The sequence below is a fragment of the Arthrobacter sp. 05T444 genome, from assembly GCF_056395905.1.
In genome coordinates, this window is the sequence record NZ_JBFTKK010000016.1 from 1 (window position 1) to 56,835 (window position 56,835).

General features: G+C 65.9%; 53 protein-coding genes, 1 tRNA gene and 1 pseudogene (1 of these 55 only partly in view). 17 read left to right on the forward strand and 38 right to left on the reverse strand.

The features are described from left to right. Positions 1-140 (forward strand): annotated as a pseudogene (locus AC1DD3_RS15360) (IS30 family transposase); the annotation flags it as partial. Between the two features lie 193 nt (positions 141-333). Here the strand turns inward: AC1DD3_RS15360 and AC1DD3_RS15365 are convergent. The 7 genes from AC1DD3_RS15365 to AC1DD3_RS15395 form a co-directional block, all read right to left on the reverse strand. Then, complete coding sequence (locus AC1DD3_RS15365; protein WP_476882060.1) at positions 334-2,385, reverse strand: MDR family MFS transporter; 2,052 nt, start codon at positions 2,383-2,385, stop codon at positions 334-336. Between the two features lie 79 nt (positions 2,386-2,464). Continuing rightward, complete coding sequence (locus tag AC1DD3_RS15370) at positions 2,465-2,944, reverse strand: MarR family winged helix-turn-helix transcriptional regulator (RefSeq protein ID WP_230117988.1); 480 nt, start codon at positions 2,942-2,944, stop codon at positions 2,465-2,467. 188 nt (positions 2,945-3,132) lie between these two features. Continuing rightward, positions 3,133-4,836, reverse strand: coding sequence for a thiamine pyrophosphate-binding protein (locus AC1DD3_RS15375; protein WP_476876984.1), 1,704 nt, complete (start codon positions 4,834-4,836; stop codon positions 3,133-3,135). Beyond that, the gene (speB, locus tag AC1DD3_RS15380) at positions 4,833-5,948 is read right to left on the reverse strand and encodes an agmatinase (protein WP_476882033.1); all 1,116 of its coding nucleotides are present in this window, start codon (positions 5,946-5,948) and stop codon (positions 4,833-4,835) included. The genes AC1DD3_RS15375 and speB overlap by 4 nt, the downstream gene beginning before the upstream one ends. A gap of 116 nt (positions 5,949-6,064) precedes the next feature. Beyond that, entirely contained in the window at positions 6,065-6,406 is a 342-nt protein-coding gene (locus AC1DD3_RS15385) for a P-II family nitrogen regulator (RefSeq protein WP_230117985.1), read from the reverse strand. Continuing rightward, positions 6,403-7,746 carry an ammonium transporter gene (locus AC1DD3_RS15390; protein ID WP_476882061.1) on the reverse strand — a complete coding sequence of 448 codons (1,344 nt, stop codon included), beginning with the start codon at positions 7,744-7,746 and terminating at the stop codon, positions 6,403-6,405. Before AC1DD3_RS15390 ends, AC1DD3_RS15385 begins: the two co-directional genes overlap by 4 nt. Positions 7,747-8,127: 381 nt before the next feature. Then, positions 8,128-8,703, reverse strand: coding sequence for a helix-turn-helix domain-containing protein (locus AC1DD3_RS15395; protein ID WP_230117983.1), 576 nt, complete (start codon positions 8,701-8,703; stop codon positions 8,128-8,130). 273 nt (positions 8,704-8,976) lie between these two features. Here AC1DD3_RS15395 and AC1DD3_RS15400 point away from each other — a divergent pair, with 273 nt between their 5' ends. Beyond that, positions 8,977-10,518, forward strand: a complete 1,542-nt coding sequence (locus AC1DD3_RS15400) for a sodium:solute symporter family protein (protein ID WP_230117982.1) — start codon at positions 8,977-8,979, stop codon at positions 10,516-10,518. A 105-nt stretch (positions 10,519-10,623) separates the two neighbouring features. Here AC1DD3_RS15400 and AC1DD3_RS15405 read toward each other — a convergent pair whose 3' ends face one another. Next, positions 10,624-10,857, reverse strand: a complete 234-nt coding sequence (locus tag AC1DD3_RS15405) for a hypothetical protein (protein WP_230117981.1) — start codon at positions 10,855-10,857, stop codon at positions 10,624-10,626. Positions 10,858-11,105: 248 nt separating this feature from the next. Between AC1DD3_RS15405 and AC1DD3_RS15410 the strand changes: the two genes are divergently transcribed. Both AC1DD3_RS15410 and AC1DD3_RS15415 read left to right on the forward strand, forming a co-directional pair. Further along, complete coding sequence (locus AC1DD3_RS15410; protein ID WP_230117980.1) at positions 11,106-12,254, forward strand: VIT1/CCC1 transporter family protein; 1,149 nt, start codon at positions 11,106-11,108, stop codon at positions 12,252-12,254. Positions 12,255-12,294: 40 nt separating this feature from the next. Beyond that, positions 12,295-13,320, forward strand: coding sequence for a matrixin family metalloprotease (locus AC1DD3_RS15415; protein ID WP_476882034.1), 1,026 nt, complete (start codon positions 12,295-12,297; stop codon positions 13,318-13,320). A gap of 36 nt (positions 13,321-13,356) precedes the next feature. Here the strand turns inward: AC1DD3_RS15415 and AC1DD3_RS15420 are convergent, their stop codons facing one another. The 5 genes from AC1DD3_RS15420 to AC1DD3_RS15440 form a co-directional block, all read right to left on the reverse strand. Continuing rightward, positions 13,357-14,490, reverse strand: a complete 1,134-nt coding sequence (locus AC1DD3_RS15420) for an LOG family protein (RefSeq protein WP_230117979.1) — start codon at positions 14,488-14,490, stop codon at positions 13,357-13,359. Positions 14,491-14,688: 198 nt separating this feature from the next. Then, on the reverse strand, positions 14,689-15,465 hold the full coding sequence (locus tag AC1DD3_RS15425; RefSeq protein ID WP_230117978.1) for an SDR family NAD(P)-dependent oxidoreductase: 777 nt from the start codon (positions 15,463-15,465) through the stop codon (positions 14,689-14,691). 36 nt (positions 15,466-15,501) lie between these two features. Next, entirely contained in the window at positions 15,502-16,866 is a 1,365-nt protein-coding gene (locus AC1DD3_RS15430; RefSeq protein WP_476882035.1) for an MFS transporter, read from the reverse strand. Positions 16,867-17,060: 194 nt separating this feature from the next. Beyond that, positions 17,061-17,768 (reverse strand): FadR/GntR family transcriptional regulator, encoded by a 708-nt coding sequence (locus AC1DD3_RS15435; protein WP_230117976.1) that lies wholly within the window; start codon positions 17,766-17,768, stop codon positions 17,061-17,063. Positions 17,769-17,875: 107 nt separating this feature from the next. Then, positions 17,876-18,358 carry an SRPBCC family protein gene (locus AC1DD3_RS15440; protein ID WP_476882036.1) on the reverse strand — a complete coding sequence of 161 codons (483 nt, stop codon included), beginning with the start codon at positions 18,356-18,358 and terminating at the stop codon, positions 17,876-17,878. A 41-nt stretch (positions 18,359-18,399) separates the two neighbouring features. On the opposite strand from AC1DD3_RS15440, the gene AC1DD3_RS15445 reads away from it, so the two are divergent. Further along, entirely contained in the window at positions 18,400-19,200 is an 801-nt protein-coding gene (locus tag AC1DD3_RS15445; RefSeq protein ID WP_476882037.1) for a gamma-glutamyl-gamma-aminobutyrate hydrolase family protein, read from the forward strand. 53 nt (positions 19,201-19,253) lie between these two features. Here AC1DD3_RS15445 and AC1DD3_RS15450 read toward each other — a convergent pair whose 3' ends face one another. Genes AC1DD3_RS15450 through AC1DD3_RS15465 form a run of 4 tightly spaced genes read right to left on the reverse strand, consistent with a single transcriptional unit; the run spans position 19,254 to position 23,347 of the window. After that, positions 19,254-20,288: a Gfo/Idh/MocA family oxidoreductase gene (locus AC1DD3_RS15450; RefSeq protein WP_476882062.1), complete on the reverse strand. Its 1,035-nt coding sequence runs from the start codon at positions 20,286-20,288 to the stop codon at positions 19,254-19,256. A 38-nt stretch (positions 20,289-20,326) separates the two neighbouring features. Next, entirely contained in the window at positions 20,327-21,235 is a 909-nt protein-coding gene (locus AC1DD3_RS15455; RefSeq protein ID WP_476882038.1) for an ATP-binding cassette domain-containing protein, read from the reverse strand. A 5-nt stretch (positions 21,236-21,240) separates the two neighbouring features. After that, complete coding sequence (locus AC1DD3_RS15460; RefSeq protein WP_230117971.1) at positions 21,241-22,296, reverse strand: ABC transporter permease; 1,056 nt, start codon at positions 22,294-22,296, stop codon at positions 21,241-21,243. A 55-nt stretch (positions 22,297-22,351) separates the two neighbouring features. After that, a complete protein-coding gene (locus AC1DD3_RS15465) occupies positions 22,352-23,347 on the reverse strand; it encodes a substrate-binding domain-containing protein (protein ID WP_230117970.1) in 996 nt (331 codons plus the stop codon). Positions 23,348-23,672: 325 nt separating this feature from the next. Between AC1DD3_RS15465 and AC1DD3_RS15470 the strand changes: the two genes are divergently transcribed. Both AC1DD3_RS15470 and iolB read left to right on the forward strand, forming a co-directional pair. Then, the gene (locus AC1DD3_RS15470; protein WP_230117969.1) at positions 23,673-24,413 is read left to right on the forward strand and encodes a GntR family transcriptional regulator; all 741 of its coding nucleotides are present in this window, start codon (positions 23,673-23,675) and stop codon (positions 24,411-24,413) included. 52 nt (positions 24,414-24,465) lie between these two features. Then, positions 24,466-25,368, forward strand: coding sequence for a 5-deoxy-glucuronate isomerase (gene iolB, locus AC1DD3_RS15475; RefSeq protein ID WP_476882039.1), 903 nt, complete (start codon positions 24,466-24,468; stop codon positions 25,366-25,368). A gap of 75 nt (positions 25,369-25,443) precedes the next feature. Here the strand turns inward: iolB and AC1DD3_RS15480 are convergent, their stop codons facing one another. After that, positions 25,444-26,289 carry an aldo/keto reductase gene (locus AC1DD3_RS15480; RefSeq protein WP_476882040.1) on the reverse strand — a complete coding sequence of 282 codons (846 nt, stop codon included), beginning with the start codon at positions 26,287-26,289 and terminating at the stop codon, positions 25,444-25,446. A gap of 34 nt (positions 26,290-26,323) precedes the next feature. Then, positions 26,324-27,589, reverse strand: coding sequence for an MFS transporter (locus AC1DD3_RS15485; RefSeq protein ID WP_476882041.1), 1,266 nt, complete (start codon positions 27,587-27,589; stop codon positions 26,324-26,326). A 154-nt stretch (positions 27,590-27,743) separates the two neighbouring features. Between AC1DD3_RS15485 and AC1DD3_RS15490 the strand changes: the two genes are divergently transcribed. Beyond that, positions 27,744-28,193: a MarR family winged helix-turn-helix transcriptional regulator gene (locus AC1DD3_RS15490; RefSeq protein ID WP_476882042.1), complete on the forward strand. Its 450-nt coding sequence runs from the start codon at positions 27,744-27,746 to the stop codon at positions 28,191-28,193. 78 nt (positions 28,194-28,271) lie between these two features. On the opposite strand, the gene AC1DD3_RS15495 is transcribed toward AC1DD3_RS15490, so the two are convergent. The 16 genes from AC1DD3_RS15495 to AC1DD3_RS15570 all read right to left on the reverse strand — a co-directional run bounded on the left by AC1DD3_RS15495 (position 28,272) and on the right by AC1DD3_RS15570 (position 46,671). Then, positions 28,272-29,705 carry a sugar porter family MFS transporter gene (locus AC1DD3_RS15495; protein WP_476882043.1) on the reverse strand — a complete coding sequence of 478 codons (1,434 nt, stop codon included), beginning with the start codon at positions 29,703-29,705 and terminating at the stop codon, positions 28,272-28,274. After that, on the reverse strand, positions 29,702-30,577 hold the full coding sequence (locus tag AC1DD3_RS15500; protein ID WP_230117963.1) for a sugar phosphate isomerase/epimerase family protein: 876 nt from the start codon (positions 30,575-30,577) through the stop codon (positions 29,702-29,704). Before AC1DD3_RS15500 ends, AC1DD3_RS15495 begins: the two co-directional genes overlap by 4 nt. Positions 30,578-30,669: 92 nt before the next feature. Further along, positions 30,670-31,683: a Gfo/Idh/MocA family protein gene (locus AC1DD3_RS15505; RefSeq protein WP_230117962.1), complete on the reverse strand. Its 1,014-nt coding sequence runs from the start codon at positions 31,681-31,683 to the stop codon at positions 30,670-30,672. Between the two features lie 35 nt (positions 31,684-31,718). Continuing rightward, positions 31,719-32,630, reverse strand: a complete 912-nt coding sequence (locus AC1DD3_RS15510; RefSeq protein ID WP_230117961.1) for a sugar phosphate isomerase/epimerase family protein — start codon at positions 32,628-32,630, stop codon at positions 31,719-31,721. Between the two features lie 91 nt (positions 32,631-32,721). Continuing rightward, positions 32,722-34,239, reverse strand: coding sequence for a CoA-acylating methylmalonate-semialdehyde dehydrogenase (locus tag AC1DD3_RS15515; RefSeq protein WP_230117960.1), 1,518 nt, complete (start codon positions 34,237-34,239; stop codon positions 32,722-32,724). A gap of 46 nt (positions 34,240-34,285) precedes the next feature. Further along, on the reverse strand, positions 34,286-36,214 hold the full coding sequence (gene iolD, locus AC1DD3_RS15520; protein ID WP_476882044.1) for a 3D-(3,5/4)-trihydroxycyclohexane-1,2-dione acylhydrolase (decyclizing): 1,929 nt from the start codon (positions 36,212-36,214) through the stop codon (positions 34,286-34,288). A gap of 39 nt (positions 36,215-36,253) precedes the next feature. After that, the gene (locus AC1DD3_RS15525) at positions 36,254-37,156 is read right to left on the reverse strand and encodes a Cgl0159 family (beta/alpha)8-fold protein (RefSeq protein WP_230117995.1); all 903 of its coding nucleotides are present in this window, start codon (positions 37,154-37,156) and stop codon (positions 36,254-36,256) included. Positions 37,157-37,215: 59 nt separating this feature from the next. Then, positions 37,216-38,217, reverse strand: a complete 1,002-nt coding sequence (gene iolC / locus AC1DD3_RS15530) for a 5-dehydro-2-deoxygluconokinase (protein WP_230117958.1) — start codon at positions 38,215-38,217, stop codon at positions 37,216-37,218. Between the two features lie 232 nt (positions 38,218-38,449). Beyond that, positions 38,450-38,854 (reverse strand): tautomerase family protein, encoded by a 405-nt coding sequence (locus tag AC1DD3_RS15535; RefSeq protein WP_230117957.1) that lies wholly within the window; start codon positions 38,852-38,854, stop codon positions 38,450-38,452. A 195-nt stretch (positions 38,855-39,049) separates the two neighbouring features. Further along, positions 39,050-39,523: an SRPBCC family protein gene (locus AC1DD3_RS15540; RefSeq protein ID WP_230117956.1), complete on the reverse strand. Its 474-nt coding sequence runs from the start codon at positions 39,521-39,523 to the stop codon at positions 39,050-39,052. Next, a complete protein-coding gene (locus tag AC1DD3_RS15545) occupies positions 39,520-39,891 on the reverse strand; it encodes an ArsR/SmtB family transcription factor (RefSeq protein WP_230117994.1) in 372 nt (123 codons plus the stop codon). The genes AC1DD3_RS15540 and AC1DD3_RS15545 overlap by 4 nt, the downstream gene beginning before the upstream one ends. A gap of 198 nt (positions 39,892-40,089) precedes the next feature. Beyond that, a complete protein-coding gene (sucD, locus tag AC1DD3_RS15550) occupies positions 40,090-40,992 on the reverse strand; it encodes a succinate--CoA ligase subunit alpha (protein WP_230117955.1) in 903 nt (300 codons plus the stop codon). Positions 40,993-41,022: 30 nt separating this feature from the next. After that, on the reverse strand, positions 41,023-42,192 hold the full coding sequence (sucC, locus tag AC1DD3_RS15555; RefSeq protein ID WP_230117954.1) for an ADP-forming succinate--CoA ligase subunit beta: 1,170 nt from the start codon (positions 42,190-42,192) through the stop codon (positions 41,023-41,025). Between the two features lie 224 nt (positions 42,193-42,416). Beyond that, positions 42,417-43,103, reverse strand: a complete 687-nt coding sequence (locus AC1DD3_RS15560; RefSeq protein ID WP_476882063.1) for a hypothetical protein — start codon at positions 43,101-43,103, stop codon at positions 42,417-42,419. An 80-nt stretch (positions 43,104-43,183) separates the two neighbouring features. After that, a complete protein-coding gene (pcrA, locus tag AC1DD3_RS15565) occupies positions 43,184-45,697 on the reverse strand; it encodes a DNA helicase PcrA (RefSeq protein ID WP_230117953.1) in 2,514 nt (837 codons plus the stop codon). A 125-nt stretch (positions 45,698-45,822) separates the two neighbouring features. Continuing rightward, positions 45,823-46,671: an inositol monophosphatase family protein gene (locus AC1DD3_RS15570; RefSeq protein ID WP_230117952.1), complete on the reverse strand. Its 849-nt coding sequence runs from the start codon at positions 46,669-46,671 to the stop codon at positions 45,823-45,825. A 146-nt stretch (positions 46,672-46,817) separates the two neighbouring features. On the opposite strand from AC1DD3_RS15570, the gene AC1DD3_RS15575 reads away from it, so the two are divergent. After that, positions 46,818-47,456, forward strand: coding sequence for a hypothetical protein (locus AC1DD3_RS15575; protein ID WP_476882045.1), 639 nt, complete (start codon positions 46,818-46,820; stop codon positions 47,454-47,456). Here AC1DD3_RS15575 and AC1DD3_RS15580 read toward each other — a convergent pair. After that, a complete protein-coding gene (locus AC1DD3_RS15580; protein ID WP_230117950.1) occupies positions 47,453-48,241 on the reverse strand; it encodes a hypothetical protein in 789 nt (262 codons plus the stop codon). The two genes, AC1DD3_RS15575 and AC1DD3_RS15580, sit on opposite strands and share 4 nt — an antisense overlap. Before the next feature lie 86 nt (positions 48,242-48,327). Here AC1DD3_RS15580 and AC1DD3_RS15585 point away from each other — a divergent pair. The 3 genes from AC1DD3_RS15585 (at position 48,328) to AC1DD3_RS15595 (ending at position 49,360) form a co-directional block, all read left to right on the forward strand. Continuing rightward, positions 48,328-48,400, forward strand: a tRNA-Arg gene (locus AC1DD3_RS15585). 1 nt (position 48,401) lies between these two features. Beyond that, positions 48,402-48,926, forward strand: a complete 525-nt coding sequence (locus tag AC1DD3_RS15590; protein ID WP_476882046.1) for a DUF6314 family protein — start codon at positions 48,402-48,404, stop codon at positions 48,924-48,926. Continuing rightward, a complete protein-coding gene (locus AC1DD3_RS15595) occupies positions 48,923-49,360 on the forward strand; it encodes an NUDIX hydrolase (RefSeq protein WP_476882047.1) in 438 nt (145 codons plus the stop codon). The genes AC1DD3_RS15590 and AC1DD3_RS15595 overlap by 4 nt, the downstream gene beginning before the upstream one ends. Before the next feature lie 38 nt (positions 49,361-49,398). On the opposite strand, the gene AC1DD3_RS15600 is transcribed toward AC1DD3_RS15595, so the two are convergent. Together AC1DD3_RS15600 and AC1DD3_RS15605 are read right to left on the reverse strand one after the other, a co-directional pair. Beyond that, on the reverse strand, positions 49,399-51,312 hold the full coding sequence (locus AC1DD3_RS15600; protein WP_476877297.1) for an ABC transporter ATP-binding protein: 1,914 nt from the start codon (positions 51,310-51,312) through the stop codon (positions 49,399-49,401). Then, positions 51,309-52,973 (reverse strand): ABC-F family ATP-binding cassette domain-containing protein, encoded by a 1,665-nt coding sequence (locus AC1DD3_RS15605; protein WP_230117946.1) that lies wholly within the window; start codon positions 52,971-52,973, stop codon positions 51,309-51,311. Before AC1DD3_RS15605 ends, AC1DD3_RS15600 begins: the two co-directional genes overlap by 4 nt. 196 nt (positions 52,974-53,169) lie before the next feature. Between AC1DD3_RS15605 and AC1DD3_RS15610 the strand changes: the two genes are divergently transcribed. The 5 genes from AC1DD3_RS15610 to AC1DD3_RS15630 form a co-directional block, all read left to right on the forward strand. After that, a complete protein-coding gene (locus AC1DD3_RS15610; RefSeq protein WP_230117945.1) occupies positions 53,170-53,928 on the forward strand; it encodes a hypothetical protein in 759 nt (252 codons plus the stop codon). Continuing rightward, positions 53,925-54,659, forward strand: coding sequence for a hypothetical protein (locus AC1DD3_RS15615; protein WP_230117944.1), 735 nt, complete (start codon positions 53,925-53,927; stop codon positions 54,657-54,659). Before AC1DD3_RS15610 ends, AC1DD3_RS15615 begins: the two co-directional genes overlap by 4 nt. Before the next feature lie 93 nt (positions 54,660-54,752). Beyond that, positions 54,753-55,490: a hypothetical protein gene (locus tag AC1DD3_RS15620; protein WP_230117943.1), complete on the forward strand. Its 738-nt coding sequence runs from the start codon at positions 54,753-54,755 to the stop codon at positions 55,488-55,490. 301 nt (positions 55,491-55,791) lie between these two features. Continuing rightward, positions 55,792-56,610 carry an amino acid ABC transporter substrate-binding protein gene (locus tag AC1DD3_RS15625; RefSeq protein ID WP_476882048.1) on the forward strand — a complete coding sequence of 273 codons (819 nt, stop codon included), beginning with the start codon at positions 55,792-55,794 and terminating at the stop codon, positions 56,608-56,610. Continuing rightward, positions 56,611-56,835, forward strand: the 5' portion of a protein-coding gene (locus tag AC1DD3_RS15630) for an amino acid ABC transporter permease (protein WP_230117941.1). 441 nt of this gene lie beyond the right edge of the window; the window shows 225 of its 666 coding nt (coding positions 1-225); it begins with the start codon at positions 56,611-56,613; the stop codon falls past the right edge of the window.

Genomic DNA, 56,835 nt, shown 5'->3' on the forward strand with positions numbered 1-56,835 from the left:
TCCCCAAGAGCACGGATTTGTCCGTCTACGGTCCCGAAGACCTCGAACTCGTCGCTCAGAAACTCAACGGCCGGCCACGTAAAACGCTCGGCTGGGAAACCCCAGCCGAGCGTTTACGTGCTTTACTACTAACCACCTAACCAACAGGTCTTGCAACGACCCCTAGAAACCGCCATGGCATCAAGTGTTCGTTCGCGCTTTGTTTGCGGAGGTGGGACGAGCGGGCCGGTCAGCTACCCATCGAGGTGCCCGCCGCCGTCGGGCTTCCTGCTTTGATGCTCCGGCTCCTGCTTTTGCTCCTCAAAGCACGGCGGGCGTCCGCCGGTCCGCTTCCTATTCGCTGGCGTGTTTGCCGTGTGAAGCGATGTAATGCGCAGCGGCACGCTGGAGCTTGCGCTCCTTGGCCAGTTGTTTGCGAAGCGACGTCAGCTGCTCGCTCACTTTGGCCTGTTCCTCGGCGATGATCCGCTGCTGCTCGGCCTGCTGGACAACGGAGTTGAGGGCCGTGGCGAGCTGAAGCTGCTGCTCCGCAAGCAGCTTTTGGGTTTGCTGGATCAGTGGAACCATGTCCTCGGGCCTCGTCCGCATGTCGGCGAGCATGGTCCTGGCCCGTGCCGGCGGCTCGTCCAGGGCGCGCAGTCCTGGCACGGCTGCTTGCCGCACGGATTCACGGGGACCGGTAAGGCCTGGGTTGCCAAGACTGGCGCCCTCGTTGGCGAGCTGGCGGTTGAGTACCTCCACGAACTCACGGTCCAGATCATCGTCGGCCGGAACTGCACCATTCGAAGGGGCTCCACCGTCCGAAGGGCCTGAACCCTCCACGGTGACGGCTTCCCCGGCAGGGGCCGTCTGCTCAGCGCTGGCCTGATCGGTGGCAGCAGTCTCTGGCCGGATGTCAACGGTGCGTCGCAGCGGCTGCTCCTTGATGAACAGCACAGCAATGAGGGCCACAACCGCGATGCCGCCGGCGATCAGGAAGATTTCCGCCGTTGCATCGCCATATGCCGCCCTCATAATGTCGCGCACCGGGGCGGGCATGTCGGCGAGGTCAAGGCTCGCCCCGGACGAACCGCCGTTGACCCGAATTCCGGCTTCGGCGAAGCCCTGGGCGGCGAGTTCCTTGACACGGTTGCCGAGGATGGCGCCGAGGACAGAGACACCTATTGCGCCGCCGACCGAGCGGAAGAAGGCCACGGACGCACTCGCCGTGCCGATGTCACGGGCGCTGACAGTGTTTTGCACAGCCAGAACGAGGTTCTGCATCAGCATGCCGAGGCCCAGTCCGAGGATGGCCGTGAAGATTCCGGCCTGCCACAGTTCCGTGGTGTGGTCCATCGTCCCGCCCAGGCCCAGTCCGCCGATCAGCAGAATGGAGCCGGCGATCAGGTAGCGCTTCCACAGGCCGGTGCGGCTAATGAGCAGCCCCGAGACCACCGAACCGATCAGGTTGCCGGCGATCATGGGAAGGGTGAGCAGGCCGGCCTCGGTGGGCGTGGCGCCGCGTGCCACCTGGAAATATTGGCCGAGGAAGGTGGAGGAGCCGAACATGGCCACTCCCACGGCGACCGAGGCGAGGATGGCCAGGGCCGTAGTGCGGTCGGAGATGATCTTGAGCGGGATGATGGGCTGGGCAACCTTGGATTCCACGAACACCAGCAGAGCCAGGAGCAGCACGCCACCGCCCACCATGAGCGCAGACTGCCAGGACCACCAGTCGTAGTAGTCCGGGTTGCCCGCGAACGATACCCAGATCAGCAGCAGGCTGACGCCGGAGGTCAGGAGGATGGACCCGAGCCAGTCGATCTTCGCGGGACGCTTGATGTGCGGGATTTTCAGGGTGATCTGCAGCAGGATCAGGGCGACGACGGCGAGCGGCACGCAGACGAAAAACGTCCAGCGCCAGCCCAGCGGGCTGTCCACGATGAACCCGCCGAGCAGTGGGCCGCCGGCCGTGCCGACGGCCATGACGGCGCCCATGTAACCGGAGTACTTGCCGCGGTCGCGGGGCGGAATCATGGAGCCGATGATGGCCTGGGCCAGGGCTGTCAGGCCACCCATGGCGATGCCCTGGACGACGCGCGCGGTGAGCAGCAGCGGGATGGTTTCCGAGAGGCCCGCCATCACTGAGCCGGCCACGAAGATCACGATGCTGAGCTGGACCAGGAGCTTTTTATCGAACAGGTCGGCGAGCTTGCCCCAGATGGGCGTGGTGGCGGCGTTGGCCAGGAGCGCGGCCGTGATCACCCAGGCGAAGTCCGTCTGCGTGCCCTTGAGCTCGGACATGATGGTGGGCAGCGCGTTCGCAACGATGGTGCTGCTGAGGATCGCGGTGAAGAAGGCGGCAAGGAGCCCGGTCAGGGCCTCCATGATCTGCCGGTGGGTCATAGCGGCCTGCGGAGGGTGGGCCGAAGCGCGCGACGGGCCCGTTCCGGTAGCGGCAGCGTGGCTTGCCATGTATCTGCTCCTAAAGGGTGGAAGACGTAGTGATGGGTCCGGCCGCCATTGCCCGGGCGGATTCCCGAAGGGATTCCGCAAGATTCCGGAGAACTTTCGCCGTCTCCGCGGCGTCCTGCTGGCTCCACTCCCGCAGGTATCCCTGCAGGGTGGCAGTGCGGTGCTCCTCGATTTCGAGAAGCTTGACGCGTCCGGCGTTGGTCAGGGCCACGAGCTGGGCCCTGCCGTCTTCCGGGTCCGGCCTCCGGTGCACCAGGCCAAGATCCTCGAGTTCGGCGATGTGCCGGCTCAGGACGGGGGCGCTGACACCCAGCCGCGCGGCCAGATGCGTGGCGCGTGATTCCTTCTCCCCCACGAACCGGAGGACGCCCTGCAGCGCGACGCCGGTGTCGGTTCCGCGCGCATTTGCAACCGCAACGCACCGGACCGCCCGCTGGAGGTCGAAGATCTGCCGCACGAGTTCGGCCGCGGTGTTCGGCTCAACTGCCATGATTGGACAACTCCTACTTGTTTGCCTGAAGCAACTATAACTTAGAATAGTTGCTTTGGGAAACTAAGCAGGTTGGGGGCGAGGCGGCCGTGCCTTAAATGCAGCAGCGCGAACGGATAGTTGAGGCCCCAAATCCGTTAGGAAATGGGCCTCAACTATCCGTTCGCGCTGCGTGAGGGGGTACGGAGTTACAGGGCCAGGTGGGTCGGGCCGAACATCTTAAGCAGGGTTTCGACGACGACGACGTTCGGGCCGTCCGCGGCGAAGCCCGCCTTCAGCGCGTCCCCCACATTCTCCGGGGCCACCCGCGTGGCCGGCACGCCGAAGGACTCGGCGAGCTTCACGAAGTCGGGGCGTGCGAGTTCGGTGGCCGTGGCCTTGCCGAATGCGCCCACCATGTACTCGCGCAGGATCCCGTAGCCGCCGTCGTCCACGATCAGCCAGGTGACCGGGACGTTGTGCTGCTTGGCCGTGGCCAACTCCGAGATGGAGTACATGGCCGAACCGTCACCCGATACCGCCAGGACCCGCGCCGAACCGCCAGATGTGCCCACGGTTTCCAGGCCCACGGCCCCACCGATCGCAGCTGGGAACCCGTAGCCCAGCCCGCCGGCGCCCTGCGCTGAATGGAACTGCCCTTCCCGGGCGTCCCAGCAGCTCCAGCCCCAGTAGGCCGAGATGGTCATGTCCCAAAACGTCTGCATGGCCGCTGGGACGGCCTCGCGGATGTCAGCCATGAACTTCAGTTCCTTGCCGAGGTCCTGGGATTCCAGCCGCCCCTTGACCTTGGCCAGGGACTCCCGGACCAGGTCCTCGGGCGAGGTCCCGTGCCAGCTGGCGCGCTCGCCGTGCGGCTCCGTAAGGGCCTCGTCGAGGGCCGCGAGGGCCTGTCCGGCGTCGGCCCTGATACCGAGCCCGGGCCGGTTGGACTCCAGCACGCGGGGTTCGGCGTCGATCTGGATGATCCGGCCGCGCGGCTCAAAGGTGAAGTAGTTAGACGTGACCTCACCCAGCGAGGAGCCGACGACGATCAGGACGTCCGCGTCCTCGAGGAGGTCCGTCATGTGCCTGTCCTCGATCCAGGACTGCAGCGACAGCTCATGGCTCCAGGGGAAAGCCCCGTTGCCGCCGGGAGTACAGATCACGGGGGCGCGCAGCTTCTCCGCAAGGGAGAGCAGGGATTTCTCCGCCCGGCCCCGTCGCGTCCCGCCGCCGGCGATGATGGCCGGACGTTCCGCCGTGGACAGCCATTTAACCGCTTCGCGGACCAGTTCAACGCGCGGCGGGTTGTCCGCCGCTTCGGCGAGCGCGTCCTCGACGGGAGGCACCATGATGGGGTCGAGGAGCACGTTCTGCGGGACCTCAAGCCAGACGGGACCCTGTGGTGAGGAGATCGCCTCGGTCCACGCGTCCTGGATAGCGGAGGGAATACCGGAGGCGTGCTGGATCAGGCGCTGGCTCTTGGTGACGTTCGCGGCCGAGGCCTTCTGGTCATCGAGCTGGTGCAGCATCCCCTTGCGGCGCGCACCCAGTCCCTCCAGCGGGATTTGGCTGGCAATGACCACCATCGGCACGCCGGTGGCATAGGCCTCCTGCAGGCCGGCCAGGGACGTCAGCGCGCCGGGACCCGTGGACAGGAACAGTACGCCGACCTCGCCGGTTGCACGCGAATAACCGTCTGCGGCGAAGGCACTGTTATTTTCCACGCGAGAGGACACGAACTGCAGGTTCCCGCGGCCCATCGCGTCGAACAGGCCCAGCGCATGCTGGCCGGGAATGCCAAAGACCGTCTTCGCACCCAGCGCTTCGAGGGTCTCGACGACGAGATCCCCGCCGTTGCGGACGCCGGTCCCTTTTGTGGGGGCTGCCGTGCCGGGATCGAAGTCGATCACTTGACCGCCCCGGCAGCCTCAGAGATTTCGATGCGCCCGCTGGCCCGGTTGTCTGCCCCGGGGGCGGAGAACCCGGCCGGACGCCGCGCTTCCTGGCCCAGCGCCTGGGCGGCGTAGCCGTTATCGGTTCCGAAGCGGTTTCCCTCAACGGCATTGTCGGCCATCAGGGTCACCAGTTCGTAGGCGACATGGCTGGCCGCGACGCCGGTGATTTCCGCGTGGTCGTACGCGGGGGCGACCTCAACGACGTCGGCTCCCACGAGGTTCATGCCGCGGAAGCCGCGGATGATCTCCAACAGCTCCCGGCTGGTGATGCCGCCGGCCTCGGGGGTTCCGGTGCCGGGCGCGTGGGCTGGGTCAAGGACGTCGATGTCCACGGAGATGTACAGCGGGCGGTTACCGATGCGGTCCCGGACCTTGGCCACGGTCTCGAGCACGCCCTGATAGTAGACGTCTGCGGACGTGACGATTCCGAACCCGAAGCGGTGGTCGTCGTCGAGATCCTTCTTGCCGTACAGCGGGCCGCGGGTACCGATGTGGCTGATGGCCTCGGTGTCCAGGATGCCTTCCTCCACTGCCCGCCGGAACGGGGTGCCGTGTGTGTATTCAGCGCCGAAGTAGGTGTCCCAGGTGTCCAGGTGTGCGTCGAAGTGCAGCATGGCGACGGGGCCGCCGGCGCGTTCGGCGGCGGCGCGCAGCAACGGCAGGGCGATGGTGTGGTCACCGCCGAGAGTCAGCAGTTTGCTGCCGGACGAAGTCAGGTCCAGGGCGTTCTGCTGGATAGTCTCGATGGCCTCGTTGATGTTGAACGGATTGACGGCCATGTCGCCGGCGTCAGCCACCTGGCAGTTCTCAAACGGGCTGACATCCCAGGCCGGGTTGTACGGGCGCAGCAGACGGCTGGCCTCGCGGACGTGGTTGGCGCCGAAGCGGGCGCCTGGGCGGTAGGAAACTCCGGAGTCGAAGGGGACCCCGACCACCGTGATGTCCGCCTTGGGTACCTGGTCCAAACGGGGCAGCCGGGCATACGTGGCCGCTCCTGCGTAGCGGGGAATACGGGATGAATCGATGGGGCCAAGGTTGCCGTTGGCTTCGATGCGCAGCTCTTCCAAAGGAACGCCTCTCCTTCGAGGATGAAAGGTGGGTGTGACAGCCATCATACACTCGAAGTTGCCTAATGCGCATCATATGTTTACAAATTAGCCCTACCCCGCGCGCGCCCCGCGCCTCAGCGGATTGCCGCTTCCCCCCGCTCCCCCGTTCGCACCCTGACGGCGTCACGCACCGCAAGGGTCCAGATCTTGCCGTCGCCAAACCGCCCCGTCCGCGCCCCGGACATGATGGCGGCCACCACCCCGTCGGCGGCATCCTCGGTTACCAAGACCTCGACGCGGATTTTCTGCACAAGATCCGAGGTGTATTCAGCCCCGCGGAAGACCTCAACATGGCCGCGCTGCTGGCCGTAGCCATTCGCCTGGCTGACCGTCATGCCGTTTACCCCGAAGCGCTCAAGGGCATCGCGTACGGCGCCGATCCTGTCCGGACGGACAATGGCCGTCACGAGCTTCACTGCGGGACACCGCCGCGGGCAGCCTCGGCTTCCCGGACCGGATCAGCGGCCATGCTGCCTCCGGGCGAGGAAGCGGCGCCAGCGCCGCGATGTTCACCCGGGTGGAAGCTGCCGCCCACCATGGCCAGTTCGTAGGCTGTCTCCGCGTGCTCCGTGACGTCGATGCCGGAACGTTCGTCCGCATCGGTAACGCGCATCCCCATCGTCTTGTGGATGGCAAGCCCAATCAGCGTGGTCATGACCGCTGTCCAGGCGGTGACGATCAGCGCGGTCAGTATTTGTGGCCAGAACTGCGCGAGTCCGCCGCCATAGAACAGTCCACCCCCGGTCTTAGACGACGGAACGGCGAAGAACCCGAGCGACAGCGTCCCCCAGAGCCCGCCGATGAAGTGCACTGCCACGACGTCCAGGGAATCGTCCAGCCCAACCCTGAACTTGAGAGCCACAGCAAGGGCACACACTCCGCCGGCCACGGCACCGATGGCAATGGAGGCCATCGGGTCCACGAAACCGCAGGCCGGCGTGATCGCCACCAGCCCGGCAACGGCACCCGAGGCAGCCCCGAGAGAGGTGGCATGTCCGTCGCGGAGCCTTTCCACGAGCAGCCAGCCGAGGAGCGCGGCACTGGTTGCCAGCAGCGTGTTGGTCCAGGCAAGGCCTGCAGTGGCATCGGCCGTCAGCTCGGATCCTGCATTGAAGCCGAACCAGCCGAACCACAACAGACCCGCACCGAGCATGACAAACGGGAGGTTGTGGGGACGGATGTTCGGGTCCCTCATGAAGCCGAGTCGCTTGCCGAGGACCACTGCCAGCATGAGGCCGGCCATGCCCGCATTCATGTGGACAACGGTGCCGCCGGCAAAATCCAGGGCCGCGATCTTGCTGCCGATGATGCCCTCCGCACCGAAGATACCGCCGCCCCACACCCAGTGGGCAATCGGCGAATAAACAAGGGTCACCCAGAGCGCCGAGAACAGGAGCCAGGGCCCAAACCGGACCCGTTCGGCCACGGCGCCGCTGATCAGGGCGACGGTGATGATCGCAAAAGTGGCCTGGAAGCCGATAAACACCATGTCAGGAAGGCCGGCCGCCTTGGTTCCGATCGTAGTTGTCAGGCCGGCGAGGCCGAAGTTGGCGAACGGGTCGCCGACCCAGCCGCCCAACGTGTCCGGGCCGAACGCCAGCCCATAGCCCCAGAGCGCCCAGACGACGGCCACCACGCCCATGGCGCCAAAGCTCATCATCATGATGTTCAGGACTGACTTCATCCGCACCAGGCCGCCATAGAAGAAGGCCAGGCCGGGTGTCATCAGGAGCACCAGCGCCGAGGCCGCCAGCATCCAGGCGGTCGCGCCAGGATCCAGGGCAAGCGGGTCTGTTTCGAGCCTTACAGAGAGAAAAAGATGATCCATCGCGGGAGCCTTCCTCGGATTTGCCGCCCGGAGGCGTGCATGTGGCGAGACCTGCGAGACCGTGACCGGTCGATAGCCAGACTGTTTCGAATTCCCCGGGCCGAGACTACAAAACCCGTGTTTCCGCTGGCAGCATTCTGCTTTGCGGGCATGTAACAGGCGGGCTCCGGGTGTGAATTACGCGTGTACGGGAGATGTCCGGAATGTGACGTACATCTCACCACGCCGCCGGCAGGCACCGCTGGAGCAGGCGGCAGCAGTCCGCCTCAGCCAGCGGTCCGCATCAAGCGTCAGACCCGCGCCACGCTCCTAGCGGCTGGCGGCGGGAACCAGGACCCAGAGGACCTCGACGGCCTCGTTTGTGGGATTCACCCAAGTGTGGGGTTCGCGCCCCGGAAACGTGACGGTATCCCCGGTGTTGAGCTCATACTCCTCATTGGTGAGGATGAGCTTGATGGTGCCCTTAATGACATGGAGCACATCGACGTCGCAATCAACAGCGTAGAGCTCGGACTCGCCGCGGCCCAGCGGCTCGATGACGGCCTGGATGATTTGAACGCGCCGCTCCGACCGAGCGGTCAGCAGCCGCTCAACGATCCCTTCGCCGCCCAGCGAAATGCGGGGGCCGGCGTCGCGCTTTGTGAGGTGGGTTTCAGGCGCGGCAAACAGGTCGCCAATGGAAATGGAGAGGACCTGGCACAGGGTCACCAGCGAGGCGACAGAGGGCGAGGTGAGGTCCCGCTCGACCCGGCTCAGGAAGCCCTTGGTCAGCCCGGTGGCATCCGCCACCTGTTCAATTGTGAGCCGCTGCGACTGTCGGGCGGCACGGATTCTTGAACCGATGGCAACCGGAACATTGCTCGGCTCAACTGGAAGTGCCTTCATTTACGAACCTTTCACGGCCGGCCGCTCGGCCCCATCTTTGGAGCCATACTAGCGGCACCCCGCCGATCCGACGGCCCGGGAACCGCGTCACAGAAGATTGCGTCTTGACTGTTACTCCGATCACACCCTACGCTTGTTGGCAACAACTGTTGCATGCGAAGCAACAGAGCTCGATCCCTTCAGTTTTCCCCTTTAGAGCAGCCCAAACCGCGTACCCCAACTGCGCTCCGGATTACCGTAAAGCTGCCAGAGCTCCGAGGAGCCCCAAGAATCATGGACGCAAACTTCGTCAATATTGCCATCGTGGTGGTGTACCTCGCCGCGATGCTGGCCTTCGGCTGGTGGGGCAAGTCCCGCACCAAGAACAACAGTGACTACCTGGTGGCCGGCCGCAGGCTGGGCCCGCTCCTTTACACCGGAACCATGGCCGCCGTCGTGCTCGGCGGCGCCTCAACGGTGGGCGGCGTGGGCCTCGGCTACAAGTTCGGCATCTCCGGCATGTGGCTTGTCGTCGCAATCGGCGCGGGTGTGCTCCTGCTGAGCCTGCTCTTTGCCGGGACCCTCCAGCGGCTGAAGATCTACACGGTCTCCCAGATGCTGAGCCTGCGCTACGGCCAGCGCGCCACCCAGACCTCCGGCATCGTCATGCTGGCTTACACCCTGATGCTCTGCGCCACCTCCACGGGCGCCTACGCCACCATCTTCGTGGTCCTGTTCGGCTGGGAGCGCTGGCTCGCCATCGCCGTCGGCGGCGCCATTGTGCTGGTGTACTCCACCATCGGAGGCATGTGGTCCATCACCCTCGCCGACCAGGTGCAGTTCATCATCAAGACGGTGGGCATCTTCTTCCTCATGCTCCCGTTCGTCCTTAACGCCGCGGGCGGCCTCGACGGCATCCGTGCCCGCGTTGACGCGAGCTTCTTCCAGCTCGACGGCATCGGCGTGCAGACCATCATCACGTACTTCGTGGTGTACACCCTTGGCCTGCTGATCGGCCAGGACATCTGGCAGCGCGTCTTCACCGCCAAGACCCCCACCGTGGCCCGCTGGGGCGGCGCCACCGCAGGTGTCTATTGCATCCTGTACGGCGTCGCCGGCGCGTTGATCGGCCTGGCCGCCCGTGTGGCCCTGCCCGACATCGACGTCGCCAATCTCGGCAAGGACGTTGTCTACGCCGAGGTTGCCACCCACATCCTGCCGATCGGCATCGGCGGCCTGGTCATGGCCGCAGCCGTCGCCGCCATGATGTCCACCGCCTCCGGCGCCCTCATCGCTGCGGCAACGGTGGCCCGCGCTGACGTTGTGCCGTTCGTGGCCAGCTGGTTCGGCAAGACGATCAACACCGACGACACCGAAAACCCCGAGCACGACGTCAAGGCCAACCGTTACTGGGTCCTTGGCCTGGGCATCGTGGCGGTGCTGATCTCCATGGCAGCCCAGGACGTCGTGGTGGCCCTGACCATCGCCTATGACATCCTGGTGGGCGGCCTGCTGGTAGCCATCCTCGGCGGCCTGGTCTGGAAGCGCGGCACCGGCATCGCCGCCGCCTGGTCCATGGCCGTGGGCTCGGTCCTGACCCTTGGCCTGCTGATCATGTATGCCACGGGAATCATCCCGAGCGAGGACGGCGTCTACGCCAACGATCCCATCTACTGGGGCCTTGGGGCCTCGCTGGCAGTGTACTTGGTGATATCCGTACTCACGCCACCCACGGATCCCGAAGTCCGCGAAGCGTGGGACAAGCGCGTCGCCGGAGCCGTGTCCGAGGAACTGTCCCTGGAGGCTCACCCGGTAGCCAGCCACGCGGCGCATTAGGCAAACTGAATTAATCACGACGGCGGTGCCTTCCCTTCGCGGGGAAGTCACCGCCGTCGGGGTTTAAGCGTTCGGCTCTAAGCGCCGGGGTTTGAGCGCGTGTCCTTATTCTTCGTAGCCTTCGTCCCCGCGGAATTCGTCGGCATCCAACGACACCACCCGCTCGTCGTCGTCAACGGCTTCCGGCGCGACGGGAACAACTCTCTCCTCGGAGTCGATGAACTCGTCCTCGGTATCCCAGTCTTCGTCGACCGGCGCGTCCTCGGCGAAATCGTAGGCGGGGTCGGATTCCAGTGTGTGGCGGGCGTCGGGCTCGGGGCGTGATCCGGTGGTGTTCATGATGCAGACCTCCGTGTGATTGGACTTCCGTGCCCTCCGTCAACGAGGCACGTTTTCATCAGATCACCACCCTTGTGGACGGTCAAGGGCCCCGCGGCAGAGCGTCAGGAAACCGTTCTCGGAACCGCGCATTTACGGGGTCCCTAAATTTCCGCCTGAGGAATACCGGCCGAAAATCCGCGGAATTGCGGGGTAAGCTGGTCGTTGCAATGGGGCCGAACCATGCCTCATCTAGCCCAGGAGTTCCCGTGTCTCAGCACGCAAAATCTGACCGCCACAGCGAAACCAGCCCGGCCGCACACGCATCGCCCGCCGGTACCCCAAACGCAGCGGACGTGAAACGCTGGCGCCAGTATCTGGCCGACGAACGCGCCGAGGCTGCCGTCTACCGGGACCTCGCGCAAAGCCGCTCCGGCGAAGAACGGGCCATCCTCCTGGCCCTCGCCGAGGCCGAGGGACGCCACGAAGCCCACTGGCTCAAGCTCCTCGGCGAGCACGCGGGCAAGCCGCGCCGCGCCTCCGCCCGCAGCCGGCTGCTGGGCCTCCTTGCCCGGCACTTCGGTTCCGTTTTCGTGTTGGCCCTGGCCCAGCGTGCCGAGGGCCGCTCCCCCTACACCAAGGAGCCCTCCGCCACTCCGGCCATGGCGGCGGACGAACAGATTCATGAGGAAGTGGTGCGCGGCCTGGCCACGCGGGGCCGCAACCGGCTGGCCGGAACCTTCCGGGCGGCCGTTTTCGGCGCCAACGACGGCCTCGTCAGCAACCTGTCGCTCGTAATGGGCATGGCCGCCACCGGCGTGGCCAGCACCGTGGTTCTGCTGAGCGGCATCGCCGGCCTGCTGGCCGGCGCGTTCTCCATGGGCGCGGGCGAATTCGTCTCCGTCCGTTCGCAGCGTGAGCTTCTGGCCGCCACGCGACCCACACAGGTGACGCTCGCCGCGGCGCCGCAGCTGGATATTGAGCACAACGAGCTCCTGCTGGTCTATCTGGCCCGGGGCATGTCCCGCGAGGCCGCGGAACACCGGGTGGCCGAGCGGATGGGCCTCTTCAGCTGCGACTGCGACCCGAGCCTCTCGCTCCAGCCCGAGCTCCCGGAGACCGAGGATCAGCACGAGGCCGTGGGCACCGCCTGGGGCGCCGCGCTGTCCAGTTTCTGCTTCTTCGCCTCCGGCGCGATCGTCCCCGTCATTCCCTTCCTGTTCGGCATGACCGGCGTGGGCGCGCTCGTGGTGGCCGCCGTGCTGGTGGGCATGGCGCTGCTGGCGACGGGTGGCGTCGTCGGTCTCCTTTCCGGCACCTCTCCCCTGACCCGCGGTCTTCGCCAGTTGGCCATCGGGCTGGGAGCAGCCGGAGTCACCTACGTGTTGGGCATGGCGTTCGGCGCCGTGATCGCCTAGTGCGGCTGGCCGGAGCTCTCGGCGCCGGGGAGACGCAGTAGTGGAAGAAGAGCCGGCCGGAGAAGACACCGGCCTGCGCGCACCTGACGATGAACGCCGTGACACGGATAGCGGGCAGCGGCACCGGAAACACCCGCGCCATTCCGGGACCGCCAGCGCAGCCAGCAGGTTCATCCGCAACCTCGTCCTGATAACCGCCATCGGGTGTGCAGCATTCGTGGCGGCGGGCTTCGCCTACGGGGACCCCCGTTTTGCCAGCCTCCTAGAGTTCCGGCTCGGGGCCGGCAACGGACATCCTGCCCAGCCCAGGCCCGGGCAGACGGACCGGGCCGGTGGGGCCGGCCAGGGGCAGGAGGCCGGCCAGGCAGGGCAGCCCGGCACGGGCGGCCGGGCCGCAGGCGCACCGCCGCCCGGCGTCGAAGAGGCAGCAGCACCGCTGGGAACGCCGGCGCCCCCGCCGGAACCGAGTGATTCGTATAAGTTCCTGGCCACCAACGACGACGGCACTCCGGTTGGATATTCGCCCTGCCGGCCGCTGCACTACGTAGTGAACGCCGGCCTGGCGCCGGAGGGCGCGGCCGGGCTGGTCCCCGCGGCGATCGAGACGGTGTCCCGGGCCACGGGCATCCGTTTCATCAACGACGGGGCCACCGACGAACAGCCCTCGGAATCGCGCGCCCCCTACCAGCCCGAGACCTACGGCGAGAGGTGGGCTCCGCTGCTCATCAGCTGGACCACTCCGGGGGCGGCACCCAGGCTCAAGGGCAAGATCATCGGCACCGGGGGCAGCACGCACTACAGCTATGGGGACGGGCCCAAGAGCTTCGTCACCGGAAGCCTCGAGCTCGACGCCCCGCAGATTGCCGCGGAACTCAACCGTCCGGACGGTCCCGGATATGCCACCGCCGTCATCCTGCACGAGCTCGGCCACGTCATGGGGCTTGAACACGTGGATGACCCCGTTCAGCTGATGTACCCGGAGATCGGCGCGCCCGACGGTCTGGCGGCGGGGGACCTCAGCGGACTGCAGGCTCTTGGCAAGGCCCCGTGCCGGAAGGACCTCTAAGCGGGATCGGCTTTCAGGACCCAGCCTCTCCAGTCATCAGCTGCCCAAAACCGCGAGTGCCTCGTCCACGCTGTCCACCAAAAAGATCCGCTGCTCCATCGCCCTCCCGTGAGCCAGGCTCTGCAGCATGGGCCAGGCCGGATGATGCCGCTCCCAGTGTTCCCGTCCCACCAGCACCATGGGGGTCACGGTTTCCGATGCACCGTAGTAGTTCTCGCACGCATCCTGGAAGATCTCCTGGATGGTCCCGGCCGAGCCCGGCAGGAACACGATGCCGCCCTTGCACAGCTCCAGGAGGACGGCCTCGCGGACCGCGTTGGCGAAGTACTTGGCAATGTGTGTCGCGAAGAAGTTGGGCGGTTCGTGGCCATAAAACCAGGTGGGGATGCCCAGCGACGACGTTCCGTGAGGGAAACGCGTGACGACGGCCGCCGCGGCCCGTGCCCACGCTGACACCGAGGGCCGGAAGCCGGGGACGGAAGCCAGTTCGGTGAGAACACCCCGGAAATCCTGGTCTGGTGCCTCGCTGAGGTAGGCGCCCAGGTTTGCTGCCTCCATCGCCCCAGGGCCGCCGCCCGTGGCCACCATCCTGCCGCTGCGGGCCAGCAGCCTGCCCAGCGTTGCGGCCTCGGCAAATCCCGCGCTTCCCCGCTGCGACGCGTGGCCGCCCATGACCCCGACGATGGCGCGTCCCCCGCCCAGGACGGAGCGGGCCAGCTCCTCCAGGGCGTCGCCGATCGCGTGGTCATGCAGGGCAGCCGCCAGCGTGGCATCGAGGTGCCGGCGCTGGCCGGGGCGGATACTCCACTGGTACACGAGGGCATCCCGCGTTTCCTCGTACGGCACGTCCAGGATGCCGGCGTAGAGCTCCTGGGGCGTGTACAGCTCACCGCGGTAGGCATCGAACGGCACGCCGGCCAGCTTGGGAAATATCAGGGCACCGCGCCGGCGGAGCGAGTCTTCCACCCCGGGATCGAACGTGCAGCCCATGAAGATGGCGCCTTCCGCCTCCATGGCGGCGAGGACCGGAGCCCTGCCGCGCAGGTCGAGGGACTGTGCGTGCCAGCCATGCATGGTCTTCGCTCCGGCGCTGACGAGCTGGTCAAAGCGGGTGACGCTCTCCACCTCGAGGGTCCGCGGGCTGGGGTTCAGGCTGCCGGAGGGGTTCATGGTGCCAGCGTAGCGGGCTGTTCCAGCGTAGCGGGCTGTTCCAGCGTAGCGGGCTGTTCCAGCGAAGCGGGCCGTGCCAGCGAAGCGGGCCGTGCCAGCGAAGCGGGCCGTGCGAGCCGAGCCAGCCAAGCGGGCTGGAACGCGGAAGTGCCCCGCAGCGGGCTGCGGGGCACTTCCGGTGTTGCTGGTGGGATCAGGTCAGGAGACCTGGAGACCGCCGTTGATGTCATAGGTGGCGGCGGTGATGTAGCCGGAGTCCTGGCCCAGCAGGAAGGAGATGAGTGCAGCAACCTCTTCCCGGGTGCCGACGCGCCCCATCATGATGCCTTCGGACATCTGCGCCTTGCGCTCATCGGACAGCGTGCCGCCCATGATGTCGGTGTCGATAGGGCCGGGGGCGATGGCGTTGACGGTCACGCCAAACTCGCCCACCTCACGGGCCAGCGCCCGGGTGAATCCGATGATGCCGGCCTTGGAGGCGCTGTAGGCAACCTTGGAGTAGGTGCCGCCGCCGCGCTGCGCCGAGATCGAGGAAATGCTCACGATGCGTCCGAGTTTGCGCTCGATCATGCCCTTGAGGACACGCTGGGAGACGATGAACGTCCCACGCATGTTGATCGCGAAAACCTTGTCCCACTCCTCCACGGTGGTTTCCATGAACGTCGTCGGAGAGCTGATGCCCGCGAGGTTGGCCAGGGCCACGATCGGCGGCAGCGACTCTTCGATTTCGCTGATCGCACGGTCCACCGAGGCAGCGTCGGAGACGTCCGCGCCGACACCGATGGCCTTCACCGCACGGTTGGAGCCAATCTCTGCAGCTGCGGCCTTCGCGTCTTCGGCGTTGATGTCCAGGATCGCGATGGACCAGCCCTCGCTGGCCATGCGGTCGGCAGCTGCGCGGCCGATGCCGCGGGCGGAGGCCGCACCGGTCAGCACGACTGTGCGGTCGGCGGGGAAAGCAGTGGTTGAGCTCATTGCAGATATTCCTTCGTGTGGTTCGCTGGGTGGTTCTTAGCGGGAGATGGTGGCTTTGGCTGCAGCTGCGACGGCGGGGTCCAGAGCGGCATCGCCTTCGGGGCGCTTCCGCGCATAGAAGTACGTGGCGACCGCCGTGACGCAGAGGCAGAAGGACAGGAACAACAGACCGCTCTGGTTGTTGCCGGTGGCGTCCTTGAGGAGTCCGACCGCATAGGGGGCCACGAAGCCGCCGAGGTTTCCGAGGGAGTTGACCATGGCAAGGCCGGAGGCTGCTGCCGCACCGGTCAGCGCCGCGGACGGCATGGACAGGAAGGGGGCGATGGCGCCGTAAATGCCCATGGCCGAGACCGTCAGGCCGATGAGTGCCAGAACCGGGTTGATCGGGAGCAGGTAGCCTGCGGCCAGCAGGCCCACGCCGGCGAGCACCATGCTGACCGCGCTGTGCCAGGCCCGCTTGCCGGTCTTGTCTGCACGCTTGCTCCAGAAGTACACGAACACCGCTGCGATGGCGTACGGAATGAGGACGATAAACCCGACCTCCGCGGTGGAGAACTTGCCCAGCGCGGCAACGATGGTGGGCATCCAGAGGCCCAGACCGTAGATGCCGCAGACCAGGCCGAAGTACAGGGCAGAGTAGACCAGGGTGCGCTTGTCCTTGAGGCCGGCCAGGAAGTTATGGCTGCCGCCCTGGGACTTGGCCGCCAGTTCGGCGTCCATGGTGGTGGCGAGCCATTCGCGCTCGTCGTTGTTGAGCCACTTGGCGTCCCGCGGACGGTCCGTCATGAGGATCGGGGTGAGCAGGCCGAGGAGGATGGCCGGGATGCCTTCGAGGATGTAGAGCCACTGCCAGCCGTGCAGTCCGAGGACTCCGTCCATCTGGAGCAGCAGGCCGGAAACCGGGGCGCCGAGGGCGTTGGAGACCGGCTGGGCGAGGATGAAGATGCCCAGCACGGTGACGCGCTGCGCTGCGGGGAACCACAGGGTCAGGTAGAACAGGATGGCGGGGAAGAACCCTGCCTCAGCGGCGCCCAGCAGGAACCGGATGATGTAGTAGGTGGTCTCACCGTTCACGAGGCACATGGCCGCGGCGAATATGCCCCACGTGATGAGGATGCGGGCCAGCCACTTGCGGGCTCCGAACCGGTACATTCCGGCGTTGCTCGGGATTTCGAGCAGCGCGTAGCCGAGGAAGAAGATGCCTGCGCCCAGCCCGTAGGCTGCAGAGGTGAGGCCGATGTCCTCACTCATGGTGAGCTTGGCGAAGCCCACGTTGTTGCGGTCAAGGTACGCAACGAAGTACAGGAGAACGATCAGGGGCATGACGCGGCGGCGGACTTTGCGGAGTGTGCGGTCGCCAAGCTCGCCGAGTCCGGACTTTGTGGTTAATGAAGTCATCATCGACCTTCTATCTGACGGTTCCGGGCCGGCGGCTTCGCGCGGAGGAATCCGATGCTTTTATGGGGGGTTCTGTCCGCTCCAGATCAGAGCGTTTTTTGATTCTTATTTGAATCTGATGTCAGACATCTGACGGAAGAACATGAGCAAAAGCATAGAAGGGTGACGCGCATTACGTCAAGGCCGGTGGGTTCAGCTCAGGACTTCGTGCCGTGGACGTAGCGTTCGTAGTCCTCGAACGTCTGGTCCATATGCTCGTCCATCGCCCGGCGGGCAAGCTCGGAGTCGCCGGTGAGGATGCTGTCCAGCACGCGCTGGTGAAAGGCGATGGCGTGGCGCTGGATCTCCTCGACCGCGGAAGTCTCGCGGCGGGCGCGGTACAGGGACTGGCCGAGCTGGGCGAGCAAGGCACGCACGAACGGGTTGCCCGAAGCCTTCAGCACCACGTCATGGAACGCGATGTCCGCGGTCACGAAGCCGTCAAGGTCGCCGGATTCGTGAAACCGCTTCATGTCGGCGATCGACCGGCGCATGTCCTCGGCGTGCTCCGGCGTGTGGCGCCTGGCGGCGAGCGCGGCCGCGCCGGTCTCCACCATGCGCCGCACCTCAATGAGCCCCCTGGAGACCTGGTCCTCGGCGTTGCCGTATGACGCCGCCTTGATGATCGCGTCAAGGCCGGTCCAGTTGTCCGCGGGATTCACGAAGGTTCCGCGGCCCGCCTTGACGTAAAGGATGTTCTGCGCCCGCAGGGCCTTGAGCGCCTCGCGGACCGTCAGGCGGCTGACGTCGTAGGCCTTGGCGATGTCGGCCTCCGGGGGCAGCGCATCGTGCGGCTTCAGCCTGCCGTCAAGGATGTCGTCCAGCAGGCCGTCGACGAGGTCGTCAACCAGTGTCCTGCGACCCATTGGAACGACCCACTTTCGCCTTGCATGCTGCCCTCGATGGGCCTAACACTACAGAAACGGCGGCGGACCGCGGAAAATGCCCCGGCTGAACGTCAGTCGGCTACGCGTCAGCCGGCAGTGCGTCGGCCGGCAGCGTATGAGTCCGAAACGTAGGTATCCAACCTGGCGAGGGTGTTTTCGATATTGTCGGGGTGGCGCCGGAGGTACCCTGCCAGCCGGAGGAAGAACTTGCCGCGGACCTGGCGTGCGTCCCACTGCTCTGTGACAAGCGTGCCGGGGATTCCGGCCGCGTCCGTGGCCGGCTCCAGCAGGTAGCGCCAGACATGCCCGTAGAAGTGGCGCCAGCCGATCCTGCGCCCTTCTTCGAATTCCGTCACGGTGTTCAGAATCTTGTAGTCCACCTTGACGTTCATTTCCATACCAAACTCAACCCCCGGCCCAAGCCGTTCTGGGCCGCGGGGCTGGGTGCCCCTCACCGTGCCCGAACCGTCGATTTCGCTGTGCAGGGCCGGAGTGGCCAGGACCTCGAAGATCCGGGCCGGCGCGGCGGCGATGAAGCGGTCCCTGGACACGAGATATCGGTTGTTCATCCGGCCAGCCTAGCCGCTAAAAATTGGTGCAGAATTTGAGCATGCAGAGTTCATCGACTGCCGGCAGCCCGCGCATCGGCATCCCTGTCCGGCTCAGCAGTTCAGCCGATCCAGACGCCCGGGTGGCGGAGGCCAACGGCCTCTTCGATTACATCGTGGACCTCGTGCGCGACGGCGGCGGCGAACCGGTGCTGCTGACCCCCGATCTGGTGGAGGGCGGCGTGCTCGACGGCGGCAGGCGCGCCGGCGCGCCTGAGGCGCTCGACGGCGTCGTACTCCCCGGCGGCGGCGACCTCGACCCGCGGCTCTACGGCGAAGTTCCGGGCGGCACCTGCTACGACGTCAACCCGGAACAGGACAGGCTGGACATTGCGGTGGCGCGCCAGGCAATCGACGCAGGGCTCCCCCTGCTGGGCATCTGCCGCGGCCACCAGCTGCTCAACGTCCTTTACGGCGGAACGCTGATTCAGGACATGGCACCGGGCACCGTGCCGCACCGCGACAGCCCCGCTGAAGGCGGCGGACTGTGGGCTTGGCACGACGTGGCGATGACGCCGGGCTCCAAGGTGGCGCGTCTGTACGGCGCCGTCGCAGATCCCGTCCCCGGCATCTCAGGTGCAGGCAGCGTGAAGATCGCGTCGGGCCACCACCAGGCCGTGGCGCAGGTGGCACCAGGCCTGGTGGTGACCGCGGTGGCGGAGGACGGCACCGTGGAGGCACTTGAGGACCCTGAGCGGTGGGTGGCCTCGGTCCAGTGGCATCCCGAGGCGGTCGAACTGCCAGAGGTCCAGCGGCTGGCGCCGTTCCGCGCCTTCGTGGACGTCTGCCGGCGAAACCGCTAGCCTGCCGGTTTCCGGCACCACCCTGAGAAGCTCCGTCCAGGGAAGCTCCGCCCTTAGAGTGCCACGGCGGCAGCCAGCCGCACGGGCAGCCCGGTTTCGAGCGACTCTTGGGCGGCGTCAGCAACCCGGGAGGCCGCCACGGCGTCTTCCGGCGTGCAGGGGTTTTCCCGCCGGCCGAGCACCAGCTCCACGAAGGCCTCCACCTCGGAGCGGTAGGCCTGGTCGAAGCGCTCCGCGAAGGTTTTGTGGGAGGCTCCCGACGGGAACCCAATCCCGGCTTCCGCGGAGGTCACTGCTGATTTCTCGTCAAGGCCCACCATGAGGGAACCGGCCGAACCCTGGATTTCCAGGCGGACGTCGTGCCCGGCCCCGTTGTAGCGGGAGGCCCCTACGGAACCCAGCGTGCCGTCGTCGAACGTCACCACGGCAAGTGCGGTGTCCACGTCCCCCACTGCCCCGATGGCGGGGTCCCCGTTGTTGGAGCCCTTGGCATAGACCTCCACGATTTCCCGGCCGGTGAGCCAGCGCAGAATGTCAAAATCATGGACTGAGCAGTCGCGGAACAACCCGCCCGAGGTCGCCAGGAACTCCACGGGCGGCGGCGCCATGTCACAGGTGACGGCGCGCAGCGAGTGGATCCAGCCAAGCTCGCCTGCCTCGAAGGCGCGCTTGGCCTCGAGATAGCCGGCGTCGAACCGCCGCTGGTGCCCGATCTGGACGGTTCCCTGATTTGCCCGGATGTAGTCCAGGACGGGCAGCGAATCCGCCACGTTCATGGCTACCGGCTTCTCGCAGAACACCGGAATGCCGGCGTCCACGCCCGCCCTGATCAGCTTCGGGTGCGTGCCCGTGCCGGTGGCGATGACCAGGCCGTCGATCCCCGATCCGATCAGCTCCTCCACAGACGGCAGGAACTCCGCGCCCAGACCCAGGGCGATGGTGCGGGCGTGGTCCGCGGCAACATCCGTCAGCCTGAGCCGGACGTTGATCCCCTGCGGCTGCAGCACGCTGTTCAGCGACGCGATGTTGCCGGCGTGCATCACCCCGATGCGGCCGACGCCGACGAGCCCGAGCGTTATGTCCTTCATGCTTTCCTTTTGCTTGGTTGTCAGTCCGATTTCAGGGGTCATGCCGGCAGCTGGCTTGCGGTGCCGGCGACTTCGGCCTGGACTTCCTTGACGACGTCGCCGTGGCCGCCGAGCTGTTCGAGCTCGTGGGCGAGTTCGGCGAGTTCGGCGCCGCCGGCCATCTGGGCGGTGAGTTCGTCGAGGGTGATGTCCTTCTTGTCGTAGTAACCGATGGATTTGCCGCGCTTGAGAAGCAGGAACCGGTCCCCGACGGGGAAGGCATGGTGGGGGTTGTGGGTGATGAAGATGACGCCCAGTCCGCGGTCGCGGGCCTGCAGGATGTAGCGCAGGACGACGCCGGACTGCTTCACGCCCAGGGCGGCCGTCGGTTCGTCCAAGATCAGGACCTTGGCGCCGAAGTAGACGGCGCGTGCGATCGCGACGCACTGGCGTTCACCGCCGGAGAGCTGGCCGATGGGCTGCTCCACATCGCGCAGGTCGATGCCCATCTCGGCAAGTTCCTTTTTGGTGATGTCCTTCATCTTTTGAACGTCCAGGCTCTTGAACGGGCCAAAACCGGACGTCAGCTCGGAACCGAGGAAGAAGTTGCGCCAGATGGGCATCAGGGGAACGACGGCGAGGTCCTGGTAGACCGTGGCAATGCCGGCATCCAGCGCGTCCCTGGGAGAATCGAATTTCCGTTCCTCGCCCATGACGTGGAGCACGCCTTCGTCGTGCCGGTGCAGGCCTGCAACGATCTTGATCAGCGTTGACTTGCCGGCGCCGTTGTCACCCAGGACGCAGGTGACGCGGCCGTTGTCCACGGCCATGGTGACGTCGGTCAGGGCAACGATGTTGCCGTAGTGCTTGCCCACCTTCTCCAGCGAGAGCAGGTGCACCGGGGTGTGGGTGAGTGGATCTTTTTCGTCTTTGAGGAGCTGTTGCTGGTCGATCTGCTTGGCGTTCATGATATTCAGCCTTTACTTGAATCTGCGCGGCGCTTGACGATCAGGTTCACGATGGTGGCCAGGAGAAGCATCAGGCCCAGGAAGAACTTGAACCAGTCCGGGTTCCACTGGGCGTAGACGATGCCCTTGTTGGCCATGCCGAAAATAAAGGCGCCGATCGCGCCGCCCACGGCCGAACCATAGCCACCGGTGAGCAGGCAGCCGCCGATAACTGCGGCGATGATGTAGAGGAATTCGTTGCCCACGCCCTCGCCGGACTGGACGGCGTCAAAGGCGAACAGGTTGTGCATGCCCAGGATCCAGCCGCAAAACCCGACCGCCATGAAGAGGCCGATCTTGGTCGCCTTGACGGGGACGCCGACGGCGCGGGCGGCGTTGGCGTCGCCGCCGACGGCGAAGATCCAGTTGCCGACCTTGGTGCGCAGCAGCACCCAGGACGCCACAGCAACCAGAGCGATCCAGATGAAGACGGTGTTCTTCACATCCACCCCGGCGATGTTCACCGACGAGGAGAAGACGGCCTGCGCTGACTCGTAGCCGTCCATGGTGGAGATGGACGGGGAGGACACACCGCCGCCGATCAGGCGGGTCAGGCCCAGGTTCAGGCCGGTCAGCATCAGGAACGTGGCGAGGGTGACGATGAAGCTCGGGAGCTTGGTCTTCATGAGGATCCAGCCGTTGATGAAGCCGATGCTCAGCGACACCACCAGGGCCAGGATCACGCCGACCCAGACGTTCATGCTGAAGTACCAGCTAAACATCGACGCCGTCAGCGCTGAGCTGATGACCGCGACGCCCGTGGAAAGGTCGAACTCGCCGCCGATCATCAGCAACGAGACCCCCACCGCCATGATGCCGATGGTGGAACTGCCGTAGAGGACGGTGGCGAAGGCATTCGGTTGGATGAACGTCTGGGAAACGGCGGCAAAAAAGATAAAGAGGACGATCGCGCCGACGAGGGCGCCTACTTCCGGACGTCCGAGCAACTGTTGCAGAGGGTTGCGCTTTCCAACGCGTTCATCCACCACAGCTGGTTTTGTCATTGTCGGGGTCATGGTCATGATGATTCTCCTTGCTCCCTGGCCCGGCACTGGGCCGGGCCAGGCTGGCGGACTGTTAGCGGATGCCCTGCTCGGCGAACTTCAGGACGTCTGCGGCGTTGGATTTGTCGACGATGGCCGGACCGGTCAGCACCGACTGGCCGCCACCGAGCTTGAAGCCGCCGCGCTTGTTCTGCCACAACGCGTCAACGGCGCCGTAACCCTGCAGCCACGGCTGCTGGTCCACCGTGAACAGCACGCTGCCATCGACGATCTTCTGGGTAAGGTCGCGGTTGAGGTCGAAGCTGGCCACCTTGGCGGAACTTCCCGCGGTCGCGACGGACTTCAGGAGCGTCAGCGTGATCGGTGCGCCTAGGCCGATGATGACATCAGCATCCTTGGAGGCCTGCAGCTTGGCCGTCGCCGTGGACTCGACCGCCGTCATGTCAGCCCCGTTCACGTACAGGATCTCCGTCCCGGGCACCTTTGACTTCACGCCTTGACAGCGGGCTTCGAGGCCCACATGCCCCTGGGCCTGGATCACGCAGATCGGGTGCTTGAATCCCTCCCCTGCCAGCTTTTCTCCCACGGCCTGACCGGCCAGCTGCTCGTTGGAACCGAAGTGAGTGAAGGCACCGAGCTGCTTGGAGACGGATTCGCCGGCGTTGAGGCTGACGATGGGAATGCCTGCCTCGGCGGCCTTCTTCAGCGAGCCCTTCAGGGCGTCCGGCGTGGCCAGGGTGACGGCTATCCCATCCACCTTCTGGTCGACAGCCTGCTGGATTAACTGCGACTGCCGGCCGGCTTCCGGGTCACCGGTGTACAGCAGCTCCACGTTGTCTTTGGCCGCTGCTTCCTCCGCGCCCTTACGGACGGTGTCCCAGAACGTGTCGCCAGCGGGGGCGTGTGTGATCAGGGCAATTTTCATTCGGGGCGTCGATGCGACCTGGCCCGCGCCGCCTGCGCTGTTGGCTTCGGGGGCCCGTCCGCCCTGGCTGGAGCACGCGCTGAGAGCCAGCATGGGAACAACGGCGGCGAGGACGGCCGTCTTGCGCCACGAAAACTTGACCACGATAAATCTCCTTTGATTTGGGGGCTGGGACCGGCGCCAGGTTGCGGGGTCACCACGCCTTCTACACCGATCATCGTGATTCGGCTCACAGATGTCAATAGTTTGTCCTGACATTAGGATGTTTGTACCTAAAATTCCCAGGATCAGCCACACTCCCGCCCCCAAATCGCACCGGGATGGGGGATCAGAGATATCCGCCGCGGGCCCTTGACCGGGGGCTTCTCGCTGCTATTATCAAAAAGGTAGTATGTCCTATCAAGCGAACATGCACCTGACATATGGGTTCCTGGACGCAGGACGGCCCGCAGCGCAAAGGGAGCACTCAATGGCGAACCAACTTCACCTCAGCATCGACAGATCGTCGCCGGTGCCCCTCTACCACCAGGTGGTGCAGGGCATCGAGGCTGCAATCCACACGGGGCTGCTAGAGCCAGGCAGCCGGCTGGAAAACGAAATCGACCTAGCCGCGCAACTGAACCTCTCCCGGCCCACCATGCGCAAGGCGATGGACGAACTGGTGCGCTCAGGGCTCCTCGTGCGGAAACGCGGAGTGGGCACCCAGGTGGTTTCGAGCCAGGTCCGGCGTCCCCTCGAACTTTCCAGCCTGTACGACGACCTCACTAACAACGGCAGCAAACCCACCACCGACGTGCTCACGTTCGCGCACATCGAGGCCGACGACGCCACGAGGCAGGCTCTGCATTTGCCGGCCGGCGCGAAGGTCTACCACTTCACCAGGCTGCGGAAGGTCGGTGGCAAACCGCTGGCCCTGATGGAGAACTGGGTCCGCGATGACATCACGCACATCGACGAGCAGTTGCTGGGGTCGCAGGGGCTCTACAGTATTTTGCGCAGCGGCGGGGTCAACTTCCGGCTCGCCACCCAGCGCATCGGCGCCATGGTGGCCAATGAATACCAGGCACCCCTCCTCGAGACTGAACCCGGCTCGGCGCTGGTCACCATGGAGCGTACCGCCGTGGACGACACGGGCCGGAACGTCGAGACGGGCCACCACGTCTACCGCGCTGATTCCTACAGTTTTGAAATGACCCTGGTGCAGCGTTAGACGCCTTCAGCGCTGAAGCCTGACCGACTCACAATCTGAAAGAGAACAATCCATGGCCGACTGGGTATATCCGCTGGGCAGCGCAGCCGAAGGCTGCTGGGATGTTTCGCTGGGAACAGCGGACTCCGCACTCACCGTCGAAGGGTGGGCACACACCGGGCTGAAGGTGGCCACACTGGCCCCGGGCGCCGTCGTCGAACTCCCCGCCGCGGGTGAGGAACGGATCGTGGTTCCGCTGGGCGGGGCCTTCACGGTGTCGGTGGACGGCGAGAAGTACGAACTGGCCGGCCGGGCCGGCGTCTTCAGCGGCCCCAGTGATGTGCTGTATTCCGGTGCGGAGAAGGCGGTCTCGGTCACTTCGTCCGACGGCGGCCGGGTCGCCATCGCGACGGCACCCGCGAAAGTCCAGTACCCCACCCGTCTGATCGCGGCGGCCGAGACCCCGGTGGAGCTGCGCGGTGCCGGGAACTGCTCACGCCAGGTCCACAACTTCGGCACCCCCGCGGCGCTGGAGGCGGACCGTTTCATCGTGTGCGAGGTCATCACCCCCGCCGGCAACTGGTCCTCCTACCCTCCCCACAAGCACGACGAGGAGAAGGACGGTGAGACCCGCCTCGAGGAGATCTACTACTTCGAGACCAGGGTGGCAGATGTTCCGGGCGCATCCGGTCCAGAACCTGACGCGGACGCCATCGGATACCAGCGCGTCTATGCCTCGGACGAGCGCCCCATCGACGTCGCAGCCGAGGTCCGCACCGGCGATGTGGTCCTGGTTCCCTATGGCTGGCACGGCCCCGCCATGGCCGCGCCCGGCTACGACCTGTACTACCTCAATGTCATGGCCGGGCCGGGCCCGGTCCGCGACTGGCTCATCAGCGACGACCCCCACCATGGCTGGGTCCGCCAAAGCTGGGAAGGCCAGGACGTGGATCCTCGCCTGCCATTCGGCAGCTAGCGCCCGCCGCCTGGCCTTTGGGCGGCCACCGCCGGCGCAGTCCCACCGGCCGGCCAGCGCCTCGCGCCGGCCGACTCAGCCGTTGAACTCAGAGGGATGCGGCCCGGTCCGGCCGTCCCGTTCAAGGGCGTCGATGGCCGCCAGCTCGGTGTCCGTCAGCTCGAATCCGAACACATCGAGGTTTTCGCGGATCCGCGCCGGAGTGACCGACTTGGGGATGATGATGCGGCCTTGGTGAAGGTGCCAACGGAGGATCACCTGGGCGGGCGACACACCATGGGCCGCGGCGATGGCGGTGACGGACGGCTCCCCCAGCACGGCCCCCTGCGCGAGCGGACTCCACGCCTCCGTGGTCACGCCGTGGGCTTGGTTTGCCGCAGCGACGTCCCGCTGCTGGAGCGCCGGGTGCAGTTCCACCTGGTTGACGGCCGGTACTGTTCCGCCCAGACCAATGATTTTCTCCAGGTGCTGGGGCAGGAAGTTGGAGACGCCGATGGCTCTGACGCGGCCGTCTGACAGCAGCTTCTCAAGGGCCCGCCAGGACTCAAGGTAACCGGCCGTGGCCGGAGCCGGCCAGTGAATGAGGTAGAGGTCCAGGTAGTCGAGGCCCAACTTTGCCAGGCTCGACTCGTAGGCAGCGAGGGTGGCGTCGTAACCGTGGTCGGCCACCCACACCTTGGACGTGACGAACAGTTCGCCGCGCGGTATCCCCGACCCCGCCAGGGCGCGGCCGGTTCCGGCCTCGTTTCCGTAGATCGCGGCGGTATCGATGCTCCGGTAGCCGGCTGCGAGGGCCGCGCTGACCGCGTCGGTGGTCTCGTCGTCGGACACCTGGAAGACTCCGAAGCCGAGCTGCGGCATCTGGACGCCGTTGTTGAGCGTGACGGTAGGGATGGGCGTGGTGATCTGACTTGCATTCATGGAAGTTCTCTCTTGTTGTGGTGTTTTGCCAGGGTCAGCGGACTGCCGGAAGTGCAGGAGCGACGGCGCCGGACCCGACGGAATCTGCAGGAGCGTTGGTGGTGGACCCGACCGAATCTGCAGAAGCGTCGGTGGGACCAGGGTTTGGCGCGGAGTCGGGCGCCTTGGCCGCGGCGATGGCCATCACGGCCAGGCCCAGCATGGTGATGCCGGCGCCGGCCCAGATGGGCGAGGTGTAGCCGAGGCCGGCGGTGATGGTCACGCCGCCCAGCCAGGCGCCGAGGGCGTTGCCTACGTTAAACGCGCCGATGTTGGCGCCGGACGCGAGGGTGGGGGCGCCGTCGGCGTATTTCATGACCCGCATCTGGAGGCCCGGCACCGTGGCGAAGCCGAAGCCCCCCATCAGGACCATGGAGGCGATGGTCAGGACCTGGTTGCCGGCCGTTAGGGCGAAGGCCACAAGCACCACCACAAGCACCGACAGGACCACCAGCAGCGTGCGGTCCACATTGTGGTCGGCAGCCTTGCCGCCGAGCGTGTTGCCGATGAAGAGGCCAACGCCGAACACGATCAGGAGCCACGGGACTGTGGAGGCGGAAAATCCGGAGATCGTAGTCAGGGTGAAGGCGATGTAGGTGAAGGCGCCGAACATGCCGCCGTAACCAAGGATGGTCACCAGGATGGACAGCCAGACTTGGCCGGAGCGGAAGGCACGCAGTTCGCTGCGCAGGCCGCCGGGGGCTGTGTCACCGCTGCCGGTTCTGGGCACCAGTGCCAAGATGCCCGCGAGCGCCAGCACGCCGATTCCGGTGATGGCCCAGAACGTGGAGCGCCAGCCGGCAGCCTGGCCCAGCATGGTGCCGAAGGGCACGCCCAGTACGTTGGCCGCAGTGAGGCCTGTAAACATGATGGCGATAGCGCCGGCCTTCTTGGTGGGCGCCACCATGTCCGCGGCCACCACAGCACCGATGCCGAAGAAGGCGCCGTGCGCAAGGGCTGCCACAATGCGGCCGATCATCATCATCCCGTAGTCGGGCGCCGTGGCGGAGATGAGGTTGCCGGCAATGAACAGCACGAGCAGGGCGGCCAGCACTGGCTTGCGCTCGAACCGGGTCACCGCGGCGGTCAGTCCGAGTGCACCGACCACCACCGCCAGCGCGTAGCCGGAGATGAGCCAGCCGGCCGAGGCTTCGCTGACCTGGAAGTCGGCGGCCACTATGGGCAGCAGGCCCATGATGACGAACTCGGTGAGTCCGATGCCAAACCCGCCAAGGGCGAGGGCAATCAGGCCAATAGGCATGGGAGTGCTCCTTAGAAACTGTACGGAATGGGGTGGGGCACGTAGGCTAGTAGTTGCAGACGCGTTATTTATTGTTGCACAAGCAGATACCCCGCGCAAGCAACTATATATTTGGGCCTCCCCGTTTGGCGGCGAGGCTGGAGGAGGACAAACGATGGGCATCAAGGATGACGCCGTGGAAGTGCGCGCGCAGGGCTGGCGCACGCTGGCGGCACTGCACGGCCTGATCGAAGCGGAACTTGAACGCTCGCTGCAGGCGCACGCCCAGCTGTCAGTAGTGGAGTACACGGTGCTGGATGCGCTCAGCCGGCAGGACGGCTGGCACATGCGCATGCAGCAGCTGGCCCGCGCCACGGCCCTCAGCGCCAGCGCGACCACCCGGCTGGTCAACAGGCTGGAGGACCGCGGGCTGCTGACGCGCATCCTGTGTGCCGACGACCGCCGCGGAATCTACACGGAGCTGACCGCCAACGGCATCAAGCTGCTGGAGGAGGCCCGTCCGGTCCACGACGCAGCGCTGGAGCGGACCTTGGCCGAAGCCCAGGAGGTCCCCGAGCTGGCTCCGCTGGTGGACGCCCTCCCCCGGTTGCACGCCAGCGTCTAGGGGCGCGACCCGGAACAAGCACAAAGCCCCGCCCCGCATCTGATGCGGGGCGGGGCTTCGTTGGCTGTCCGGCCGGACTTACTTTGCAGGGACCTGCTTAAAGTAGTGCTCCAGGTCCTCGAGGCTCTTGCCCCGGGTTTCCGGCACCACGCGCTTCACCCAGACGATGGCGGCCAGCTGGATGACGACGAAGCCGAAGAACGTAGCTGAAACGCCGATCCCGGCGACCATCTGCGGGAAGAAGAAGCCGATCAGGAAGTTGATCATCCACAGCACGAAGACGCAGATGCCCATACCGATCCCGCGGACGTGCAGCGGGAAGATCTCGGACATTGTCAGCCACGTGACCGTGCCGATGCAGGACTGCATGGACGCCAGGAACGTCACCATGAACAGCAGCACGAGGTAGCCGCGGAACGTGCCTTCCGGGATCAGCATCGAAATCAGGCCGATGGCCAGCAGCGAGGACGCCGTTCCGCCCAAGCCCACAATCAGCATGGACTTCCGGGCCACGCGCGTCATCAGGGACATGCCGACGATGACGGCGACCACGGAGGTGACGCCGTTAACGACGTTTGCGAGCAAGGCGCCTTGGTCCCCGAAACCGGAGCTGGAGAGGATGGAGGTGCCGTAGTACATGATGGCGTTGACGCCGCTGATCTGGTTGATGATGGCCATGCCCAGGCCCACCAGGAAAATCCGCCGGATCCAGGGCACGGTGAGGTCCCGGAAGGTTCCAAGCTTGGATTGGTAGTCCTCCCTGGCGGCCTGGCGCACCTCATCGAACTCGGTTGAAATGTCCCCCGACGCGCGGGTCTTCCGCAGCACGTCCAGGACCTCGCCGAAGCGTCCTGCCGAGGCCAGCCAGCGCGGGCTCTCAGGCAGCACCAGCATTCCGAACCACAGCACCACGGCCGGCAGCGTGGCGATCACGAGCATCCACCGCCATACGTGAGAGGCGTCCGGGAAGGCATTGCCCAGCACGGCGTTGAACGTGAACGCCAGGAACTGGCCTGTGACAATCATCAGCTCGTTCTGGGTGACGATCCGCCCACGTTGGGCCGCCGGCGACATTTCCGCCAAGTACACGGGGACGATCACGGATGCCCCGCCGACCGCCAAGCCAAGGAGCGTGCGGGCGGCGATGAGGAGTTCCGTCGTGGGCGCAAAGGAACAGGCGACGGTGGCCACGGCGAAGATCAGGGCGAGCCCCATGATGGACCTGCGGCGGCCGAAACGGTCCGACAGCCGGCCGGCCGTGATGGCGCCGAACGCAGCGCCGAACAGCAGGGTGGACGTGACCAGCCCTTCCGTCAGCGGCGTCAGCCCGAGGTCGCGCTGCATGAAGGGCAGCGCACCGTTGATGACGCCGGTGTCGTAGCCGAACAGCAGCCCGCCAAAGGTGGAGAACAGGGCAACCCGCCGCAAGAACCCCTTGGGATTGGCGGCGGCGGCCCGTACCGGGGTTTCTGTGGTCACAGAGCTCGCGTGGGTGTCTTCCCGTTGCCTCATACGCTGACCTTCTGCACGTACTGCTTCATCGTCTCCAGCTGGAACCGCGAAACGTCCGCCGCGTTGTCGTCCTCGGCAAAGACGCTGGAGACCATCACGGTGTCGTCGCGGTCCAGGAAGCCGATTTCGTGCAGGCCGCCGAAGAACTCGTCCCAGTTGACGTCGCCGTCGCCGATCTTCAGGTGCTGGTGCACGCGCACGGGATTGCCGGGCGGGTTGGTGATGTACCGCAGGCCGTGCGAAGCGTGGTGGTCCATGGTGTCGGCGACGTGGACCAGGCGGAGCTTGTCCCCCGCGGCGCGCATGATATCCAGGGGTGCGTTCTTCATGTGGAAGCTGTGCGAGGCCACGTAGACCAGGCCGACGTTCTTGGAGTTCAGGCCGCGGATGACTCGGATGGCGGCAAGTCCCTCTTCGACGAAGTCGTCCGGGTGCGGATCGATCAGCAGGTCGATGCCTTCGCGTTCGATGATCGGCAGGAGCTCTTCCATGGAGCGGTAGAAGGCCCGCTCTGATTCTTCGGCCTTTTCGGGGCGGCCGCTGAATTCGGTGTTCATGGTGCTGACGCCAAGGTCCACGGTGATCTGGATGGCTCGCTTCCAGTAGCGGACGGCTGCCTCGCGCGCGTCCTCGTCCGGACCTGACCAGCGGAGCACAGGCAGGACGGAGGCGATCTCGATCCCGGCGTCCCTGCAGGCCTTGTTGAGCTGGCCCACCAGTTCGTTGTCCGCCTTCGGGTGGTTGTAGAACGGGATGAAGTCGGCGTGCGGGGTCATCTGCATGTACTTGTAGCCGAGGTCCGCCACCGCCCGGGGGAATTCGAGCAGGCTGTGCGAGTGGTGGAACGGGGTGGGATCTAGCGCGATTTTCACGTGGAACACTCCATTGTGGATCAGTCAGGTTGTGCATGGGGCTGGAACGAAGGGGAAGGGGCAGGCCACAGGCCCGCCCCTTCCCCTTCTTCCTAGCTGTAAAGGGCAGGCTTGGCGTTCAGCTTTACGGCGACCTTTTCGCCGTTCTTCTGCGCTTCAACGCCGGCTTCGCAGCAGGCTGCGGTGGCGTAGCCGTCCCAGGCGGTGGGGCCGCCGATTTCGCCGCGGCGTGCCGCGTCCACCCATGACTGGATTTCGACGTCGTATGCCGCACCGAAGCGCTCCTCGAAACCGGGCGCGACGTTGCCGCCCCAGCGGCCTGCGCTGCGCGTGTAGGGTCCCTTGTCGCCCCCGATGCTAACGATGCCGTCTTCGAAGGAGGCCTGGGTGGCCACTTCATAGCCAAACTTGGCGTTGACGTAGATCTCGACGTCGGCCAGGACACCGGACTCGGTCTCGATCAGCACATGCTGCGGGTCGTGCTGGCCGGCCGGGGCGTTCTTCGTGGCCTTGCCCAGGCGCACCTGCACGCTGGTGATTTCCTCGCCGGTGAAGAACCGGATGGCGTCAAATTCGTGCACCACGGAATCGTTGATCAGCATCTCGTTGGTGAAGCCGGCCGGAGTGGTGGGGTTGCGGTGCTGGTGGTGCAGCATCAGCAGTTCGCCCAGTTCGTGGTCCCGGATGACCTGCCCCAGGGCGGCGTATTCGGCGTCGAAGCGTCGCATGAAGCCCACCTGGATGCGTTTGCGGCCCAGCTTTTCCTCGGCCTGGACGATCTTCCAGGAGGACTCGGCATCCGGCGTCAGCGGCTTTTCGCACAGGATGGGGATGTCCTTGGCGATCGCTTTCAGCAGGATGTCCTCGTGAAGGAAGCCCGGAGTGGCGATCAGCACGGCGTTGACGTCGCCGTTGTTGAGGGCCTCCTCGGCATCGGCCAGGGCTACTGCGCCCGGGATGCCTTCGATGGCTGCCTGCGCACGGGCGAGATCGACGTCGACGACGGCGGCAACTTCGGCACCGTGGATGCGCGTGCTGAGGCGCTGGATGTGGTCCGCGCCCATGCGGCCGGCGCCGATAACGGCGACGCGAAGGGTTTCAGTCATTGTCATTTCCTTACGTTTCGGGTGCCAGGCGGCGGTTAGTTGACGGCCGTGCGGGAGCCGCAGGAGAGGAGGTAGTTCCGGGTGCGCTTGGCGATCGGCATGGGAACGTCGAAGGCTACCGGGTACATGTCCTGTTCCACGATGCCGAAGATGGGCCGGTTCAGGGCCTCCACAGCTTCGATGACGGCGCGCAGGTCCGGCAGCCCGTTGGGCGGCTCGGTCATCACGCCGGCCAGGTTGGCGGCTGCCCAGGTCATGTTTTCCTCGTTGACCTTTTTGAGGATGTCCGGGTTGATCTGCTTCAGGTGCAGGTAGCCGATGCGGTCCGGGTAGTTCTTGATGAGCTCAAGGCTGGAGGCTCCGCAGTATTCGGCGTGGCCGGTGTCCAGGCACAAGTTCAGGTATTTCGGGTCCGTGGCGGCCAGCAGGGTCTCGATGTCCTCCTGGGCCCCGACGTGGGAATCGGCGTGCGAATGGAACTGCTGCTTGAGGCCGAAGTCCTCCAGCAGGGTCTTGCCCAGGCGGTTGTGGCCGCTGAACAGGTCGCTCCAAGCCTTCTCGGTGAGTTCGCCGCTTTCAACGGCTTCCCCGGTGACGTCGTCGCGCCACATGGCCGGGATGACCACGATGTGCTCGCCGCCCATCGCGGCCGTGAGCTCCGCGACCTTGCGGGCAGGTTCCCAGGCGGTCTCCCACTGGTCCAGCCCGCGGTGGAACGCCGTGAAGACCGTTCCGGCGGTGACCTTCAGGTCGCGCTGCTTAAGCTCCTCGGCCAGCCGGGTGGGGTCGCTGGGCAGGTAGCCGTAGGGGCCAAGTTCGATCCACTTGTAGCCGGATTCGGCCACTTCGTCGAGGAACCGCTCCCAAGGGGTCTGCTTGGGGTCATCCGCGAACCAGACACCCCAGGAGTCCGGCGCGGTGCCGATGATCAGTTTGTTCTCAGTCATTGTGCGTTCCTTCTCATCGATTGCTCCGCAGGTGCCGTTTTGGACGCTCAAAACGGCGGTTATGGAGCAATCGATGGTGATTATTGAGGGGTTAGTTGGACGGGAAGTTGTAGGAGGCACCCGAGGCGTGGGTGGGCTCCGGCCAGCGTGAGGTGACTACTTTGCCGCGGGTGTAGAAGGAGACGCCTTCGGGGCCGTAGATGTGCTTGTCACCGAACAGCGAAGCCTTCCAGCCGCCGAAGGAGTGGTAGGCCACCGGGACGGGCAGCGGCACGTTGATGCCGATCATGCCGACGGTGACGGAGCGCTGGAATTTGCGGGCGTTGGCGCCGGAGGAAGTGAAGATGGCGGTGCCGTTGCCGTAGGGGTTGGAGTTGATCAGGGCGATGCCTGCGTCCAGGTCCTCCACGCGGACCACGACGAGGACCGGTCCGAAGATTTCCTCGGTGTAGGCGGTCATTTCGGTCTTGACGTGGTCCAGGACGGTGGGGCCGACCCAGAAGCCGTCCTCGTGGCCGGGGACCACCAGGTCGCGGCCGTCCACCACCATGGCGGCGCCGGCGGCTTCGGCTTCGGTGACGATCTTGATGATGCGTTCCTTGGAGGCGGGTGTGATGACCGGGCCCATTTCGGCGTCGGGCGCGGTGCCGTTGTTGACCTTGACGGCGAGGGCGCGCTCTTCGACCTTCTTGACCAGCAGTTCGGCGGCATCGGCGACGGCGACGGCGACGGAGATGGCCATGCAGCGTTCACCCGCGGACCCGAAGGCGGCGGCGGCGAGGTGGTCGGCGGCGTTGTCGAGGTCGGCGTCGGGCATCACAATGGCGTGGTTCTTGGCGCCGCCCAGGGCCTGGACCCGCTTGCCGTGCTTGGTGGCGGTCTCGTGGACGTACTGGGCGATCGGGGTGGAGCCGACGAAGGAGATGCCGTCCACGTCCGGGTGGGTCAGGAGCCCGTCAACGGTTTCCTTGTCGCCGTGCAGGACCTGGAAGACGCCGTCGGGCAGGCCTGCCTGCTTCCACAGCTTGGCCAGCAGCATCGAGGCGGAGGGGTCGCGCTCGGAGGGCTTGAGGATGAAGGCGTTGCCGGTGGCGATGGCCATCGGCGCCATCCACAGCGGCACCATCACGGGGAAGTTGAACGGGGTGATGCCGGCGACGACGCCGAGCGGCTCGCGGAAGGAGAAGACGTCGATCCCGGTGGAGACCTGGTCCGAGTAGTCGCCCTTGAGCAGGGTCGGGATGCCGCAGGCGAATTCGATGACCTCGAGGCCGCGTCCGATTTCGCCCTTGGCGTCGGAGAGGACCTTGCCGTGCTCGGCGGTGATCAGTTCGGCGAGATCGTCAACGTGGGAGGCAACGAGTTCGCGGAACTTGAACAGCACCCCGGTGCGCTTGGCCAGGGAAATGTCACCCCAGGAGTCGGCAGCCTTGCGGGCCGCAGCGACGGTGGCATCCAGGTCCGCCCGGTTGGCCAGCCGCAGCTCCGCGGACACGGCGCCGGTGGCCGGGTTGTACACGGGCTGGCTGCGGTCCCCTTCGCCGGCGGTCTCGGCGCCGTTGATGAAGTGGCCGATAGTGGTGGTGCTTTGGTCAGTAATGGCAGTCATGGGGCTCTTCCTTGAGTGGTCGAAGGGTGCTGTTGTTCGCGAAGGTTCAGCCAAGCAGCTTGCGCTGGCGGTTCTTGTGGTCGGTGTAGGTCTTGAAGGCCTGCCGGGTGGAGTCGAGCTCGGAGACCTGGGAGACGGGAACGTCCCACCATGATTCGGAACTCGGAGCGTCCAGCAGGGGGTCGGATTCGACGTGGATCAGGATGGGTCCGCCGCGCTCCGGTGCTGCCTTGGCGTCGCGGATGGCCTGTTCGAGTTCGGCGATGACCTTCTCGCCCGGTTCGATCCGGATCACCTTCACGCCGAGGCTTTCGGCGTTCAGGGCCAGGTCCACCGGGAGGGTTTCGCCTTCGTCGAAGCTGTGCTGCTCCTCGTTCAGGGCCCGGTACTGAGTGCCGAAGCGCTGCGAACCGAGTGATTCGGAGAGGGATCCGATCGAGGCGTAGCCGTGGTTCTGGATGAGGACCACGATCAGTTTGATGCGTTCGGCGACGGCGGTGACCAGTTCGGTGTGCATCATCAGGTAGGAGCCGTCCCCCACCATGACCACGACGTCGCGCTGTGCCCCGCCCTGCGCGGCCTCGGCCAGGGCCGCGCGCTTGACGCCGAGTCCGCCGGGGATTTCGTAGCCCATGCAGGAGTAGGCGTATTCGACGTGGTAGCCGAACGGGTCGCGGACGCGCCACATCTTGTGCAGGTCCCCGGGCAGGGATCCCGCGGCGCAGATGACCACGTCCTGGGCGTCCATGGCGCGGCTGGTGGCGCCGATGATCTCGTTCTGGGCCGGCAGCGGCGTGAACCGGGTATCGAAGGCTTCATCCACGGTGGAGTCCCAGCGCTTCTTTTCCGCCGCGATCTGCTGTTCCAGGTCTGCGCCCACGCGGTAGCCACCCAGGGCCTGGTTGAGCTTGACCAGGGCCTTCCGGGCGTCGGCCACGATCGGCAGCGAGGTGCCGTGCTTGTAAGCATCGATGGGTGCGACGTTGATGTTGATGAATTTCACGTCCGGGTTCTGGAACGCGGTCCGGGAGGCGGTGGTGAAGTCCTCGTAGCGGGTGCCGATGCCGATGATCAGGTCCGCCTCGGCGGCGATGGCGTTGGCCGCCGTCGTGCCGGTGGAGCCGATGGCGCCGAGCGAGAACTTGTGGTCCCAGGGCAGGACGCCGACGCCGGCCTGGGTGTTGCCCACCGGGATGCCGGTCAGCTCAACGAACTTCGCGAGTTCGTCGTTGGCGTAGGCGTAGAGGACGCCGCCGCCGGCGATGATGAGCGGGCGCTTCGCGGCCCGGATGGCTTCGGCGGCACGGCGGATGTCCTCGTCGTCGGCGTCGGGGCGGCGGATCCGCCACTCGCGTTCCGCGAGGAACTCCTCGGGCACGTCGAAGGCCTCGGCCTGGACATCCTGCGGGAGCGAGATGGTGACGGCGCCGGTTTCGGCCGGATCCGTCAGGACACGCAGGCCGTGGTGGAACGCGGAGAAGAGCTGCTCTGGCCGGGAGACACGGTCGAAGAACTTGGACAGCGGCCGGAAGGCGTCGTTGACGGTGATGTCGTAGGCGTAGGGCTGCTCGAGCTGCTGCAGGACCGGGTCCGCGGCGCGCGTGGCAAAGGTGTCACTCGGCAGCAGCAGCACCGGCAGGCGATTGGTGGTGGCCAGCGCCGCCCCGGTCAGGAGGTTCGAGGAACCCGGCCCGATCGAGGTGCTGATGGCGAACGTCTGGCGGCGCCGGGTGTGGCGCGCATAGCCCACGGCCTGGTGCGCCTGTGCCTGTTCGTTGCGGCCCTGGTAGTAGGGCATGATCGTCGGATCGAGCTGCTGGTACTGCTTCAGGGCCTGCCCGACGCCGGCAACATTGCCGTGCCCGAAGATGCCGAATGTTCCGGGGATCAGGCGTTCGCGGTAGTCCTGGCCGCCGACCGTGTCCACGGTGTACTGCCTGGACAGGTATTCGACGACAGCCTGGGCGACCGTCATTCTGCGTGTTCCTGCTGCTGTTCTCGTCCCCATGGGAAGTTACTCCGATACTTCTGCGGTGTGGTTAAGGAGGGAGGCGGCGGTGGCCACGGCGCCGGCAACATCGCCGTCCTGCGGGTACAGGAGCGTGCGGCCGACGGTAAGGCCCTGCACGCCGGGGAGGGCCAGCGCAGCTTGCCAAGTGGCGAAGACTTCGTCCTGGGTGCCTTCCGGATCTCCGCCCAGGAGCACTGTGGGCATGGTGGTGGCGGCCATGACGCGCTCCATCTCGGCCACGACGGGAAGCTTCATCCAGGTGTACGCGCTGGTGGAGCCCAGGCCCTCGGCGATGGCGATGGATTTGATGACGGCGTTGGTGGAGAGGTCGTTGCGGACTTTGCCGTTTTCGCGGACGGACAGGAAGGGCTCCACCATCGCGATCAGCCTCCGTTCGGCAAGCGAATCGATGGCCTTGGCCGTCGCTTCCAGCATTGAGACGGTGTCAGGGTCGCCGAGGCAGATGCGCGTGAGCATCTTGCCGCCGTCGGCACCCAGTGCCTCCAGTGCAGCGGCAGTGTGGCCGGTGAACCGGTCATCGAATTCGTTCACCAGGCCGGCGAGTCCGCCGCGGTTCATGGAACCGAAAACCAGTTTGCCCTCGAGCGCTCCGAGCAGGAGCAGGTCATCCATGATGTCCGGCGAGGCGAGCACGCCGTCCACATCAGGGTTGGCCAGCGCAATCTGCAGGCGGTCCAGCAGCTGCCGGCGGTCCGCCATGGCCACAGGGTCGCTACCCACCGCGAGGGCGCCGCGGGCGGGGTGGTCGGCGGCGACGATGAAGTTCTGCCGGCCGTACTTGAGGCCGGGGTGGCGGCGGCGGGCGTTCGCGGCCCGGGCAACAGCGTCCGGATCTTCCAGGCGGATGGTGCTCAGATGCGCGTAGCGGCGGGGATCGTCGTCCACGTCCGCGGTGAACGGTGCGGAGTTTGGGGCACCCGGGCTTGTCCGGGAGACGTGGAGGGTCACAGTGCTGCTCCTTCGGTGGCAAACTGCCCGGGTACAAGGCGGCCGCGTTCGGCCAGCAGCGAGGTGACCTCGTCCGGCGTCGGCATCGCGTCGGCGCAGGAGAGCCGGGAGGCCACCAGCGCGCCGGCGGCGTTGGCGTAGTCGAGGACCTGGGCCAGCGGCCAGCCGGACAGCAGTCCGTGGCAGAACGCTCCGCCGAAGGAGTCTCCGGCACCCAGGCCGTTGACGGTCTCCACCGGCACCGGGGCGGAGACGACGCGTTCGGTGCGGGTCTTGGCCATGACGCCTTCGGGGCCGAGCTTGACGACGGCGATTTCAACGCCGGCGTCCAGGAGCCGGTCGGCCTGTTCGTCCGGGGTTCCCTCCCCCACCGCCACGGTACATTCCTTGTCGTTGCCGATCGCGACCGTGACGTGCGGGAGGACCTTGGCCACTTCGGCGCGGGCTTCTTCCTCGGAGGCCCAGAACATGGGCCGGTAGTCGAGATCCAGGACGGTGTACTGGCCGTCCTTCAGCCCCGTGCGGGGCCGCGCCTCGTGGGCCTTGAGGTGAGCCCCGCGGCTGGGCTCCTGGCACAGGCCGGTGACGGTGGACCAGAAGATAACCGCATTCTTGATGGCGTCGAGGTCCAGCTCTTCGGCCTTGATCTGCAGGTCGGGGGCCGTGGGAAAACGGCCGTAGAAGTACAGCGGGAAATCATCCGGCGGCTTGATCGCGCAGAACGTCACCGCAGTCGGCCATTCCCGCACGGGCGTAACGAAGGAATCGTCCACGCCGAACTTGCGCAGTTCCCGGTGCAGATAGGTCCCGAAGGCGTCGTCGCCGGTCCGTGTGATGACCGCAGAGCGGCGGCCGTGGCGGGCGGCGGCGACGGCCACGTTTGACGGGGAGCCCCCGAGGTATTTACCAAAGGACATCACGTCCTCCAGGTCCACCCCAATGTCGTTCGGGTAGATATCAACGCTGATGCGCCCGATCGTAAGCAGTTCGTGGGTCACGGTGATCGCGGACCTTTCTGTTTAAACTCTGTACCTAAGCAGCCGAACAGCCAGGGCTCCGGTGCGTCGCGGCCCCCGTGAGCGGGACCACATCACCTACTTTGCCCTAGAATTAATGTCCTGTCAAAGGTTTGTACTGACATATTTACAACCTGCATTTGGCAGCCCAAAACGTTGGACAAGCCCCGCGTGGAGCACGGGCAATGCAGGCCCGTGCGGACGACGGACGATGCTACTTCCGGGGGACCGCCAACTCACCGGTGACGTACTGGGCGCGGCCAAATCCGAACGACCAGTCCCCCGCTGCATTTTCCACATAACCGATAAATACGTTCTCGCCGGCAACCCCAAGGTTCCCCAGTTTCGCTGCCACCGCCGCAAAAAGGGCCTGCTTGGCTTCCTGGCTGCGGCCGGCCTGCGTGAAGATCTGGATCATGACCACTTCCGGGGTCCGCTCAAAACCGAGCCCGGCGTCCTGGGCGACAATCTGGCCCGCAGGATGCTCGGTCATGATATGGAAGTAGTCACGCTCCGGGAGGCCATACTCAGCCAGGATGGCGTCATGGATCCCCCGGCTGAGTTGCTGCAGTTCTTCGGGACTGCGGCCCGCATTGACATCGATGCGCACGAGTGGCACTTCTGCTCCTTTGATAGTTTGTCCTGACATACTATCAAAGTTATTCGACAAGGAACCGGGCATGAGCCGTCACATCGCGCCCCCGCCCGGATGCGCAGAAACCTGCCGCAGAAAGAAGTACGACGCCGGGCGGTCACCTTCTCCATAAAGGTGACCGCCCGGCGTCGTACTTTTGGTGTATTGCGGCAAGCGGAACTACTTGGCGAGCAACTCCTCCAGCCGTTCATAACCGTCGCTCAAGCCGCCCTCCATGCCGGACTGGGCCATGCCGTCGCGCGCCTCCTGGGTGGGATAGACAGAATGACCCCTCAGCCGGCAGCGGCCGCCGCCGAGGTCCTCGAAATTCATGAATTCGATGCTGACTACGTCCGGGTAGCCGCTGAACTCGAAGGTCTGGATGGCGAAGTCGTTCTCGCGGACTGTATGGAAGATGCCGCTGAACTCGTAAGACACCCCGTCGGGGCCGGTGTGGTTGTACAGGTAGCTGCCGCCGGAGCGGAAGTCATAGTGGTCGATGTCCACGTTGGTGCCGCGCGGGCCCAGCCACTGGGTGATCAGCTCCGGCTCCTTGTGGGCGCGGAACACATCAGCGACCGGGAAGTCGAACTCCCGCTCGTAATCGATGAACGGGACGCCGTCCGGGACGGTGAGTTTAAGCGCGTTGCTCATTGTCTGTCCTTTTGACTGGTGCCGCTTGGCGCGGCATTGGTGCGGAGCACGGCGTCGAGGCTGCGGAACTGCGCCTCACGGACCAACCGGTACTGGTCAATCCACGCGGTGAGCGCTTCGAGCCGTGCGGGGTTCAGGTGGACGGGCCGGCGCTGGGCATCACGGGTACGCGTTACCAGCTGCGCCTGCTCGAGGACCTGGATGTGCTTCGAGATCGCCTGCTTGGTGATCGCGAAGGGTTCGGCCAGTTCATTGACGGTGGCGGGGCCCTTGCTGAGCCGGGAGATGAGGCGGCGGCGGACCGGATCGGACAGGGCCAGGAAGGCCAAGTCGAGGAGGTCGTCGTCACTGCCCGTGTCCGCTGCCACTGCCTTTGCTTCTCTTGCCTGGTTCTTTCTGAATGTAATCAACGTATCAGTTGATCAACCTATCGGTTGTTAACCAGCCTAGACCCGCCCACGATGCCGCGCAAGAGGTACCCCTTAAGCAAAAAACGCGGGGTCACTCCCAGCCCAATCCGGGGGTGGATTGGGCCGGGAGTGACCCCGCGCTGTTTTTAGGCTGGGTTACAGCGTTGCGTAGACTTCGCGCAGCAGTTTCGCGGTCTCGGACGGCGTCTTGCCGACCTTCACGCCGGCAGCCTCGAGGGCTTCCTTCTTGGCCTGTGCAGTACCGGCCGAACCGGAGACGATGGCGCCTGCGTGGCCCATGGTCTTGCCTTCCGGCGCGGTGAAGCCTGCCACGTAGCCGACAACCGGCTTGGTGACGTTGGCCTTGATGAAGTCCGCAGCACGCTCTTCGGCGTCGCCGCCGATTTCGCCGATCATGACGATCGCCTTGGTCTCCGGGTCAGCTTCGAACGCCGCCAGGGCGTCGATGTGCGTGGTGCCGATGACAGGGTCGCCGCCGATGCCGATGGCGGTGGAGAAGCCAAGGTCGCGCAGTTCGTACATCATCTGGTAGGTCAGGGTGCCGGACTTGGATACCAGGCCGATGGGGCCCTTGCCGGTGATGTTCGCCGGGGTGATGCCGACGAGGGCTTCACCCGGGGTGATGATGCCGGGGCAGTTCGGTCCGATGATGCGGGTGACCTGGTTGCCCTCGGCGTCCACCTTGGACTGTGCCAGCGCCCAGAACTCTGCAGAGTCCTGGACCGGAACACCTTCGGTGATGACAACGACCAAGCCGATGCCGGCCTCGATGGCTTCAACAACGGCGTTCTTGGTGAATGCCGGTGGGACGAAGACGATGGAGACGTCGGCGCCGGTCTCTGCCATGGCTTCCTTGACGGTGCCGAAGACAGTGATCTCGTTGTCGCCGTGCAGCACGGTGGTGCCGGCCTTGCGGGCGTTGACGCCGCCAACAATGTTGGTGCCTGCCTTGAGCATGAGGGCGGTGTGCTTGGTGCCTTCGCCGCCGGTGATGCCCTGGACGATGACCTTGGAGTCCTTGTTCAGATAAATAGACATGTTTTCTTTCCTAGATCTCGACAGGCTCGATCAGCGGGCTGCGTTGGCGAGCTCGGCGGCCTTGTCGGCGCCCTCGTCCATGGTGGCGGCCAGGGTAACCAGCGGGTGGTTTGCCTCGGCCAGGATGCGGCGGCCTTCTTCAACGTTGTTGCCGTCGAGGCGGACAACCAGCGGCTTGTTGGCGGAGTGGCCCAGTTCGGCCAGTGCGCCCACGATGCCCTTGGCCACCGCGTCACAGGCGGTGATGCCGCCGAAGACGTTTACGAACACGGCCTTGACCTGCTCGTCGCCCAGGATGACGTCAAGGCCGGCAGCCATGACCTCGGCGGAAGCTCCACCGCCGATATCCAGGAAGTTGGCGGGCTTGACGTTGCCGTGGTTCTCACCGGCGTACGCGACTACGTCGAGGGTAGACATGACGAGGCCCGCGCCGTTGCCGATGATGCCAACTTCGCCGTCGAGCTTGACGTAGTTGAGGTCCTGCGCCTTGGCCTTGGCCTCGAGCGGGTCGGCAGCGTCCTTGTCCTCAAGGGCGGCGTGCTTCGGGTGGCGGAAGTCGGCGTTCTCGTCAAGGGAGACCTTGCCGTCGAGGGCGACAATGTCGCCTGCGCCGGTCAGTACCAGCGGGTTGACCTCCACGAGAGTGGCGTCTTCCTTCTTGAAAACGTCCCAGAGCTTCAGGATGACGCCGGCGACCTTGCTGCGCAGTTCCTCGGCGAAGCCTGCGGCGGCGACGATTTCGTCGGCCTTGGCCTGGTCGATGCCTACGGCCGGGTCGATCGCGATCTTGGCAAGGGCCTCGGGCCGCTCAACGGCGAGCTGCTCGATTTCCATGCCGCCTTCAACCGAGCACATGGCCAGGTAGTTGCGGTTCGCCCGGTCCAGGAGGACGGAGAAGTAGTATTCCTCGGCGATGTCCGCGCCCTGGGCGATCATGACCCGGTGGACGGTGTGGCCCTTGATGTCCATGCCGAGGATGTTGGTGGAGTGTTCAAACGCCTCGTCGGCGGTCTTGGCGACCTTGACGCCGCCGGCTTTGCCGCGGCCACCGGCCTTGACCTGCGCCTTTACGACAGTTACGCCGCCGATCTTCTCGGCAGCTGCCTTTGCTTCTTCAGGGGTATGCGCCACGATGCCAGCAAGCACGGGTACACCGTGCGCCTCGAACATATCGCGCGCCTGATATTCAAACAGGTCCACGGTTTAGTGTCCTCTTCTACGTCGAAGTAGTTTCTGTACAGCCGGAAAACACCACAGATGTGGACCGGGCTGCGGAATAAACGCGCCTGCGGCATGTCCGGAAACGAGCCACGCGGCGCAATGCTCCTCTCGGAACTCTAGTCCTTCATGGGGACAGGCCCGTTCCAGAGTACCTGTTATGTGAGTAAGGACACTATTCTATTGACCGTAGAAAAACCGCATGATTACGGGGATTTTGGGGCCTTGGACGGTGCGGCGGAGGCCTTTTTGCCCGCGTCGGAGATGAGTTCGTAATGATCGCGGCTGACGAAGAAAGCAACGCCGCCGGAGATGTTGCCGCAGGCCACCCCGTTGTTGTACGAAGAGCACCGCAGACCGTTGCGTTCGAGGTTTGCGCCGTCGGGCAGGACAGGCAGCTTGGCGATCACCCCGTCCCGGCTGCCCTTGGGGCCGTATTCGGATTCCATCTCGGTGACGCCGGACCGGCACTCGCCGTAAGTGGCCCGGTCAGGGGTGAGCAGGGCCGCCCCGCCAAGGTAGCCCAGGCCTGTCCCCGTGCAGTCATCCCTGACATCCCGGGCTTCCGGTGCGGGATAGAAGGCCAGTTCGCAATGTGCCACGGGAACGGTGTCCAGTTTCCTGGTGGCAGGGTCATTGAAACTGTTCGGTTCGTACGGCAGGTTGAGGTGGGCGCCGCGGGCAGACGTCAGGGCGCACACCACGTTCCGGTCGGCGGTAACGAAGGCCACGGCGTCCTCACCTGCGGTGAACCCGGCGGCGTCGGCCAGCGGGGCCTGCTTCAGCTGTTCGAGGGCCGGCGGAGGAGGCGGCGGCGTGTACCCGGGATCCGGCACCGCGACGGAACAGCCTGTGGCCGCCAGCAGCGCGAGGGCCGCGATCCCGGATGCCATCCGGCGGGCTGGCTGCCGCCGCACTATCCGGCGGAGCGCGGGGATCCTGCCCGACGGCATGGCGAGGCGGCCCGCCACGGTCAGGCGTCGAGCTTGGTCAGCGGCGCGTAGCGCAGCAGCAGCCGTTTCTCGCCGACGTCGAACTTCACCTTCGCCACAGTCTTGTCCCCCGCACCTTCCACTGCCAGAACAGTCCCGTTACCGAAGCTGGTGTGGTTGACTTTGTCGCCCACGCTGACTGCTACAACTTCCTTTTGCGGCTGTACCCGGTTCTTCGCGACGGCGGCGGGAACGTCCGCGTTGAAGCCTGCCGAGGCGTCTGCCTTGGCGCCGCGGGCCGTCCCTGCTCCCCAGAACGATCCGCCATACCGGCTGGAACCGATGGATGCGCCGCTCCCCCAGCCGCCGGTCTGCCTGCTGGTGCCCTCGCGTTTCCATTCGACGAGCTCCGAGGGGATCTCTTCCAGGAACTGGCTGGCGGGGTTGTACTGGCTTTGGCCCCACATGCTCCGCACCTCGGAGCGGGTGACGTACAGCCGCTTCCGGGCACGCGTCAGACCCACATAGGCCAGCCGGCGCTCCTCGGCCAGTTCCTTGGGGTCGGTGGCGGAGCGCTGGTGGGGGAAGAGTCCGTGCTCCATGCCGGTCAGGAACACCACGGGGAATTCGAGGCCCTTGGCCGTGTGCAGCGTCATCAGGGTGACGACCCCCAGCCGCTTGGCCTCGGCAACTGCGGCATCGATGTCTGCCCCTGGGGCGTCTGGAATCTGGTCGGCATCCGCAACGAGCGAGACCTGCTCCAGGAAGGCGCCCAAGGAGCCCTCCGGATTCTCCTGTTCGTATTCCCGCACGACGGCGACGAGTTCCGCGAGGTTCTCCACCCGGGATTCGTCCTGCGGATCGGTGCTGGAGCGCAGCCCGGCGAGATAGCCGGTCTGTTCAAGCACGGCTTCCAGTGCCGCCGCGGCGCCGGACCCGGCGGCGACCTCGGCGAGGTCGTCGAGGAGCTTCACGAAGCCGAGCACGGCGTTCACCGAGCGGGTGGCCATGCCGGGCGCCTGGTCGGCGCGCCGGGCCGCCGCCATGAAGGAAGTCCGTTCGCGTTCCGCGAGAGCAGCCACGGCGCCCTCGGCACGGTCGCCGATCCCGCGCTTCGGTTCGTTAAGGACGCGCCGGAGGTTGACGTCGTCGTCCGGGTTGACCAGCACGCGCAGGTAGGCGAGGGCGTCCTTGATTTCCTTGCGCTCGTAGAACCGCGTGCCGCCCACCACCTTGTAGGGCAGGCCCACCCGCACCAGGACGTCCTCGATGGACCGCGACTGGGCGTTGGTGCGGTAGAAGATGGCGACGTCCCCGGGGCGGAGGTTGTCCTCGTCCTGCAGCCGGTCAATCTCCTTGGCGATGAACTGGGCTTCGTCGTGTTCGTTTTCACCCACGTAGCCGATGATCTTGTGGCCCGCGCCCTCCGCCGTCCACAGGCGCTTCTCGGGCCGGTTCGGATTGCGGGAGATGACGGAGTTCGCGGCGCTCAGGATGTTCTGGGTGGAGCGGTAGTTTTGTTCGAGCTTGATCGTGCGGGCGTCGGGGTAGTCCTTCTCGAACTCCACGATGTTGCGGATGTCGGCCCCGCGGAAGGCGTAGATGGACTGATCGGAATCGCCCACAACGGTGAGCTCGGCCGCTCCCGGCCCCTCACCCACGATTTCCCGGACCAGCGCGTACTGCGCGTGGTTGGTGTCCTGGTATTCGTCTACCAGCACGTGCCGGAAGCGTCGCCGATAGGAATCAGCCAGCGCCGGGAACGCCCTGAACATGTAGACGGTCTCGGCGATGAGGTCGTCGAAGTCCATGGCGTTGGCCTGGCGGAGACGCTGGGTGTAGCCCTTGAAGACATCCGCCACGGCCTGCTCGAAGGGATCGTTGTGGTTCGCCGAGGACGCATAGGCGTCAGCGTCAATCAGCTCGTTCTTGAGCGCCGAGATCTTGTGCTGGATGGCCTTGGGGGCGAACTTCTTGGGGTCCAGGTCCAGGGCTTTGGACACCTGCGTGACGAGCCGCAGGGAATCCGCGGAGTCATAGATGGAGAAATTGGACTTGAGCCCGACGTTGGCGGCTTCCTGCCGGAGGATGCGCACGCAGGACGAGTGGAAGGTAGAAATCCACATGATCTTGGCCCGGCCGCCCACCAGCGCTTGGATGCGTTCCCGCATTTCGGCGGCGGCCTTGTTGGTGAAGGTGATGGCGAGGATCTCGCCGTGGTGGGCGCGCTTGGTGGCAATCAGGTAGGCAATCCGGTTACTGAGGACGCGGGTCTTGCCTGAGCCAGCGCCAGCCACGATCAGCAAAGCGCTGCCGGCGTGTTTGACGGCCTCTTCCTGCTGCGGGTTCAGCCCCTGCAGCAGGGCGCCGGCGTCCGGCAGCTGGGGCCGCGCCCAGTCACCCGCCGGGCCTCCGGAAGGCTCCGCCCGGCGAGGGCCCCCGCCGCCGAAGTCGGCCGGCGACAGCCCGGATTCAGGGCGCGACTTGGTGAGGGCGGCCGCCTGCGCGCCTGCCTTGAACGGTCCGTCAGCGTACGGGTCAAACAACATATCCATGGTGACTACAAGTCTAGGCGGTGGGGCTGACACTGATTTCCGGCCTGTGGATGACGCCGGATCCGGCGTCGCAACGCTTGTCCCCGAGAAGCCGGTCCCCGAGAAGCGGGGCCGCGCCGCAATAGCTAGTCCACAGAGCCTGACTCAAGAGCCGCACGCAACTGGTGTACCGCCGTCGCGCCCCCTGCCATGAACCACTCAAGGCCGTTCACGGAGACGCTTCCGGCGGCGCCGCCGGCGGCGAGCACAATTGCTTTCCCCGGAAGCCAGTCCCACTCCGGGCAGCTGTGCTGGAACCAGCAGCCGAGCTCTCCGTCGGCCACGCGCCCGAGGTCGCAGGAGCCGGACCCGAGCATGCGCAGCGTCGCCGCGGAAGTGGCGGCAGCATGCCAGGGCATGGCGCACATGGGGTCCGCCAGCCAGCGGGGGTGGATGTACGTGGCGGCGCCGATGTCGGCGAGCGGGGCCGCGCTGCGGTCCGCGCCGGCCGGCTGGAACGTGGTGAGGGGGGCGCCGTTAAGCGTGGCCGCGCGGCCCGTGCCGCCCAGCCACAGTTTGTCCTCCTCCGGCTGGAAGATGGCACCGAGCAGCACATCGGATTCATCTTTCAGGGCAATCGCCGAGCACCAGTACGTGGATCCGTTCAGGAAGTTGTAGGTGCCGTCCACGGGATCAATGACCCAGGTACGGCCGCTGCTTCCACGGACGGCCGCTCCTTCCTCGCCGAGCACGCCGTCGTTGGGCCGGCAGCGCTGCAGCTGTTCCAGCACGTAGGCTTCGGCGGCATGGTCTGCCGCGGTGACGACGTCGGAAACCGAGGTCTTGCGCTGGGCGTCAAGGCCGCCCTGCCGCATCATCAGCGCCAGCATTCCCGCTTCGCGGACCAGGCCGGATGCCAGCTCAAAATCGTCAAGGTCGGGGCTCAGGTTGGCCGCACTGTGTTTACCCAGCTTGTGTCTTCCAAGTTCTGTCACGGTCCCCAGCCTATCGGCGGCCACCGGCACTGAACAGGCGGCCCCGACCAGGCGGCACATAACAGGCGGCCCGGGGACGTGGCGGTGGCGCAGCCGGCCGGAGCGGACGCGGGCAGCGGTCGTGAATCGCGGGCGATAATGGACGCATGGCCAAGACACCTGCACAGCGGATCAAGAAGCACGGCGCAAAGGCCGCAGTCCCCCAGCACCACCTGCCGCCGGTGATCAACCCCACCACGGCCCGCACGCCGGAGAAGGCGCAGAACAACAGCAACGTGATCCTCATCGCCGGCCTCGTGGCCAGCCTGTTCCTGTTCTGGTACGTTCACCTGCTCACGCTGAACCAGCTCACCCAGCTTTCGGGCGGCCTGCCGATGCCCGATTCGCTCATCGGCGGCTTTGATCCGGGCTTCGCGGAGCAGCTGCGCAGGGCGCTGGACGGCGATGCCCGCGGGCAGCTCAACTACATCCACAAGACCGCGGGCACCTTGTTCCCGCTGATCTTCGGCTTCACCTGGCTCCTCCTGATCGGCACGAATGTGGCGAAGAAGGCACTCCGTTGGGCACTGTGGTCCCTCCCGCTGCTCTTCGTGGTGGCCAGGCTATGGGCCAACGTGGCCATTGACGCGATGGTGTCCGCTCCCACCCTCGACGCCGGGCAGGTCGCCTTGGCGTCATTTCTCACCGTTGCCGGCTGGGTGCTGCTGGTGGTGAGCCTGGCCGCCGGCGGCGCCGCCGTCTTCCTCGGGCGCCGGGCTGCCAAGGAAGCCGCCAAGACCACCTAGGTGGGCCCAGTCCCTTGGACGGCACGGGCCCGCAGGGCCCTGCGCACCGACCGCTCCTGCCGGACGCGCTGGGCAATGACCAGCCCGGCTGCAGCCAGGCCAATGGTGATGGGATAGCCCATCAGCCGCTCCAGTGTGCCCGGCTCGGGGACATGAAGGCCGGTGACGCCCGACGTGACCACGGCCGCCGCGGAGACGCCGCCCGAGGCGAGAATGAACCACCCCAGCGGGGTCTGACGCAGCCACAGACCGCCCAGCAGCAGCAGCGCGAGGGCTCCGGCGCTGAAGTACATCACCGCCCCGGCGACGTGCCAGCCGGAGCCCAGGTCCTCGGGCACAAGACCCACAATGACTGTTCCGGTGCCGGCCGTTCCGGTCAGGACGCGGGCACCCACCGCCGCGAACCACGGCGTCTCGCCGGTGTGGCTGGCCGCCACGCGGACTCCGGGCCGGGCAGCGATCCGCAGCAGTGCCGAACCCAGCAGGAGCGCGCCCAGCAGCATGCCCAGGCCCTGGACCACGAACGAGGCGTTCATGAGGAAGTGCAGCGGCGAGCAGATGCTCCGGTCCTCGTAAATGCCGCAATGGACAGCCCCCAGGTCACTGATGAGCCCCGTCCGCCGGCTGTACGGTTCAGGCCCGGCCCAGGCCCCGATCACTGCGGTCTCCGCGACGAAATACTGCACGACGCTGAGCACCGCCCAGGCCCCGATGTAGTGCCTGGTCGAGGCGGTATCGGGCAGGAAGGTTTCCCGGACGGACGGGGCGTGAGCTGCGGCGGCCATGCCAAGAGCGTAGTACGCGCCGTCACCTTGTATGCTTGTAAGCGTGTCCGAACGGGCCGGCCCCGTGCCGGTTGCGACGGACGCCCGCCCTCGTAGCTCAGTGGATAGAGCACGGCTCTCCTAAAGCCGGTGTCGTTGGTTCGATTCCAATCGAGGGCACTTGAAAGCGCAGCACACATCCGGGCTCCGCGCCTACCTGCTGGGTCCTCCGCTTCCGGACTCCGGCCGTGAGGGACGCTGGTCCGTGGAGCGGACGCTTTTTGATCGCGCCGCCGGGACCCGCGGCACCTTTACCGGCGTCGTGGTTTTTTCTGAGACGGCCGACGGCGGCGGGCTGCGTTTCCATGAAGAGGGCACCGTGCGCTGGCCTGCTTCGGGCGGGGGGATCTTCGCCGGCCCTGCCACGAGGGAGTACCTCCTCAGGCCCACGGAGTCGCCCGACGCCCTGGACATGACGTTCCCCGACGGCCGGCCGTTCCACCGGATGAGCTTCTCCACGGACGCGGGCCAGGACCAGCACTGGTGCGATCCAGACACCTACCGCGTCACGTACTCGCAGCGCGGTCCGGATGAATTCGGCTATGTCTGGGACGTCACGGGCCCCCGCAAGGACCTGCTGCTGGAATCCGTGCTCCGGCGGATCACCGCAACGCACGGCGCCGGGGAGCTAGGCTCGAGGGCGTGAATCCGCGCATCATTGTCTCCGCCGTGTGTGTCTATGACGCCGCCGGCCGGCTCCTCACCGTCCGCAAGCGCGGCACGGACAAGTACATGCATCCCGGTGGCAAGCCCGAGCCCGGCGAGACCGCCGTGCAGGCCGCCGCCCGGGAGCTCGCGGAAGAAGTGGGGATCGTCATTGACCCGCGCGAGCTGAAGCCCATGGGTGTTTGGCTGGCCGACGCCGCCAACGAGGCTGCAACGGAAATCGAGGCCACCGTATTCACGGCCCCCGGGACCTGGGTTGCCCACCCCTCGGCCGAGATCGCCGAAATCCGCTGGCTGGACCTGGCAGCCGAGCTGCCCGCCGACCTCGCGCCGCTGCTCACGGACCACGTCCTCCCGGCGCTGGCCCGGCGTCCACTGACACCGTCATCGAGTAGTGAGATCTCGGCACTTTGACGGTGCCTAAGCGCCGAGATCTCGCCCGTCGATGACGGTCAGAGCTCTGGGACCGCTTCCTCGGCCACTGCGGTGGCCTCGGCGAACTGCGTCCGGTACAGCTCTGCATAGCGGCCGTCGGCGGCGAGCAGTTCCGTATGCGTTCCGCGCTCCACAATCGAGCCGTCCTCCACCACCAGGATCACGTCCGCAGCACGGATCGTGGAAAGCCGGTGGGCAATCACGACGGCGGTACGCCCCTCGAGTGCCGCGCCGAGCGCCGCCTGCACGGCGGCTTCGTTGGTGGAGTCCAGTGCCGCCGTCGCTTCGTCGAGAATGACCACCCGCGGCTGCGCGATCAGCAGCCGGGCGATGGTGAGGCGCTGGCGTTCGCCGCCGGAGAGGCGGTAGCCGCGCTCCCCCACCACGGTGTCCAGCCCGTCCGGCAGCGAGCGGATCATGTATTCGAGCCGTGCCTGTCGCAGCACGTCCCACATGTCCTCCTCGGTGGCGTCGGGCCGGGCCAGCCGCAGGTTGGACGCGACGGATTCGTGGAACAGGTGCCCGTCCTGGGTGACCATGCCAAGGGTGTCCCGCATGGAGTCGAATGTGAGGTCGCGGACGTCCAGCCCGGTTCCGGAACCACGGCCGCCGAGCCGCACGGCGCCGGAGTCGACGTCGTACAGCCGTGAGAGCAGCTGTGCGACGGTGGATTTTCCGGCCCCTGACGAGCCCACGAGCGCCACGGTCTGGCCGGGTTCCACGCGGAAACTGATGCCGTGCAGCACTTCCTCGCCGCCGCGGGTATCCAGTGTGGAGACTTCCTCGAGCGAGGCAAGGGAGACCTTGTCCGCGGACGGGTAGGCGAACCGGACGTCGTCGAACTCCACGGCCACAGGCCCAGGGGGGACGGCAACGGCGTCGGGCTTTTCCTGGATGAGCGGCTTCAGGTCCAGGATTTCGAACACGCGCTCGAAGCTGACCAGGGCGCTCATGATTTCCACGCGGGCGTTGGACAGCGCGGTGAGCGGCGCATAAAGGCGGGTGAGCAGCAGGGCCAGCACAACGACGTCGCCGGGTGCGAGCTGGCGTTCAATCGCGAGCCAGCCGCCGAGGCCGTAGACGAGGGCCAGCGCAAGCGCCGAAACCAGCGTCAGGGCCGTAACGAAGGTGAACTGCAGCATCGCGGTCCGCACACCGATGTCCCGGACCCGGCCCGCACGGAGCGCGAACTCACGGGATTCGTCCGCCGGGCGGCCGAAGAGCTTCACGAGCGTGGCGCCGGGGGCAGAAAATCGTTCCGTCATCTGGGTGCCCATGGCGGCATTGTGTTCCGCCGCTTCGCGGCGGAGATCGGCCAGCTTGGAGCCCATCCGGCGGGCCGGAATCAGGAAGATGGGCAGCAGGACCATGGCCAGCACGGTGACCAGCCAGGAAGTGTTGAGCATGACGATGAGGGTCAGAATGAGGGCCACCACGTTGCTGACCACCCCGGACAGCGTTCCGGCAAACGCGGACTGCGCCCCGATGACGTCGTTATTCAGCCTGCTGACGAGGGCGCCGGTGCGGGTCCGCGTGAAGAAGGCAATGGGCATTTTCTGCACATGGTCGAACACCCGGGTGCGGAGGTCAACGATGACACCTTCCCCGATGGTCGAAGACAGCCAGCGGCTCACCATTCCCAGCGCGGCTTCAGCAACGGCAACCCCGGCGATCAGCCCGGCCAGACGGATCACCTCATCCGTGCCCGCGGACGCGACGATGGCGTTGACGACCTGGCCGGCGAGGACCGGCGTTGCCACCGCCAGGAAAGCCATGACGATGGACACGGCCACGAAGGCAATCAGTTTGCCGCGGTGTGGCCGCGCGAAACCAAGAACGCGCTTCAGCGTCTCCTTGGAGAACGGCTTGGAACCGCTCTTGGCGCGGGTGATGTTGTAAAGCGAGCGCCAGGCCACGCCGTCCATGCTCATAGTTTGTGCTCCATCTTGCCTGTCATAACTTCAGTGACCACGCCGTTGTCCACATTCCAGCGCGCATCGAGCCGGACGTTTTCGAGCAGGCGGCGGTCGTGGGTGACCAGGAGCAGGGCACCGTCGTAGCTTTCCAGCGCCTCCTCCAACTGTTCGATCGCGGGCAAATCCAGGTGGTTGGTGGGTTCGTCCAGGACCAGCAGGTTTACGCCGCGGGCCTGCAGGAGAGCCAGGGCGGCGCGGGTGCGTTCCCCGGGCGACAGTGAATCCACAGTGCGGGACGTGTGGTCCGCCTTGAGTCCGAATTTGGCCAGCAGCGTGCGGACCTCTGCCGGAGTCTGATCGGTCAGCACGGCTTCGACGGCGGTCCCGAGGTTCAGGTGGCCGGCCAGCAGGCCGCGGGCCTGGTCGATTTCGCCGACGGCCACCGAAGCGCCCCTGGAAGCGTCACCGGAATGAGGCTCCTGGATTCCCAGCAGCAGGCGAAGCAGCGTGGACTTGCCCGCGCCGTTTGGCCCGGTGATGCCGATCCGTTCGCCGGCGTTGAGCTGCAGGTTCACGGGGCCCAGTGTGAAACTTCCCTGCCGGACCACCGCGTCGCGGAGTGTGGCCACCACGGAACTGGAGCGCGGCGCCTGGCCGATGCTGAACTGGAGCTGCCATTCCTTCCGCGGCTCCTCCACCGCATCCAGCCGGGCGATGCGCGATTCCATTTGCCGGACCTTCTGCGCCTGCTTTTCCGATGACTCTGTGCTCGCAGCGCGGCGGATCTTGTCATTGTCCGGGCTTTTCTTCATCGCGTTCCGGACGCCCTGTGAGCTCCACTCGCGCTGGGTCCGCGCCCGGGACACCAGGTCCGCCTTGGTGGAGGCAAATTCCTCATAGCGTTCGCGGGCGTGCCGGCGGGCGACGGCGCGCTCCTCGAGGAACGCCTCGTAACCGCCGTCGTACACCGCCACGGAATTCTGGGCGAGGTCCAACTCCACGATGGTGGTCACGCAGCGGGCCAGGAATTCGCGGTCGTGCGACACGAGCACCGCGCCGCCGCGGAGCCCCTGGACGAACGATTCCAGCTTGGCGAGTCCGTCGAGGTCAAGGTCGTTCGTTGGCTCGTCCAGCAGTACGATGTCGAAGCGGCTCAGCAGCAGGGCGGCGAGCGCAACCCGCGCTGCCTGGCCTCCCGACAGGCCGGTCATTTCGGCGTCCGGCCCAATGTCCAGTCCGAGATCGGCGAGGACGGGCGGAATGCGCTCGTCAAGGTCAGCGGCGCCGGAAGCCATCCAGCGGTCGAAGGCCAGGGAATACGCATCGTCGGCGCCGGGCGCTCCTCCGCCGAGAGCCTCTGCGGTGGCTTCCATCTCGGCGGTGGCCTGGGCGCAGCCGGTGCGGCGGGCGATGTAGGCAGCCACGGTTTCACCGGCCATCCGCTCGTGTTCCTGCGGGAGCCATCCCACGAAGGCGTCTGCCGGGGCGAGGCTCACGCTTCCTTCCTGCGGCAAATCCACGCCGGCAAGGAGGCGGAGCAGCGTGGATTTGCCGGCTCCGTTGGCACCGACCACGCCAACAACGTCCCCCGGGGCCACCGTCAGGGAAAGCTTTGAGAAGAGAGTGCGGTGATCATGACCGCCCGCAAGGTCTTTGGCAACAAGGGTTGCAGTCATTAGTCCATCCTCTCACCGCTGCCCGTTTCGGCCAGAGAAATTCCGGCGGGCATGAAAGAACCCGCTGGTCCGGACTTGGGGGGTGTACGGACCAGCGGGTTCGAGAAACTAGCATAGTTGAAGCTGTGGGCTGCGTAAAATCGAGAGTGGCGGCAGCTACTATCGTGCCAATCATTCGTTCAGCAGAGAGCGTTCCATGCCACTCCCCGCCAAAGCGTTCCAGCGCTGGCTACACGGCATCGCACCTGACACCAGCATGGCCGATGTCTCCAGGCTGTCGCAGGTCAAGCGCACCACCCTGGCCCAGCAGCTCGTCCGGGGCAAAGTGGCCGAAGCGACGGTGGTCAGCATCAGCCGGGCCTTCAACGTCAATCCGGTCGCCGCGCTGGCCTATTTTGAGACCTACCGCGATCTTGCCGAACCCCAGGTCCCTCCTACCCCGCAGGAGCTGGTCAGCCAGATTGCCACCGTTGATCTGCTGCGGGCGGTCATTGCACGATCCGCACCGGAAGCCGGATCCGGCGCCGACCCCGGATCGGGCGCGCAGCAGGCCAAGCGGCCGGAACTCGGCCCGGCGCCGCACGTCACCTCCGTGAAGAACTGGGTGGACGCGATTGACGACGGCGAACTCCGCCACCGCGTCTCCGCCGCCACGGGCATCGCACCGCAGAACTATTCGGCCCAGCTCACCGCAAACCGGCTGGCACCCGAGGTGGCCATAGCCACCTCCCGGGCTGCCGGCGTCGGACTGACGGGAGGGCTGGTGGCCACCGGCCTGATCACCGAAGCGGAAGCCGGGTGGGAGCCAGGGGCCCGGCAAGCGGCGCTGGACAGGCTGTCCGACGGCGAACTGGCAGTCCTGGCTGGAGACCGGCTGCAGGCGGTCGGGAAGACACTGCGGCGCCAGGAACAAGACCAAGAACAAACCGAAAAGATCTGGGAGAACCTCGGATGATCGAGATCCTGCAGTGGACCACCCTGATCGCATGCGGCGCTGCGGCGCTGTCCCGGATCCCCAATCTGGTCCGCAAGAAGAACAGATCGCTGTTCTACATTCTGGCGCTGATGACCGTTGCCATCCTGCTCAGCATCAAGGGCCCCTACATGGCCATTGACAGCCTGCTCGGAAACACTAACGTGGCCAACCTGCTCCTGCGCTTCATCATCTTCGCGGCCGTCTACGTCCTGGGCATGCGCATCGCTAAGGGTTTCGGCGACCAGCCCGGCCTCCGGCTCATCCGCGGCCGCCGCGGCACCTTGGTCCTGGGACTGATCTCCGCAGCAATGCTGGTCTTCTTCGCCCTGATGGACAGCGAGGGTTCGTCAGTGGGCCTTGTGGGCGTATATGCCAAGGATGAGCGGAACAGGGCGCTGGTCGAGTACTACGGCGCTGCCGGCCGCGCCTATCCGGCCTATGTTTCCCTAGCCATCCTGCCCGGCCTGCTGCGGGCAGTGCGCGGCACCCTTCCCGCTCTGCTTCGCATCAGTGCCCTGCTGCTTGCCATCGGGGGGATAGCCACCATCCTCAGCCTCTTCTTCCCGGTGATTCCAGCCGCATTGGGGTACCTCACGTTCGTTATCAACTACACCGCCATCCTGTGCTTTGTGGTCGGGCTGACGCTGATCTGGCTGGCCAAGCTCCGGGCGGGCAGGAAGGTCACCGGCGCGCTGTCCGCCCCTGACTGACGGGGCATGCCGGACCACCGTCGAGCGCCCGGCAATCCCACGACGCGAGAATCAAGACCAGGAAACAAACCGAAAGATCTGGGGGAATCGCGGATGACAGAGATCCTGCAATGGACCACCCTGATCGTTTGCGCCGTTGCCACCCTGGTCCGAATTCCGAGCACCCTGCAGGGCCGGAACCGCTCGCTCTTCGTCATCTTCCTTTTGGCCACGGCTGCCGCCGCACTCAGCATGGGACCGTTCTACCTGGCCATCGATCGCGCTGTTGGCGGCATTAACATTGCCAACGTCCTGCTGCGGCTTATCGTTTTTGCCACGCTTTTCCTGGTGGCGCTCCGCGTGAGCAGGGCATTTGGCGCCGCCGACGCATACCGCCTCATCTCCGGGCGATTCGGGCTCGCCATGCTGGGATTGTTTTCCGCGGCCCTGGTCACGATCTTCCTGGCCATGGACTCTTCCGGGTCATCCCTGGGCCTTGCGGAGGTCGGCGGGACAAGTGCCCGCAACGCTGCCCTGCTGCCTTTCTACTGGGCCGTCGCACGTGGTTACCCGGTCTACGTATCGCTGGCACTTCTGCCTTGCCTGCTCCGGGCCGCCAACAGCAGGCTGCCCTCCCTCGTCCGCACGGGGGCGTCCCTGATGGCGGCAGGCGCCGTGGCCACAACGGCAGGACTCGTGCTGGAGTTCACGGGGCCGGCCTTCACCTTGCCGCGGCTCGTGGTCAACAACGGCGCCGTCGTGTTCTATGTGCTGGGGCTTGGAATGGTCTGGCTGGCCCGGGTCCGGGCCACAGGTTTCCGTGCGCCGGGGACGTCATCTACTGAAAGGTAGGGCGGCGGGATTCACAAAATCATTAGACCGTGAGAGAATCATGAATGTGTGAAAGCAGTTGCTGCCTAGCCTTCCGTGAAGACGGGGCCGTGGCGCCTGCCGGAGCGCACATTGGGGGGATGAGTGGTGGCGGGACGTTGGGGACCGCCCCCACTCAGCCTGTTTAAGGGCTGTAGCTGTCCCCCGTAAGATGGCGAAATAAAACAACTTTCCAAGTGCGTTGTGGGGGGTAGTGTCGCGTGTGACCGGCTCCGGCCGCCGTGACAAAGCCCTACGCAGCCAGCAAGAAGAAGGAACCGCCATGAACCGCCTCCACACCCGCCGCAGTGCAATCGCAGCCACGCTCGCAACTCTCGCGCTCGCGCTGTCCGGCTGCGGCGGCTCACAGGCGCCGGCAGCAAGCAGCAGTTCGGATTCGTCGCTGAGTGACGTGAAGTCCAAGGGTGAGATCGTCATTGCCACCGAGGGCACCTACAAGCCCTTCAGCTTCCACGCCGAGGGCGCAGGCGAGCTCACCGGGTTCGACGTCGAAATCGCCAAGGCGGTCGCCGGGAAACTGGGTGTGAAGGCAAAGTTCGAGGAGACCCAGTTCGATGGCATCTTCGCCGGCCTTGATGCCAAGCGCTTCGACACCATCGCGAACGAGATCTCCATCAATGCCGAGCGCAAGGCAAAGTATGACTTCTCCACACCGTACACAGTCTCCACGGGTGTGATCGTGACCAAGGCGGACAACAACAGCATCACGGGTTTCGACAGCCTTAAGGGCAAGACCACCGCACAGTCGCTGACCAGCAACTTCTACAAGCTGGCCGTCGATGCCGGCGCCAACGTCCAGTCCGTGGAGGGCTGGGCCCAGGGCGTGACGCTGGTCCGCCAGGGCCGGGTGGACGCGATCGTCAACGACAAACTCACCTACCTTGACTACGCCAAGACCAACCCGGACGCCGGACTGAAGATCGCCGCCGAAACCAAGGAAAAGTCGGAGAGCGCCTTCGCGTTCCGCAAGGGATCCACCGAACTCACCGCCGCCGTGGACAAGGCAATTGCCGATCTCCGGGCCGACGGCACACTGACCAAGATCTCGGAGAAGTACTTCGGCGCCGACGTCACCAAGTAGATGCCGTTTAACTGGGACCTTGTCTGGAGCTCCTTCGGCCCGATTGTCACCGGGGCCATCACCGGGACCATCCCGCTGACCCTGGCCTCCTTTGCCTTCGGCCTGGCCCTTGCTCTGCTTGTAGCGCTCATGCGGCTCAGCCGGAACCCGGTGGCGTCAGGGGCGGCGAGGTTCTATGTCTCGGTGATCCGCGGGACGCCGCTGCTGGTCCAGCTTTTCGTGATC

Coding starts and splice junctions, on each gene's coding strand:
- AC1DD3_RS15365 (WP_476882060.1), bottom strand. CDS start 2,385: ATGACCCACCGGCAGATCATGGAGGCCCTGACCGGGCTCCTTGCCGCC.
- AC1DD3_RS15370 (WP_230117988.1), bottom strand. CDS start 2,944: ATGGCAGTTGAGCCGAACACCGCGGCCGAACTCGTGCGGCAGATCTTC.
- AC1DD3_RS15390 (WP_476882061.1), bottom strand. CDS start 7,746: ATGCTGGCGGCCTCGGCGCTGGTGCTCCTGATGACACCCGGCCTGGCC.
- AC1DD3_RS15395 (WP_230117983.1), bottom strand. CDS start 8,703: ATGAAGGCACTTCCAGTTGAGCCGAGCAATGTTCCGGTTGCCATCGGT.
- AC1DD3_RS15400 (WP_230117982.1), top strand. CDS start 8,977: ATGGACGCAAACTTCGTCAATATTGCCATCGTGGTGGTGTACCTCGCC.
- AC1DD3_RS15405 (WP_230117981.1), bottom strand. CDS start 10,857: ATGAACACCACCGGATCACGCCCCGAGCCCGACGCCCGCCACACACTG.
- AC1DD3_RS15420 (WP_230117979.1), bottom strand. CDS start 14,490: ATGAACCCCTCCGGCAGCCTGAACCCCAGCCCGCGGACCCTCGAGGTG.
- AC1DD3_RS15425 (WP_230117978.1), bottom strand. CDS start 15,465: ATGAGCTCAACCACTGCTTTCCCCGCCGACCGCACAGTCGTGCTGACC.
- AC1DD3_RS15430 (WP_476882035.1), bottom strand. CDS start 16,866: ATGATGACTTCATTAACCACAAAGTCCGGACTCGGCGAGCTTGGCGAC.
- AC1DD3_RS15435 (WP_230117976.1), bottom strand. CDS start 17,768: ATGGGTCGCAGGACACTGGTTGACGACCTCGTCGACGGCCTGCTGGAC.
- AC1DD3_RS15440 (WP_476882036.1), bottom strand. CDS start 18,358: ATGAACAACCGATATCTCGTGTCCAGGGACCGCTTCATCGCCGCCGCG.
- AC1DD3_RS15445 (WP_476882037.1), top strand. CDS start 18,400: ATGCAGAGTTCATCGACTGCCGGCAGCCCGCGCATCGGCATCCCTGTC.
- AC1DD3_RS15450 (WP_476882062.1), bottom strand. CDS start 20,288: ATGAAGGACATAACGCTCGGGCTCGTCGGCGTCGGCCGCATCGGGGTG.
- AC1DD3_RS15455 (WP_476882038.1), bottom strand. CDS start 21,235: ATGAACGCCAAGCAGATCGACCAGCAACAGCTCCTCAAAGACGAAAAA.
- AC1DD3_RS15460 (WP_230117971.1), bottom strand. CDS start 22,296: ATGACCATGACCCCGACAATGACAAAACCAGCTGTGGTGGATGAACGC.
- AC1DD3_RS15470 (WP_230117969.1), top strand. CDS start 23,673: ATGGCGAACCAACTTCACCTCAGCATCGACAGATCGTCGCCGGTGCCC.
- iolB (WP_476882039.1), top strand. CDS start 24,466: ATGGCCGACTGGGTATATCCGCTGGGCAGCGCAGCCGAAGGCTGCTGG.
- AC1DD3_RS15480 (WP_476882040.1), bottom strand. CDS start 26,289: ATGAATGCAAGTCAGATCACCACGCCCATCCCTACCGTCACGCTCAAC.
- AC1DD3_RS15485 (WP_476882041.1), bottom strand. CDS start 27,589: ATGCCTATTGGCCTGATTGCCCTCGCCCTTGGCGGGTTTGGCATCGGA.
- AC1DD3_RS15490 (WP_476882042.1), top strand. CDS start 27,744: ATGGGCATCAAGGATGACGCCGTGGAAGTGCGCGCGCAGGGCTGGCGC.
- AC1DD3_RS15495 (WP_476882043.1), bottom strand. CDS start 29,705: ATGAGGCAACGGGAAGACACCCACGCGAGCTCTGTGACCACAGAAACC.
- AC1DD3_RS15505 (WP_230117962.1), bottom strand. CDS start 31,683: ATGACTGAAACCCTTCGCGTCGCCGTTATCGGCGCCGGCCGCATGGGC.
- AC1DD3_RS15510 (WP_230117961.1), bottom strand. CDS start 32,630: ATGACTGAGAACAAACTGATCATCGGCACCGCGCCGGACTCCTGGGGT.
- AC1DD3_RS15515 (WP_230117960.1), bottom strand. CDS start 34,239: ATGACTGCCATTACTGACCAAAGCACCACCACTATCGGCCACTTCATC.
- iolD (WP_476882044.1), bottom strand. CDS start 36,214: ATGACGGTCGCCCAGGCTGTCGTCGAATACCTGTCCAGGCAGTACACC.
- AC1DD3_RS15540 (WP_230117956.1), bottom strand. CDS start 39,523: ATGAGCAACGCGCTTAAACTCACCGTCCCGGACGGCGTCCCGTTCATC.
- sucD (WP_230117955.1), bottom strand. CDS start 40,992: ATGTCTATTTATCTGAACAAGGACTCCAAGGTCATCGTCCAGGGCATC.
- AC1DD3_RS15560 (WP_476882063.1), bottom strand. CDS start 43,103: ATGGCATCCGGGATCGCGGCCCTCGCGCTGCTGGCGGCCACAGGCTGT.
- pcrA (WP_230117953.1), bottom strand. CDS start 45,697: ATGGATATGTTGTTTGACCCGTACGCTGACGGACCGTTCAAGGCAGGC.
- AC1DD3_RS15575 (WP_476882045.1), top strand. CDS start 46,818: ATGGCCAAGACACCTGCACAGCGGATCAAGAAGCACGGCGCAAAGGCC.
- AC1DD3_RS15580 (WP_230117950.1), bottom strand. CDS start 48,241: ATGGCCGCCGCAGCTCACGCCCCGTCCGTCCGGGAAACCTTCCTGCCC.
- AC1DD3_RS15600 (WP_476877297.1), bottom strand. CDS start 51,312: ATGAGCATGGACGGCGTGGCCTGGCGCTCGCTTTACAACATCACCCGC.
- AC1DD3_RS15605 (WP_230117946.1), bottom strand. CDS start 52,973: ATGACTGCAACCCTTGTTGCCAAAGACCTTGCGGGCGGTCATGATCAC.
- AC1DD3_RS15610 (WP_230117945.1), top strand. CDS start 53,170: ATGCCACTCCCCGCCAAAGCGTTCCAGCGCTGGCTACACGGCATCGCA.
- AC1DD3_RS15615 (WP_230117944.1), top strand. CDS start 53,925: ATGATCGAGATCCTGCAGTGGACCACCCTGATCGCATGCGGCGCTGCG.
- AC1DD3_RS15620 (WP_230117943.1), top strand. CDS start 54,753: ATGACAGAGATCCTGCAATGGACCACCCTGATCGTTTGCGCCGTTGCC.
- AC1DD3_RS15625 (WP_476882048.1), top strand. CDS start 55,792: ATGAACCGCCTCCACACCCGCCGCAGTGCAATCGCAGCCACGCTCGCA.